The sequence below is a fragment of the Halosimplex halophilum genome (assembly GCF_004698125.1).
GTDB lineage: Archaea > Halobacteriota > Halobacteria > Halobacteriales > Haloarculaceae > Halosimplex > Halosimplex halophilum.
The window spans coordinates 2,205,375-2,250,225 of record NZ_ML214297.1 but is presented as its reverse complement, the minus strand read 5'-3'; the positions used below and the strand labels follow the sequence as shown (position 1 = coordinate 2,250,225).

General features: G+C 71.1%; 35 protein-coding genes, 1 tRNA gene and 1 pseudogene (1 of these 37 running past the window's edge). 23 read left to right on the top strand and 14 right to left on the bottom strand.

Annotated features, from left to right (window positions below; genetic code table 11):
- Positions 1–1,089: pseudogene (locus tag E3328_RS11160) on the bottom strand (hypothetical protein); the annotation flags it as partial.
- A gap of 343 nt (positions 1,090–1,432) precedes the next feature.
- Positions 1,433–1,990, bottom strand: coding sequence for a DUF8102 family protein (locus tag E3328_RS11155; RefSeq protein ID WP_135364630.1), 558 nt, complete (start codon positions 1,988–1,990; stop codon positions 1,433–1,435).
- A gap of 264 nt (positions 1,991–2,254) precedes the next feature.
- Here E3328_RS11155 and E3328_RS11150 point away from each other — a divergent pair, with 264 nt between their 5' ends.
- Positions 2,255–3,070: a beta clamp domain-containing protein gene (locus tag E3328_RS11150; RefSeq protein ID WP_135364629.1), complete on the top strand. Its 816-nt coding sequence runs from the start codon at positions 2,255–2,257 to the stop codon at positions 3,068–3,070.
- Positions 3,071–3,094: 24 nt separating this feature from the next.
- On the opposite strand, the gene cofG is transcribed toward E3328_RS11150, so the two are convergent.
- The 8 genes from cofG to trmY all read right to left on the bottom strand — a co-directional run bounded on the left by cofG (position 3,095) and on the right by trmY (position 9,731).
- Positions 3,095–4,243, bottom strand: a complete 1,149-nt coding sequence (gene cofG, locus E3328_RS11145; RefSeq protein WP_135364628.1) for a 7,8-didemethyl-8-hydroxy-5-deazariboflavin synthase subunit CofG — start codon at positions 4,241–4,243, stop codon at positions 3,095–3,097.
- A 321-nt stretch (positions 4,244–4,564) separates the two neighbouring features.
- The gene (gene cofC / locus E3328_RS11140; RefSeq protein ID WP_135364627.1) at positions 4,565–5,206 is read right to left on the bottom strand and encodes a 2-phospho-L-lactate guanylyltransferase; all 642 of its coding nucleotides are present in this window, start codon (positions 5,204–5,206) and stop codon (positions 4,565–4,567) included.
- On the bottom strand, positions 5,207–5,986 hold the full coding sequence (locus E3328_RS11135; protein WP_246022972.1) for a hypothetical protein: 780 nt from the start codon (positions 5,984–5,986) through the stop codon (positions 5,207–5,209). It abuts the gene before it with no gap.
- Positions 5,955–7,139: a tubulin/FtsZ family protein gene (locus tag E3328_RS11130; protein WP_135364625.1), complete on the bottom strand. Its 1,185-nt coding sequence runs from the start codon at positions 7,137–7,139 to the stop codon at positions 5,955–5,957. Before E3328_RS11130 ends, E3328_RS11135 begins: the two co-directional genes overlap by 32 nt.
- 302 nt (positions 7,140–7,441) lie before the next feature.
- A complete protein-coding gene (locus E3328_RS11125) occupies positions 7,442–8,347 on the bottom strand; it encodes a complex I NDUFA9 subunit family protein (protein ID WP_135364624.1) in 906 nt (301 codons plus the stop codon).
- 135 nt (positions 8,348–8,482) lie between these two features.
- On the bottom strand, positions 8,483–8,788 hold the full coding sequence (locus E3328_RS11120; RefSeq protein WP_135364623.1) for a putative quinol monooxygenase: 306 nt from the start codon (positions 8,786–8,788) through the stop codon (positions 8,483–8,485).
- A 177-nt stretch (positions 8,789–8,965) separates the two neighbouring features.
- Positions 8,966–9,038 (bottom strand) — tRNA-Pro (locus tag E3328_RS11115).
- Positions 9,039–9,134: 96 nt separating this feature from the next.
- Entirely contained in the window at positions 9,135–9,731 is a 597-nt protein-coding gene (gene trmY, locus E3328_RS11110) for a tRNA (pseudouridine(54)-N(1))-methyltransferase TrmY (RefSeq protein WP_135364622.1), read from the bottom strand.
- 119 nt (positions 9,732–9,850) lie between these two features.
- Between trmY and E3328_RS11105 the strand changes: the two genes are divergently transcribed.
- A complete protein-coding gene (locus tag E3328_RS11105; RefSeq protein ID WP_135364621.1) occupies positions 9,851–10,354 on the top strand; it encodes an OB-like fold-containing membrane protein in 504 nt (167 codons plus the stop codon).
- A complete protein-coding gene (locus tag E3328_RS11100) occupies positions 10,347–10,850 on the top strand; it encodes a hypothetical protein (RefSeq protein WP_135364620.1) in 504 nt (167 codons plus the stop codon). Before E3328_RS11105 ends, E3328_RS11100 begins: the two co-directional genes overlap by 8 nt.
- A gap of 43 nt (positions 10,851–10,893) precedes the next feature.
- Here E3328_RS11100 and aglM read toward each other — a convergent pair whose 3' ends face one another.
- Positions 10,894–12,192, bottom strand: coding sequence for a UDP-glucose 6-dehydrogenase AglM (aglM, locus tag E3328_RS11095; protein ID WP_135364619.1), 1,299 nt, complete (start codon positions 12,190–12,192; stop codon positions 10,894–10,896).
- A gap of 939 nt (positions 12,193–13,131) precedes the next feature.
- On the opposite strand from aglM, the gene E3328_RS11090 reads away from it, so the two are divergent.
- The 3 genes from E3328_RS11090 to E3328_RS11080 all read left to right on the top strand — a co-directional run bounded on the left by E3328_RS11090 (position 13,132) and on the right by E3328_RS11080 (position 15,174).
- Positions 13,132–14,208 carry a lysylphosphatidylglycerol synthase domain-containing protein gene (locus E3328_RS11090; RefSeq protein ID WP_167837367.1) on the top strand — a complete coding sequence of 359 codons (1,077 nt, stop codon included), beginning with the start codon at positions 13,132–13,134 and terminating at the stop codon, positions 14,206–14,208.
- 94 nt (positions 14,209–14,302) lie between these two features.
- Positions 14,303–14,593 carry a DUF211 domain-containing protein gene (locus E3328_RS11085; protein WP_135364617.1) on the top strand — a complete coding sequence of 97 codons (291 nt, stop codon included), beginning with the start codon at positions 14,303–14,305 and terminating at the stop codon, positions 14,591–14,593.
- Between the two features lie 2 nt (positions 14,594–14,595).
- Complete coding sequence (locus E3328_RS11080; RefSeq protein WP_135364616.1) at positions 14,596–15,174, top strand: VIT1/CCC1 transporter family protein; 579 nt, start codon at positions 14,596–14,598, stop codon at positions 15,172–15,174.
- Positions 15,175–15,194: 20 nt separating this feature from the next.
- On the opposite strand, the gene E3328_RS11075 is transcribed toward E3328_RS11080, so the two are convergent.
- Together E3328_RS11075 and E3328_RS11070 are read right to left on the bottom strand one after the other, a co-directional pair.
- Positions 15,195–15,656, bottom strand: a complete 462-nt coding sequence (locus E3328_RS11075; RefSeq protein ID WP_135364615.1) for a pyridoxamine 5'-phosphate oxidase family protein — start codon at positions 15,654–15,656, stop codon at positions 15,195–15,197.
- A 104-nt stretch (positions 15,657–15,760) separates the two neighbouring features.
- On the bottom strand, positions 15,761–18,472 hold the full coding sequence (locus E3328_RS11070) for a cation-translocating P-type ATPase (RefSeq protein ID WP_135364614.1): 2,712 nt from the start codon (positions 18,470–18,472) through the stop codon (positions 15,761–15,763).
- A 319-nt stretch (positions 18,473–18,791) separates the two neighbouring features.
- Here E3328_RS11070 and E3328_RS11065 point away from each other — a divergent pair, with 319 nt between their 5' ends.
- From E3328_RS11065 to E3328_RS11030, 9 genes are all read left to right on the top strand, one after another.
- On the top strand, positions 18,792–20,045 hold the full coding sequence (locus E3328_RS11065; protein ID WP_135364613.1) for a hypothetical protein: 1,254 nt from the start codon (positions 18,792–18,794) through the stop codon (positions 20,043–20,045).
- 388 nt (positions 20,046–20,433) lie between these two features.
- A complete protein-coding gene (locus E3328_RS11060) occupies positions 20,434–21,858 on the top strand; it encodes an MFS transporter (protein WP_135364612.1) in 1,425 nt (474 codons plus the stop codon).
- Positions 21,859–21,942: 84 nt separating this feature from the next.
- Positions 21,943–22,584: a DUF7979 domain-containing protein gene (locus tag E3328_RS11055; RefSeq protein WP_135364611.1), complete on the top strand. Its 642-nt coding sequence runs from the start codon at positions 21,943–21,945 to the stop codon at positions 22,582–22,584.
- Positions 22,585–22,671: 87 nt separating this feature from the next.
- Positions 22,672–23,088: a DUF2267 domain-containing protein gene (locus E3328_RS11050; RefSeq protein ID WP_135364610.1), complete on the top strand. Its 417-nt coding sequence runs from the start codon at positions 22,672–22,674 to the stop codon at positions 23,086–23,088.
- Between the two features lie 73 nt (positions 23,089–23,161).
- On the top strand, positions 23,162–23,455 hold the full coding sequence (locus E3328_RS11045; protein WP_135364609.1) for a DUF7562 family protein: 294 nt from the start codon (positions 23,162–23,164) through the stop codon (positions 23,453–23,455).
- Positions 23,456–23,550: 95 nt separating this feature from the next.
- A complete protein-coding gene (locus E3328_RS11040) occupies positions 23,551–24,867 on the top strand; it encodes an RNB domain-containing ribonuclease (protein WP_135364608.1) in 1,317 nt (438 codons plus the stop codon).
- A gap of 129 nt (positions 24,868–24,996) precedes the next feature.
- Positions 24,997–27,042, top strand: a complete 2,046-nt coding sequence (locus E3328_RS11035) for a serine hydrolase domain-containing protein (protein WP_135364607.1) — start codon at positions 24,997–24,999, stop codon at positions 27,040–27,042.
- A 306-nt stretch (positions 27,043–27,348) separates the two neighbouring features.
- Entirely contained in the window at positions 27,349–27,495 is a 147-nt protein-coding gene (locus E3328_RS21990; protein WP_167837366.1) for a DUF8015 family protein, read from the top strand.
- 231 nt (positions 27,496–27,726) lie between these two features.
- The gene (locus tag E3328_RS11030; RefSeq protein ID WP_135364606.1) at positions 27,727–28,713 is read left to right on the top strand and encodes a phytoene/squalene synthase family protein; all 987 of its coding nucleotides are present in this window, start codon (positions 27,727–27,729) and stop codon (positions 28,711–28,713) included.
- Between the two features lie 114 nt (positions 28,714–28,827).
- On the opposite strand, the gene E3328_RS11025 is transcribed toward E3328_RS11030, so the two are convergent.
- Positions 28,828–29,418, bottom strand: coding sequence for a 50S ribosomal protein L15e (locus tag E3328_RS11025; protein ID WP_135364605.1), 591 nt, complete (start codon positions 29,416–29,418; stop codon positions 28,828–28,830).
- A gap of 234 nt (positions 29,419–29,652) precedes the next feature.
- On the opposite strand from E3328_RS11025, the gene E3328_RS11020 reads away from it, so the two are divergent.
- The 8 genes from E3328_RS11020 to E3328_RS10985 form a co-directional block, all read left to right on the top strand.
- On the top strand, positions 29,653–30,723 hold the full coding sequence (locus tag E3328_RS11020; protein ID WP_135364604.1) for a TrmB family transcriptional regulator: 1,071 nt from the start codon (positions 29,653–29,655) through the stop codon (positions 30,721–30,723).
- Between the two features lie 435 nt (positions 30,724–31,158).
- Positions 31,159–33,057: a glycoside hydrolase family 5 protein gene (locus tag E3328_RS11015; RefSeq protein WP_135364603.1), complete on the top strand. Its 1,899-nt coding sequence runs from the start codon at positions 31,159–31,161 to the stop codon at positions 33,055–33,057.
- Between the two features lie 27 nt (positions 33,058–33,084).
- Positions 33,085–35,091: a glycoside hydrolase family 5 protein gene (locus E3328_RS11010; protein ID WP_135364602.1), complete on the top strand. Its 2,007-nt coding sequence runs from the start codon at positions 33,085–33,087 to the stop codon at positions 35,089–35,091.
- A gap of 81 nt (positions 35,092–35,172) precedes the next feature.
- Positions 35,173–35,694: a fibronectin type III domain-containing protein gene (locus E3328_RS11005; protein WP_135364601.1), complete on the top strand. Its 522-nt coding sequence runs from the start codon at positions 35,173–35,175 to the stop codon at positions 35,692–35,694.
- A gap of 36 nt (positions 35,695–35,730) precedes the next feature.
- Positions 35,731–37,170, top strand: coding sequence for a GH12 family glycosyl hydrolase domain-containing protein (locus tag E3328_RS11000; protein WP_135364600.1), 1,440 nt, complete (start codon positions 35,731–35,733; stop codon positions 37,168–37,170).
- Entirely contained in the window at positions 37,167–40,163 is a 2,997-nt protein-coding gene (locus tag E3328_RS10995; protein ID WP_135364599.1) for a fibronectin type III domain-containing protein, read from the top strand. The genes E3328_RS11000 and E3328_RS10995 overlap by 4 nt, the downstream gene beginning before the upstream one ends.
- A gap of 30 nt (positions 40,164–40,193) precedes the next feature.
- On the top strand, positions 40,194–42,437 hold the full coding sequence (locus E3328_RS10990) for an endo-1,4-beta-xylanase (protein WP_135364598.1): 2,244 nt from the start codon (positions 40,194–40,196) through the stop codon (positions 42,435–42,437).
- Between the two features lie 30 nt (positions 42,438–42,467).
- Positions 42,468–44,851, top strand: partial view of an endo-1,4-beta-xylanase gene (locus E3328_RS10985; protein ID WP_135364597.1) — the 5' portion only. The gene runs 316 nt beyond the window's last position; the window shows 2,384 of its 2,700 coding nt (coding positions 1–2,384); it begins with the start codon at positions 42,468–42,470; its stop codon lies off the right edge, out of view.

Below are 44,851 nucleotides of genomic sequence, written 5' to 3'. Positions count from 1 at the left end.
ACCGCCGCTGGCGCCCGCGGTCGCCCCGCCGTCGGCGAGTTCGGCCAGCGACGCCCCGTGGTAGGAGTCGAGGAAGTGCGGCGGCAGCAGCGGGTTGCCCGAGACGACGGCGTTCGTCGCGAGGTAGGGGACGAGCGCGAGGCCGGCCAGCCCGGCGACGACCGCCAGCGTGCGCCGGTCGTTCCTGGGCGCCGTCGGGAGGTCGACGACGGCGAGCGCGGCCAGCAGCGTGATCCCCTCGGGCGCGTGGACCCACGCGAGCAGGCCGCCGCAGGCGAAGGCGCCGCCCCGGAGCGCCGCACTCTCCAGGGGCGTGCGGCCGTCCTCGCGGCTCGCCGCGAACGCGTACACCGCCAGCAGGACGAACATCGCCGAGAGGGTGTGTCGCTTCGGCGTGCTCGCCCAGAAGGCGACGGGCGTCCCCAGCAGGACGGCCGCCCCCGCGAGCGCGCCGACGGTCCGGCCGTGCCGGAGCGCGACCAGCCGGTAGGCGGCGACGACCACCACCGCGCCCGCGAGCATCGTCGCCAGCTGCAAGGCGACCGTCGACGGGTCGACCCGCAGCGGCTTGTAGAACCAGGCGTTGCCGGCCAGCGCGAGCGCGGCCAGTCCCGCACCTGCCCAGACCCCGCGCCGACGCTGGCCGGCGAGGTCGCCGACGAGCGCGGTCGTCGCGGCCACGAGCGCGCTGAACGCGGCGACGACGAGCCAGCGCAGGTCGACCAGCGGGTCGAGCGCCTCGACCGCCCAGTAGACCGGCAGGGCCAGGGCGACCAGACCGTACCCGCGGCCCCACACCCGGCCGTCGCGGTAGTGCATCCCGGGGTAGCTCCGCCCGAGTTCGCCCGGGACGCCCAGCGACAGCCGCCCGTCTGCCAGCCGTTCGAGCGTCCAGGTGTACAGCCCGATGTCGTTGAAGAAGACGCCGACGCGCCAGGTCGACAGGTAGAGCGCGAGCGCCCCGCAGAACAGCGCCAGCCCCGGCCGGCCGCCGAACAGGACCCGCGTCGGCGTCGCCGCGAGGGCGGCGGCTCGCTCGTCGCGGACCGCGGCCGGGAGCCACCCGAACCGCGCCGAGTCGCCGCTCATCGGCGCCGGCTCCCCCTGATCGCTCGGCTTTCATTAGCTGGCCAGTCACTCGGTCCCGTCACGTTGCCACCACGTTCCGCGCTCCCCGAGATAACTATTCGGGGGCGATTATCGCACGCGATAAGGGCCGAGAGCGGCTGGGCGACGACGTTCGATTCTCGCGCGTATCGCCGGCATCGGCGCCACGGGTCCGCGGTTCGACCGCCGGAACGGGGAGGTGCCCGCGGAGGCGACCTCCCTCGCGTTGCTCACGAAGGGCGTCAGAGTCGCTCAGACGGTGTGTCCGCCCACGTTTTCGGCGGCGGGCGGGCAGACCTCGCTCACCCCGCCGCCGGAAAGCCGGTCAGAAACTCGTCATCTTCGCCTGGACCCAGTCGTCGCTCTCGTCGGTCTCCACGTCGGTCGCGTAGCGGTCGAGCAGCCGGTCGAGGCTCACGTCGTCGGTCTCGCGGAGGTAGGCCAGTTCGGAGAGCGTGAGCGAGCCGGTCCGGCGGAGCTTGCGCGTGAGGCGGTCGGGGTCGAGCGGCTCGCGGCGCACCTCGAAGTCGACGCCCGCGGCGACCGACCGGTCGGCCTCGGCGCGGCTGACGCCCTCTTCGAGGAGCGTCCCGAACTCCAGCCCGGCCTCCTCGGCGCCGCGGTAGAGGACGGCGAGCGCGGCGATGAGCGACCGGACCGCCTCCGGGTCGTCGCCGACGTGCTTCCCGAAGACGAGCTCGCGGTCGCGCTCGGCGAGCGCGTCGGCCAGCAGGTCGAAGTCCCGCAGGCCCGCGAGCACCCGCTCGCGGATCCGCGCGCGGGCGTTGCGCTCGCTCTGGTCGCTCCCGAAGGTCGTCTCGCCGCGCAGGTACGCCCGGTCCGCGGGCGAGAGGATCCCCCGCGGTCGCTCGTTCCCCGACATAACTTGTTACGGGTTATATTCTGGTCCTATTTAAGCAATTGTACTCCGTACCGAGTTACGGACCGCTCGACCGACGCAACGCTTAACGGGGTCGTCGGGGAACGGGGAGTCGTACCGAGCGCGAACGCAGTCGCTCGGGCGGTAACGACCGCGCGGCCGGGCTCCCTGGCAGGTGTCGCCGGCCGCGGGAATCGGGGCGAGCGCCCGGTCGTCGGTTCGTCGACGCGCCGGATAACGCTTGCTCCCCAGCCGACGACCACAGACATGACTCCCGAACAGCGACAGGACGACGGTACGGAATCGACAGCGAACCGGCGGACGGACCCGGCCGACCGGACCCTCGACGTGCGGGTCGGGGGGGACCGGCTGGCGACGGCCGTCGACGCCGCGGCGGCGGTCGCCGACGAGTGCCGGGTGCGGTTCGAGGACGGCCTGGCCTTCCGGGCGCGCGACCCGGCGGACGTGGCGATGGCCGAGTTGCGCCTCGACCGCGGGGCGTTCGACGCCTACGAGGCCGACGAGGCGACGTTCGGCGTGGCGCTCGACCGACTCGGCGACGCCGTCTCACTGGCCGACGGCGAGTCGGTCCGGCTGGCGCTCGGCGAGGGCGGCCGCTTCGACGTGAGTGCCGGCGCGGTCGAGTACGCGTTCGCGCCGATCGCGGCCGAGGCGGTCAGGGAGGTCCAGTGGGTCGACGCGGGGCCGACCGCGTCGAGCGCGACGATGGCCGCGGAGGACCTCCGGCGAGCGGTCCGGGCCGCGGACCTGGTGGCCGACCACGCGACGTTTGCGGTCGACCCCGACGAGCGGACGCTGACGGTCGCCGCCAGCGGCGACACCGACGACGTACGGCTCGACTTCGACGACGAGGCTCTCGACGCGCTCGACGCGGGGGCTGTCGAGTCGCTGTACTCGGTCGACTACCTCCGCGATATCGTCGGCGCGATCCCGGACGGCGTGGCGGTGACCGTCGAGTTCGTCGGCGGGGACGAGGGCGGCTGTCCGCTCTCGCTCGAACACCCGTTCGCGGGCGGCGCGGGGACGGGACGGTGGCTGCTGGCGCCGAGGATCCGGCGGTAGAGGCGAGTCGCCGGCGTCGAACGCCTACTCCGCCGTCCCGTCCGACAGCACCGCACGGTAGCGCCGTCCGGCGTCGTCGTCGGCGTCGATGGCGTCGGCGACCCGCGCGGAGACCCAGCGGTCGGCCTCCGCGGGCGGGTCGGCCGGTTCGACCCCCGCCGAGCGGAACCGCGCGGGGAGATACCGCTCGTAGACCGGGAGCCGTTCGGAGAGCGGGACGCCCGCGTAGTCGGCGATGTCCTCCAGTTCGCGCAGTGCGGGCCACTTGTAGTCGGGGTTGACGTGGTCGTCGGTGACCGGGGAGACGCCGCCCAGATCGTCGACGCCGCAGTCGAGCACGTCCCTGACGGGCGCGAGGTTCGGGGGGACCTGCACCGACACCTCCTCGGGCAGTGCCGCGCGGGCCATCGCGACGGTGCGTCGTAGCGTCTCGACGCCCGGCGAGCCGCCCGACCAGCGCTCGTTCTCGCGGACGGGCTGGACGATCACCTCCTGGACGTGGTCGTAGCGGTCGTGGAGTTCACGGATGGCCAGCAGGCTCTCGGCGCGGTCCGCCCAGTCCTCGCCGATACCGACGAGGATGCCCGTCGTGAACGGGACGCCGAGTTCGCCCGCAGTGCGGATGGTGTTGAGTCGCTGGCCGGGGTTCTTCGCGCGCGGGCCGCCGTGGGCCTGCACGTCGGCGGTGGTTTCGAGCATCACGCCCATGCTGGCGTTCACGTCCGCGACGGTGGCCATCTGCTCGCGGGTCTGGTCGCCGGGGTTGGCGTGGGGAAGTAGCCCCTCCTCGATGGCGATCTCGCAGACCTCCCGGAGGTAGGTGTGGATGGAGTCGTGGCCCCACTCGGCGAGCTGGTCGTGGACCGCGGTGTAGCGGTCGTCGGGGTCGTCGCCGAAGGTGAACAGGGCCTCCGTGCAGCCGGCGTCGGCGCCGGTCCGGACGACCTCGCGCACGTCCTCGGGGGACATGAGTTCGGCCTGGCCGGGCGGGTCGTAGTAGGTGCAGTAGGTGCAGGTGTACCGGCAGGCGGTCGTCAGCGGGACGAACACGTTGCGGGCGAAGGTGAGCTCGTCGGCGGCCGTCACGTCCGCTGGCGTGACCGAGAGCAGGCGCTCGACCTCGTCGGGGTCGGGCTCGACGGCCACGTCGTACTCGTCGGCGCCGGGGATCACACTCGCCCGTCCACGTTCGACCGGCAAAGCGTTGACGCTCCCGGAGACGGGGGACGGGCGGCGAGCGGAGCGTAGCCGGGGGGAGAACGGTCGGAGCCAGCGGGGTCGGGTCCGCCGAAGCGAACAATGGACGGCCGGCGGCGGACCCGGGACCGCCGGCCGCGGAACGGCCGACCGCGCCCCGGGTGGGGTGACTGGGAGCGGACCCGGCGACGCGGCCGCGGTGCCGACGCGAGACGCGGCCCGTCCGCACGGGGTCGACCCGTGCGTGTGGACCGTCGGCACACCACGTGAAAACCGTTGTCCGAATTTCGTTCGGGATCAGTCCGAACTCCGTTCGAGGTCCACGCGGCCGTCGGCCGCGACGACCGAAAAGCCCGCCTCGCGCAGCCACGCCGCGGCCGCGCCCTCGCCGTGGAGCAACACCTCGACGAGGTCGGCCGGCTCGTCCACGTCGGTCGCGAGCCGGGCGGAGTCGACCTCTGTGACCGACAGGCCGGCCTCGCCGGCGGTCGTCCGGTGGTCGCGGACGGACACGCCGTGGTAGTCGACGCGAAACGCCGGGTCCCTGGCGACGAGGGCGTTCGTCCCGCCGCCGCGGCCGGGCGCGATCACCACGTCCGCGTCGGGCTCGAACAGCCGTTCGAGCGCCCCGGGGGTGGCGAGCGCCAGGTCGGCCATCACGACCGCGACCGGGTCGTCGTCGTCGGCCGCGGGCAGGCGGTCGTTCACGGCCTCGGTGAGCGGTCGGTCGTCGACGGCGACCGGCGCGTCGGCGTCGACCGGTGCCGTCGAGAGGACGAGCGGGTCGACCGGGACCCGTCGCTCGCGGTCGAGCGTCGAAAGAACGGAAAGCACGTCGTCCAGCATCGTCCGCGCGAACGCGGCCCGCTCGGCCTCGTCTAAGACCGGCGCGAGGCGGGTCTTGGGCCGCTCGGGGGCGAACGGGACGACGACGCGCATCTACTGCAGCTTCGTGGGTTCGTCCTGGTTGGAGCGCCAGTAGTAGACGCCGCCGCCGACGATCCCCAGGACCACCAGCGCACCGACGGCCATCAGGATGGTCTGGTTGCGCTGGGCGGACTGCTCGGCCTGCTCGGCCGCCTCCAGGGCGTCCTCCGCGTTGGACTCGGCGTTCTCGAAGTTGCCGTTCTCGTAGGCGGAGATCGCCTGGTCGAGGTCGTCCTGACCGTCGTCCGCCCCCGAGGCGTTGATCGCCTCGGCGGCCTCGTCGATGGACTCGCGCGCGTCCTTGCTGGCGTTCGTGTAGTGGTGGACGGCGGTGGCGTTCAGGCCGCTCGTCGAGCTCCCCTGGACCGACTCGAAGTCGTAGAGCGTGTAGGTCTCGGCCGGCTCGTAGGTGTAGTTCTCGATGGCGGGCGTGTCGCCGGTGAGCTCGACGACCACCGTGTCACCGTTGTTGCTGGCGTTGAGCGGGTGTTCGAACGACCGGTCGCCGAACGTCTCCTGGCTCACCTGTTCGCCCTGTTGGCGGACCGTCACCGTCCAGCTGACGTTCTCCAGCTCGGTGCTCCCCCGGAGGGTCCACTCGTCGGGCATGTCGACGAACGGGTCCTCGACGGTCACCGTCGTCGTCACCGTCTCGCCGACCTGCGTCTCCTCGGGAACCTCACCGGGCGACACCGAGATAGCCCCGGCTGTCCCGGCCGCCGCGAGCGAGAGGGCGAGCAATGCGACCAGCGCGGCGCTCTTAGAAGAGCGGATCCAACTCATCCTCGTCATCTTCCACCAACTCCTCTAAGTTCTCTTCGCTTTGCTGCCGGATGTCGTCGATGTTGTCCTGGGCCTCGATGGCGACCTGCTGGAGCTCCTTGATCCGCGGGACGTTGTGGACGCCCGACAGCAGGATCGAGGCGGCGACGTTGTTCTCGTTGACGGGGTAGTCGCCGCCGCGGACCTCCATCGACCCGGTCTGCTCCTCGAGCCACTTGCGGCCGCGCTCGATGCCCTTCCGGTTGAGGTGGTCCGGCGGACCGCTCATCACGAGCAGCGCCCGCTCGGCGCCGTCGATCTCGCAGGGCAGGGTCAGCCGCCCCAGCGCCGCCTTCCGCACCAGCGACGTGATCCGGTTCGTGGTGTTGGCCGTGTCCATGCCGCTGTCGTCGAGGCCGTCGTCGTCGCCCTTGAACCGCGAGAGCAGGCCGCCCGAGTCCTGCTCCTCGACGGTCTCGGCGGCGTAGCCCACGGTGGAGACGCCGCCGCCGGAGAGCGTGTTGATGATCTCCGAGGAGTCGACGACGCTCTCGGCGACCTCGTCGCCGGAACCGACCTCGCCGGCCCCGAAGAGGACGCCGAACCGCCGGACGATCTCGTCGTTGATCTGCTCGTAGCCGCCCTCCATGGACTCGCCGGACTTGCGCCAGGCGTCGTTGTCGAACACGAGCAGGTTGTCGACCTCGCGGACGAACGTCTGGAACGAGCGGGCGGCGTTGAGCGTGTAGATGCCCCCCTCGTCGCCGCCGGGCAGCACGCCCAGGCCGTACACCGGCTCGGTGTAGATCCGCTTGAGGTGTTTCGCCAGGACCGGCGAACCGCCCGAGCCGGTCCCGCCACCGAGCCCCGCCACGATCATGAACGCGTCGATCTCGTGGACCGGGATGTTGTCGATGGCTCCCTGGATCTCGTCGATGTCTTCCTCGGCGATCTCCGCGCCGAGCTCGTTGTCGGCCCCGACGCCGTGACCCTTCACGCGCGCCTGACCGATCAGTACTCGATTCTCCTCCGGAATTCGTTCTAGCCCGAGCAGGTCCGCTTTCGCTGTGTTGACCGCGACCGCGGAGCGGACGATACCGCTCCCGGTGGCCTCGTCGTATTCGAGGAACTTGTCAACGATCTTGCCGCCGGCCTGCCCGAAGCCGATCATCGCCAGTTTCATAGCTGCCGTTACCGTTGAGAAATAAACAGTCCCATCGCGAATATAAGCTTTTTGTCCGGGTATCGAACCTGATGCTGTCATAGTAGTAACTCGTTACCGGGGAACCGCACGACCGTGGCCGGGTAGGCCGTTCTTTCTCCGGTGAGAGGGGTGTCGAACGATAGCCAGGTGCAGCCGGCGATTGAAGTGCGAACACACCACGGACGGTCGGCGGGAAAGCGGTCCATACTACGGCGTAGCACGCCGATACCCGACAGTCGAACGGTGCGGCCAGGAGGCAGCGGTCAGCGACGGCCGTGGGGTCAGCCGGCGAGCCCGAGATACGAGCGGAACGTCGTCAGGTCGGCCTCGGAGACGCCGAAGGCGTCCACGTCGTTGCGGTCGGTCGTGTTGTCCAGCCGCAGCGACCGGACCTGGTCCTTGCCCATGGGGAACCCGACGCTCCCCAGTACGGTGAGGCCGACGTTCGCCATCGCCATCGGCAGCGGGACGATGGAGACGGACTTCCCCTCCGAGTCGTAGACGAGTTCGGTCACCTCCCGGAGCGTCAGCACGTCCGGACCGCCGATCTCGTAGGTCTCGCCGACGTGGGCGTCGTCCTCGACGGCGTCGGCCATCATCGGGACGAACTCCCCGACCCAGATCGGCTGGAACCGCGTCTGTTTGCCGCCGCCGGGCAGCGGGTACACCGGCACGCCCGGCGCGAACCACGACTTCAGTTTCTTGGTGAACTCGACGAACTCCCCGCCCTCGCCGAAGATGATAGAGGGTCGGAAGATCACCCACTCGCGGTCGGAGTCGCGGACCAGCTGTTCGGCGCGGCCCTTCGCCCGCAGGTAGTGGGTCGGCCCGTCGGCGTCGGCGCCGAGCGCGCTCTGGTGGACGAACCGCTCGACGCCGTGTTCCGCCGCGGCCCGCAGGCAGTTCTCCGCCCCGCCGCGGTGGACGCGGTCGTGCATCTCGTCGCCCCCGTCGGGCTTGAACAGCGGCGACAGCGCCACGAGGTAGACGACCGCGTCCTGCCCCTCGAAGGCGCCCTCGATGCTGTCGTAGTCGGTCACGTCCCCCGCGTACGTGTTCACGGCTGCCGGCAGCCCCTCGCCGTCGGGGCTCCGCGAGAGGACCGTCACGTCGTGGCCCCGCTCGACCAGTTCCTCGCTGAGGTGCGTCCCGACGAACCCGCTCCCGCCGACGACGAGTACGTTCATGTCAGAACGATTCGGGGCCAGATCCCTAAACGTTCCCGCCCAACTGGTCGTGTACGGCGTCGGGGCGGTCGCCTCAGAGTGCTCCGCCCCGCGACTGCGGCCCCGGCAGTCCGCCGTCCTTGGCGACGCCGCCGCTCAGAGTTCGAGCTCGGTCGCCGACTCGACCTCGAACCGGCGGACCTCGGGCTCGCCGGCCAGGAGATCCGGCAGGCGCTCCTCGAAGGCCCGGAAGTGGTCGGTTTCGGTGTGGGCCTCGAAGGCGGCCGCGTCCTCGTACTGTTCGAAGAAGCGGATCACGTTCTCGTCCTGCAGGTCGACGGTCGCCCGGTAGTCGATCATACCGGGTTCCTCGCTGGACCGCTCGACGAGGTCGTCGGCCAGTTCGAGCGCTTCGTCGCGGTGCTCGGGGTCGATCGGGAACGACGCGTGGAGTACGATCACGGGCACATCCCGAGGCGCCGCCGAAAAATAGACCACGGAACCGGACAGTTTCGGAAGCGGACCGTGACCGCTCTTGCCGCCGACCGTCCACGGTGGGACACCCCGGTCGCCCGTCAGTATTGCAAACAGGTGTACGACCGATATAGCCGCCGCTCGGGGAGTAGTGCGGTGGAAAAGTGGGCCGGCACGAATTTGAATCGTGGTTACGGCCACCCGAAGGCCGAAGGATACCAAGCTACCCCACCGGCCCGTGCTGGTAGCACTTGTACGGAGAGGCCGGCCGTTTTTAACAGTTCCGAAGCGCGCTCACCCCGGGACGGCGGGCCGCCCGGACCGACGAGCGAGGTCAGTACTCGGTGAAGCCGTCGGTGTCGAGGTAGTTGTGGGCGACGGTGATCGCGTGGTCGGCGTGGAGCGGTTCGGGCCCCAGCCGCACCCGGCGGTCGGCGGCGTCGGCCAGCAGGTCGGCTTCCCCGGCCGAGAAATCGCGGTGGTCCGAGAGGACGAACACGGGGTCGCTCGGCGGGTCGGCGGCGACGACGGGGTCGCCGTCCTCGTGGAGCTGGACGACGGTGCCGTCGCGGGCGGCGGCGTCGAGGGTCGGCTCGAACCCGCGGCGGGTGAGCGAGACGCCCGGCGAGGTCTCGACGGGCTGGTGGCCGATGGCCTCCTCGCGCTCTTCCAGTGCACCCCGGACGAGCGCGGCCGTCGAGCGCTCGTCGGGGTTGAGCCGGCGCAACTCCCGGCCGTCGAAGGTGACGGTGAACTCGTCGGCCAGCACGAGGTGGACCCGGACGGCCTCACGGATGTCGTGCGAGAGGAAGAAAGCCGAGGTGACGCAGCGACAGAGCACGTCGAGGCGGCCGGCGCCGCCGGCGATGTCGTCGAGCGAGAAGTCGGGGGTCGTCGGCGCGTCGTGACCGAGGACGACGAACTGGCGCATGAGCGAGGGGAGGCGCGGTCGGGGTATACCTCCGTCGAAGTGCGCCGCGTGTCGACGGGCCACCCGGCGCCGGCGGACGGCGCGAAAACGTTTTCTCGTCGGCCTCGCGACACGGGAGCGTGCATCCGCTGGTCCGGCTCGCCGGCGTGGTCGCGCTCCTCGGCGTCCTCGGGGGACTGTGCGTTCACTACGACGCCGTCGCGCCGAGCCAGAGCCCGTACCCCGAGCCCGAGGAACTCGTCACCGACTACGACGCCCACGTCGGCGAGCGGACGCTGCTGTTCGGGACGGTCCGGCGGGTCGACGCCGGCGCCGACCGGGCGACCGTCCGCGTCGACTCGGCCGCCGGCCGCTTCGAGATGACTGTGACCGGCTTCGCCGAGCGCGTCCGGCCCGGCGGCGTCGTGCAGGTGTACGGCACCCTCCGGGCGGACCGGACAATCGACGCGTCGGCCGTCGCGGTCGTCAACCCGGCGGGCGGCTCGAAGGGCTACAAGTACGCCGTCTCGGCGGTCGGTGCGCTGTTCGCCGTCGCGCTGTTCCTCCGCCGCTGGCGAGTCGACCGGGGGTCGCTGGCGTTCGAGGCGCGAGCGGACGAGCGCGAGGTGAGCCGGGATGGCTGACCTGCTGACCCACGTCCTCGCGGTCTACGTCGTCCTGACCGTCGCGAGCTGGGGAGCCGACCGGATCGCGCCCCGGTGGGTCGCGGTGGGGATGTGCGGCGGCACGATCCCCGACCTCGTGAAGGTCGACCTCCTGCTGGGGTCGGCGACGGTCGAGGCCGCGCTCGGCGTCCCGTTCTCCTGGAGCGCGGTGAGCACGCTGGGCGGCGTGGGGCTGGTGGCGGGCGCCGTCGCGCTGGCGTTCGGACCCCGCCACCGGCGACGGGCGTTCGGATTCCTCGCCGCCGGCGGGTCGCTGTCGCTGGCGGTGGACGGGCTCAGGGTGTTCGCGGACGGCCGCGCGGGCCCGTGGCTCTACCCGGTCACCTGGTGGCGACCGCCGACGCCGAGCCTCTACGTCACCTCGGACCCGCGGGTGCTCGTCGCCGCGGTCGTCGCCGCGGCGCTCGTGTTCGCCGTCGACCGTCAGATCGGGCGCGACGGGGACACAGAGTAGCAACCGCCACCAAAAACGGCGACGCGCCGACGAGCGGAGACGCTCACCAGGTCAGGCCGACGTACTCGATGCCGTCGCGGCGCTCGACGATGTGGCGGCCGTCGAGGACCAGCGGCTCGGCCATCGCGTCGAACTCCGAATCGAGCGCGGCGAACTCGTCCCAGTCGGTGACCGCGACCGCGGCGCGGGCACCGTCCAGCGCCTCGGCCGCGCTGTCGGCGTATGCGACCTCGATCTCGGGGTAGTGCTCGTCGAAGCTCTCGGTCGCCACGGGGTCGTAGGCGACCACCTCCGCACCGCGCTCCTGGAGGCCCTCGATGACCGGGACCGCGCGGGTCTTGCGAACGTCGTCGGTCCCGGGCTTGAACGAGAGGCCGAGGACGGCGACGCGCTCGCCGGCCACGTCCGCCCGCTCGTCCAGCAACGCGAGGAGTCGCTCCGGTTGCAGGTCGTTCACCTCGACCGCGGCCTCGAGGACGGGCGGTTCGTAGCCCGCCTCCCGCGCGGCCGCGATGATCGCGTTCGTGTCCTTCGGGAAACACGAACCGCCCCAGCCGAGCCCGGAGCGCAGGAACTTCCCGCCGATGCGGTCGTCGAGGGCGATCGCGTCGGCGACCTCGTAGGCGTCGACGTCGAACTCCTTGCAGATGTTCCCGATGTCATTAATAAGGGAGACCTTCGACGCCAGAAAACCGTTGTTGGCGTACTTGATCATCTCGGCCTCGCGGATACCGGTCTCGACGACGGCGGCGTCGCTCTCCGCGACCAGCGGCGCGAACACCTCCCCGAGGGTGTCGTAGGCGGCCGGCCGGCGGGCGCCGAAGACGATCTTCTGCGGGTCGAGGAAGTCCTCGACGGCGGTGCCCATCCGGAGGAACTCGGGGTTCATCGCGACGTGGAAGTCCTCGCCGGCGGTCTTCCCCGAGGTCTCCTCGATGGCGGGCGCGATCGTCTCCTCGGTCGAGCCGGGGACGACGGTGCTCTTGACGACGACGAGGTGGTCGCCCTCTTTCTCGGCGAGCGCCTCGCCCAGCGACTGGGCGCCGGCCTCCATGTACGTCAGGTCGATGGCGCCGTCGTCCTCGGAGGGGGTCGGCAGGGCGAGGAAGGTCACGTCGGTCTCGCGGACGGCGTCGTAGTCGGTGGTCGCCCGCAGGGTCTCGCCGGCGTGGTCGGCCACCAGGTCGTCGAGGCCGGGCTCGTGGATCGGCGACTCGCCGCCGTTGATGGCGGCGACGATGTCCCCGTCGATGTCGACGTTCGTCACCTCGTGCCCCAGGTCGGCGAGACAGGCGGCGACCGTCGTCCCGACGTAGCCGCTGCCCACGATGCTGACGTGCATTGACGGATGGGTTGTCCGCCGCCGTCTTCAGGATTCGGATCGACCGAGCGAGGGCCAGCCGTTCGCGTTGCGAGTCGAGTAGTTGTTTCCGGTTGTTCTGGCGTAGATGAAACGGACACGACAGCGACCGCACTCGACTGTGACCGGTGAACGCCCTCGGCGCGCTCGCTCGGAGTTGGATCGACCACAGACGATAGCGAGCGATGAAAGCCCTCGGCGCGCTCGCGGTCGCTGTCGCCGAAAATATTCGATTTTCGGGATCTCGCAGGAGCTCCGCTCCTGCGGACCTCGCGAATCTCCGATTCGCTCAGTGACGAGAGCTCCGCTCTCTCGAACCAAGCGGGATATCCGCGCTCTCCGCACCGCCCGCTCACGGCACAGCCGTTCGCTTCGAGGTGCCACGTGCCTCGCACCGCGCGGATAGGGGTCGCTCAGACGACTAAACTACACGCGAGCGCACCTCGCCCGTTCAGTCCGGCAGGGACCGCGACCGCACAGCACCGTGACCGCACCGCAGGGGACCTCACACCTCCCCAGCCTCTTGCGCTGTCTGCGGGCGACGCTCGGGTCGCCCGCATGGCCCGAGGGACCGCCGGCCCCTCGCTGCTCGCAAGCTGCGCTTCTCATCCCTCGCGCGATGCCGTCGCGCGCATGAACGCGCGCCAACGTCAGAGCAAGCTCCGACGGCCCATCGGAATCGCAAGCGATTCCGAGACGACAGCGCACGCCGACCGCACCGCAGCGGCTCACTGCAACGGCGTCCGTTCGTACGGAACGTCGCCGCTCGCGTCACAGTTATGTCCGTGTGACCCCAAACGCGGGTACGATCTCCACGGGTACGCGGGACGGGCGATTCGACATGTACGGGCACGGAAACGGACGGATCCTGACACGGCAACAAGCGGCCAGTGGCGGGCACGTCTGGCGGCGGGTGATACCGTGAGTTCGGCGACCCACCGGTCCCGGCTCCCCACCGACCGACTCGGGCGCAGAGCGCTCGCGGTGGTCGCGACGCTGGCGGCGGTCGCCGGGGCGGTCGCGCTCGTCGGCCCCGACGCGGTCGGGACGGCGCTGGCCGGTGCGGACGGGCGGACGGTCGCGCTCGTCGCGGCCGTCGCGGTCGCGGTGCTGGTCGCCAGGGGGCTCGCGCTGCGCGTCCTCCTCGGTATCCTCGGCCACGACGCGCCGGTGGGTCGGGTCCTCGGCGCGTACGTCGCGACGACGGTCGTCAGCACGGTCGCCCCGGGCGGCCAGGCCGGCGGCGCGCCGGTCAACGGCCTGCTCGTCGCGCGCACCTCCGACGCCGACTACGAGGACGGCGTCGCCGCGGTCGTCGCCGTCAGCGCGCTCACCAACGCCCTCGTCGGCGCGTTCGGCGTCGTCGGCGTCGGCTACCTGCTGGCGACCGCCGGCGCCGGAAGCAGTGACGTGACCGCACTGGCGGCGGTCGGCGTCGGCTTCGTCGCCCTGGCCGCGGCCGGCGGGGTCGTCCTCTGGCGGGTCCGCGACCGCGCGACCGCCGCCCTCGTCTCGCTGGTCGCGCGACTCGCCGGCGCGCTCCGGGTCGTCCCCCGGGTCTCGCCGCCGGACCGGGCGGCCGTCGCCGACCGGGCGGACCGGTTCCGGGCCGCGCTGGCGCGGCTACGCGGTGGGTCGCCCCGACAGATCGTGACCCTGGTCGGACTGCTGGCCGTCGCCCACGCGCTGACCGTGGTCGCGCTGTGGCTCTCGTTCCGCGCGGTCGGGGAGTCGGTCTCGGTCGGCGTCCTGCTGGCCGTGATCCCCGCCGCCGTCGCGGCGGCGGTCGTCCCGGCCCCGGGCGGCAGCGGCGTCGACGCCGCGCTGGTCGGCCTGCTCGCCGCGGGCACGAGCGCCGTCGCGCCGGTGGCCGGCGCGGCCGTCCTCGTCTACCGCGTCGCCACGTCCGGTCCCGCGCTCGTCGCTGGCGGCGCTGTCGTCGCCGCGATGGCGTCGCTCGGGTGGTTCCGTGAGCGCGATCCCGGGGCCGGCGACTGATGCCGGCACGTCGACGCGTCGCGGCGCCGGCGGCGACGGTCCGAGGGGTCCCGGGCGACTCGCCTTTTTGTACGTCGCGGTCCGACGGCACACCATGGCACCCGTTCGCCGGCTCGTCGTGGACGTGTTGAAACCGCACGACCCGCCGCTGCTCGCGTTCACCCAGCGCCTGAGCGAACTCGACTCCGTCGAGGGCGCGAGCACGTCGCTGGTCGAACTCGACCAGGAGGTCCAGAACGTCAAGGTCACGCTGGAGGGCGAAGACCTCGACTACGACGCCGTCGAGGCCGCCGTCGAGGAGTTGAGCGGGACGGTCCACTCCGTCGACGAGGTGGCCTGCGGCGACTACGTCGTCGAGGACCGCCCCACGCCACAGGACGGCTGACCGTGTCCGCGCTCGACCGCGCCCGCCGCCTGCTGGGCAAGGAGGACGTGCTCTCGATCGCCCGCCGCTACTTCGTCTCGAACGGCTTCGACGGGACGCTCACGGCCATCGGCGTCGTCGTCGGGGCCGTCCTCTCGGGCGTGCCCGACGGCGCGACGGTCATCAAGATCGGCGCCGGCGCGGCCGTCGGCCTGGGCACCTCGGCGGTCTGGAGCGTCTGGGAGATCGAGCGCGCCGAGACGCGCGCGGCGGTCCGCCGCGTCGAACGGGCGATGCTCACCGACCTCGACGACACGCGCATCGAGCACGAACAGAGCGGCGCCCGCGTCGTCCACGCCGTCGCCAGCGGCCTCGGCCCGCTCATCGGCATCCTGATCACTCTCCTCCCCTTCGCCTTCGAGGGGACCGCCTTCTCGATGGTCGAGGCGGCGCTCGTCTCCGTCGCGCTCGGCGTCGGCGTCCTCGGCGCGTTCGGCGCCTACATGGGGTCGATCTCCGGCCAGCGCTGGTACGTCGCCGCCGCCCGGATGGGACTGGCGGGGCTGGTCGTCGCCGTCATCAACGTCTTCCTGCCGGGGTAGCGACCGGACGGGGAGTTCCCTCAATCGTTGACGAGCGACTCCCGCCGGCCGGTGAACTCGTCGGGGTCGAGCCGGAAGAAGTCGAACGACACCATCCGCAGCGGCTCCTCGAACACGTCGACCAGCGGGATGTCGATCCGCTCCATCTCGGCGAGCGTCTCCGTTTCGATCCCCGCCTCCTCGGTGTCGTGCAACCGGCCGCGCGCGACGACACTGCGCCATCGCCCGTCGTCGTCCCCGTCCTCGTCGCCGTACGCGACGAACGTCACCGGCCTGCCGGCCAGCTCCCCCGGATCGTCGTCGTGGCCGACGGAGATCCGGAAGTAGAACACCCGGTCCTCGGCGTCGTAGCCGTACGACACCGGGACGGCGTCCGGCGGCTCGTCGCCGACCGTCGACAGCGAGAGGACTCCCGTTCCCCCGCTCCCCAGGAATCGGTCGACCTCCTCCGCCCCCATCTCGATCTCCTCGGCGTCGGTCATACGTTCCGGTACGCGCGTCACGCTGATAAGCCCGCGGCCGACGCCGTCGATCCGGCGGGGATCGGTGATCCCGCCCGTTCGATCCCCGTCCCGGTCACGCGCGGTCAGTCACCCGTTTCCGTGTGTGGATCCGCTCCCGCAGCCGCGCCCGTGTCGCGCAGGCGGCGGACGCCCGCGGCCACGAGCAGGTACGCGGGGACGGTGACGGCGAAGACACCGGCGACGATCCCCCAGTCCCCGACGCCGAGCGCGACCGTGTCGAAGTACCGGCGTAGCGGGGTGTACAGCACGGCCAGCTGCAGGGCCAGCGAGCCCGCGACCGCCGCGAACAGCCAGCGGTTCGACAGCGTCGGCGTCTCGCGCAGCCACCGGATGACGAACAGCTTCCCGAACTCCAGGACGACGAACGCCGTGAAGACCATCGTCCGCACGTAGGCGTCGACCTCGCTTGCGCCGTCGAGCAGGACGGCGAGCAGGCCCAGCATGACGGCGGTCGTCACCACCCCCGTACCGCCGATGACGCCGAGCATGGGCCGGTCGACGATGCCCTGTTCGGGATCCCGCGGCGGCCGCTCCATCACGTCGCCGCTCTCGGGGTCGGCGCCCAGCGCCAGCGCCGGCAGCCCGTCGGTCAGCAGGTTGATCCACAGCAGTTGGACGGCTGGGAGGACGAGATACCCCCACAGCGAGGCGAGGAAGACGATGGCGACCTCCGCGACGTTGGCGCTGAGCAGGTAGGCGACGAACTTCCAGACGTTGTCGAAGATGGCGCGGCCGCGCTCGACCGCCCGGGCGATGGTCGCGTAGTTGTCGTCGAGCAACACCACGTCGCTGGCCTGCTTGGCCACGTCCGTGCCGCGGACGCCCATCGCGACGCCCACGTCGGCGTTTTTCAGCGCCGGCGCGTCGTTGACGCCGTCGCCGGTCATCGCCACCGTCCGACCGTTCGCCTGGAGCGCGCGCAACACCCGGACCTTGTGCCCGGGCGAGGCCCGGGCGAACACGTCCACCTCGCCGACGCGCTCGCGGAGTTCGTCGTCGCTCAGCGCCTCGATCTCCCGGCCCTCGACCACGTCGCCGCCCAGTCCGAGTTCCGCGCCGACGGCCGCGGCCGTCCGGACGTTGTCGCCGGTGATCATCTTCACGTCGATGCCCGCCCGGCGCGTCCGCGCGATGGCGTCGGCCACCTCCGCGCGCGGCGGGTCGATCATCCCGACGAGCCCGACGAACACCAGGTCCGTCAGGTCGTCGGCGCCGTCGAGTTCCCCCTCGCCGTCCGCGTCGAAGCCGCGCCCGTCCTCGGTGTAGGCGACCGCGAGTACCCGCAGCGCGTCGTCGGCGAACTCGCGGGTCCGCTCGCGGATCCGCTCGGCGCCCGCCTCGTCCAGCTCGACCGACCCGTCGTCGGTCAGGGCGCGCGAGCACTTCTCGACGACGACCTCCGGCGCGCCCTTGACGTAGGCGCGGTCGCCGTGAACCGTCCCCATCCACTTGCGCTCCGAGGAGAAGGGGATCTCGTCGGTCCGCGGACTCCGCTCGCGCAGCGCGGCCACGTCGAACCCTCGATCCTCGGCGGCCGCGACGAGCGCCCGCTCGGTCGGGTCGCCCGCCTCGGCCGTCGCGTCGTTGCACAGCGCCCCCGCCCGCAGCAGCAGGTCGACGCGGTCGGCCTCGGTCGTGGACGCGCCCGCCGCGGAGTCGATCCCCGCGGCCGCGCCGCCGTTCGAGGCGGCCGCCCCGCCCGCCGCGTCGTCGATCACGTCGTCGAAGTTGACGACGCCGTCGGCGACCCACAGCCGGCTGACGGCCATCCGCCCCTCTGTGAGCGTGCCGGTCTTGTCGGTACAGACCACGTCGACGGCGCCGAGCGCCTCGACGGCGGGCAGCCGCCGCACGAGGGCGTTCTCGTCGGCCATCCGGCGGACGCCCAGCGCGAGCGTCAGCGTCACGACCGCTGGCAGCCCCTCGGGGACGGCCGCGACGGCCAGCGACACCGCGGTCAGCGCGGTCTGCAGCGGTTCGACTCCGCGGAACCACAGCAGCGGGACGACCAGCGCGGCCAGCGCGACGACGCCGAGCCCGAGCGTCCGCCCGAGGTCGTCCAGCTCGGCCTGCAGCGGCGTCTCCGTCTCCTCCGTGTCGGCGAGCTGGCGCGCGATGCCCCCGACCTCCGTGTCCTCGCCGGTCGCGGTCACGACGAAGGCGGCCTTCCCCCTCGTGACCGCCGTGCTCTTGTACACCATCGACGACCGTTCCGCGAGCGGCGCGTCCGGTTCGACCGGCTCGACGGACTTCGAGACCGGGAGGCTCTCGCCGGTCAGCGCCGCCTCGTCGACCTCCAGCCCCGTCGTCTCGACGAGCCGACCGTCCGCCGGTACCACGTCGCCGTCCGACAGTTCGACCACGTCGCCGGGAACCAGTTCGGTCGCCGCTACCTCCGCCGTCCCGCCGTCGCGGCGGACGACGGCGGTGGGCGCCGTCAACTCGCGGAGCGATTCGAGACTCCGCTCGGCGCGGTAGTCCTGCGCGAACCCGAAGACGCCGTTGGCGACGACGATCACGGTGATGAGCACGGCGTCGACGGCGTGGCCGGCCCACACCGAGAGGGCGGCCGCGGCGAGCAGCACCCAGATGAGCCAGCTGTCGAACTGCGCGAGGAAGATGTCGACCGGCGACCGGCCCCTGGCGCGGGCGATCTCGTTCGGCCCGTGCTCTGCGCGGCGCTCGACGGCCTCGGCCGACGACAGCCCCGACTCCTCGACCCCGGCCTCGGCGAGCACCTCGTCGACCGGCCGGCTGTGTGGGGTATCTGTCACCGGATCGGAATTCGCCCGCTGGCCCCATCGGTGTTTGGTAGGCTGGCGCCGGTCGCGCGACCCACAGGTTCCCGAAATCGCACAGATATAGCCCGAACCGCCCGTAATTCTGTGTTCCGCCTCGTCGACCACTCGACGCGCACTTCCGGATTAAATATAGCGATATGTGGTTCATACAGCGCTCCGGGGATAGTGCGGATCCCCGCCTGGATCGGCGCGCGACACGCGAACGGCGACGATATCCGGGGTACCAGACGTGACCGCGGCGACTGGCGATGCGACACCACCCTTTTTGTGCGAGCTCGCCAGTCGGGGTACCATGGCGACGGCGGCCGACGACCTGACGGAACCGCGCGTGCTCGCCCGGGCCAAGCGGCGGCTGTTCCCGGAGGACGGCGCGCAGGCGTACGCCGTGGTCGACACCCAGTTCGCGCAGGAGCGGTGGGTCGACCGGACGACCGTCGACGAGGCGATCCGCGAGGCGCTGGCGCCGTTCAACCACGTCCGCGTCGGCTCCGGCTACCCCGACCTCGTCGGCGTCCGTCCGCTCGACGACGAGTTGCTCGCGGTCGACCGGCTGGGCGGCGAGCCGCCGCTGATCGCCGTCGAGGCGAAGGGCTACGCCGGCGGCGGCGTCGACACCGAACGGGGAATCGTCCAGGCCCGCGACCGCCTCGGGGAGGCCAACGTCGCCTTCCTCGCGGCGCCGGCCGCGGCGATCACCCAGACCGACCGCTCGCTGGCGCGGGAGTGCAACGTCGGCGTCCTCGCGGTCGGGACCGACGGCGACGTTCGGGCGGTCGAACGCCCCCGTGTCGTCGGCAACCGCACCGCCGACGCGGCGACGAGCATTCGGTTCCAGGCCAGCGCCCAGGGCGTCGCCGGCAAGAGCTTCGGGCTCAACCACCCGAAGAACTACCTCGCCTACCCGCTCGCCGTGGCCCACGACCGCGACACCGAGACCGTCCTCGCCGAGCGCGTCGTCGGCGCGACCGACGCCGCCCGAGCGGGTGCGGAGTTTCTCAACCTCGTCGCCGTCGAGCCCGACCGGACGACGCTGACGGCGCTGGGCAAGGAGGTCGTCCGCTTCGCGCTCGACGAGGCGGGGAGCGTCGACGCCGCGCTCGACGCCTTCGAGGACTGGAAACGCTCCCGAAAGCGCTTCTGCGAGGTCGCGCCGAGGTGGGGCCAGCTCGCCCGCCGCGTCGTCTACGCCTACCCCGCGACCGAGCTGCTCGTCACCGAACTCCAGTCGCTGCACGACGACGGCGAGCGTCGCCCCACGCTCCGCGAGTTCGTCGAGTACCTGCACGGGCTGCACCCGACGTTCACGGTCGAGCTGTTCCTCCGCGGCGACGAGGGGGTGCGCGGCCGCGCGCTGACCGACGACGGCGACCTCCGAATCGAGGCGCTGGCCGACGGCGACGCCTACCACTCGCCGACCGTCTTCCAGCTGAAGGCGATGCTGTACCACGCCGGGATCGTCACCGAGCGCGGCAGCGAACCCCACCGGCTCGACCCCCGCGAGGACCGCTGGGCGCTCCGCCACGACGTGGGCCCGGTCCGCGGGTGAGCGGACGGTGACACCGCTTCTCCGGGCGTCGCGCACGGGCCTGCGACGGCGTCCCACGGCACCGTCAGTTCTATGTGCTCCCTCGCGCACGACCCGGACGAGGCGCTCAATGACTCGCCGGATCGTCGGTCGTCCGGTGTTCGACCCGCGCTCGCCGCCCGCGGCGCGAGCGGCCCGATAGCTGCAGCACTCGGGTTCGCTTCGCTCCGTAACCGCACTCGCTCGGTCGAACACGCACGCACATGCCGACATCCGCCGGGTCCCCCGTCCGGGACTCTCACGACGAATCGCACCGACGCCAGCCGCATCGCTCGCGGTCGCCGGGACCGCTCGAACTATCGAACTGCCCGCTCAGGTCGCCGGACCTGTCCGTCGGAGGTGGTCGTCGATGACCGCCGCGACCGAGACGGCCGACGGGACGGACGCCGGGGCTGACGGGACGGACGCCAGGGCTGACGGGACGGATGCCGGGACTGACGAGACGGACGCCGGGACCGGCGCCGCGGGACCCACCGCCGAGCGGCCGCTGTGGCGCAACCGCGACTTCCGTCGCTTCTTCGCGGGGCAGTTCGTCACCAACGCCGGCGACAGCCTCTACACGGTCGCGGTCCTCTGGCTCGTCTTCGAACTCAGCGGCTCGACGGTCCTCACGGGGGTCGCAAACGCCGTCCTGTTGCTCCCGTGGCTCCTGCAGATCCTCGCCGGCCCGGTCGTCGACCGCCTTCCCCTTCGACCGGTCCTCGTCGGGTCGCAACTGCTGCAGGGCGTGGTCGTCCTTGCCCTGCCGCTCGCGGCGGCGACCGGGAACCTGAGCGTCGGTGTCATCTTCGCGGTCGTCCCCGTCCTGACGCTGGCGACGCTGCTGATGGCGCCGATGCAGGCGACGGTCGTCCCGCGGATCGTCCCCGACGAGCAGCTGTCGCAGGCGAACTCCGCGCTCGCCACCGTCACGCTCGGGCTGGACATGATCTTCGACGCGCTCGGCGGCGCCTTCATCGCCGTCTTCGGCGCGACGGCGCTGTTCCTGTTCGACGCGGGGACGTTCGCGCTCGCCGCGCTCCTGTTCGCCGGGGTCGCGGTGTCGCGAGCCGACGACGGGGAGCCTGCCGACGAATCCGACGTGAGCGAGGAGTCCGACACGAACGACGAGTCGATACTCGGTTCGTACGTCGCGGACCTGCGCGACGGGATCGACGTGCTGCGCGGCACCGTCTTCGTCGAGCTGGTGTTGACGACCGCGGTGGCGAACCTCGCGACGGGGGTGACGCTCGCGGTCCTGCCGGCCTACGGCGACGCGCTCGGCGGCCCCGCGGTCTACGGGGCGCTGCTCGGGGCGCTCGGCGTCGGTCGGCTGGTCGGCTCGCTGCTGGCGCCGTACCTCGAAGGGGTGGCCTACGGCCGGCTGTTGCTCGTCGGCAACGCCGCCGGCGCCGCATGCTGGCTCGGCGCGGTGGTCGCGCCGTCGCCGGCGCTCACCGTCGCTCTGTTCGGGCTCGCGTGGATCCCCGCGGGCGCCAGCGGCGTGCTCACGGCGACGCTGAACCAGACCGTCTTCCCGCCGGACCTGCTCGGGCGGGTCTCCACGATCAAGGGCACGGCCTCCGGCGCGACGCTGCCGCTCGGATCGCTGGCCGGCGGGCTCGTCGCCGAACTGCTGGGGACAGCGACCACGGTCGGGCTGGCGGCCTTCGGCTTCGGGTTCACGGCGCTGTATCTCGCCGTCCGCCCGCGACTCCGGCGGCTCCCGCCGGTCGCCGACGCCGACCCCGAAGCCTTCGGCGTGAGGATCGAGTCGGAACGCGACGGGGAGTAGCGTCCACTACCTGCGGCCGTACCCGCTCTCCCTCGTCGTGACGGACAAAGCACTTACTTCGGCCGCCGCCACCCCAAGACGAGTATGCGCCCCGTCCACGCGCTCGCCCTCTGTACCGTCGTCGCACTCGCCGGCTGCGGGGCAGGTGGGTCGGCCACCGAGGCCACCACTGGAACGCCATCCCCGGGGCCCACGACCGCCCCGGCGGCCGGCCCGACCGCGGGGGCGACGGCGACGGCGACGCCGACCCCGGTCGACCTCCCGGATGGCCTCGACCGCGACGAGGTGACCCTGGCGTCGTCGCTGGCGCCCGGCGACCGGGAGACGTTCGAGGCCGCACGCGGGGCCGACGAGTGGGTCGAGCTGGAGTCCGAGGGAGCCGTCGAGACGTTCGGCGACCTCGGGTACGTGTACGCGGACGGCCGGCTCTGGGCGGTCCGGTACGTGTACGGGACGCCCGCGTACCTGGTCGACACAGCGAACGTGTCGGACGACGAGCGCGTCGTCGCCTACGGGGACCTCTCGACCGAACAACGCCGACTGTTCGACCGGGTCCGCACCGGTTCGGGGTGTTGCCCGGGACCGGACCAGGAGGGCGTCGAGTTGCCCGACACCGTCCGGTACGACAACGAGACGTACCTCGTGGAGTCGGGCACGCGGAGCTTCGCTCACGGCGCCATCGACGTCGACCCCTACGAGCCCCGGCCGACGGTCACCGAGGAGTGAGCCGACCCCGCCGCCTCGCGGGCGCGACCGGGACCCGTCACTTGCCGGTCCGTCGCTTTTGGGCCTGCTCCGTGTAGCTCGAACGCGATGAACTTCGATGAGTTCACCGGAGCGGTCCAGCACCGCCTCGAACTGCCCGGGACGGGGGAAGCCGTCCGCGCGACCCGCGCGACGCTGACGACGCTCGGCGAGCGGATCCAGGCGGGCGAGGCCACGGACCTCGCGGGCCCGCTCCCGATGGAGGTCGACTTCTACCTGACGGGCGCGGTCGCCGAGCACGGCCAGCACTTCGACTGGGACGACTTTCTCGACCGCGTCGCCGAGCGGGAGGGGCAGACGGCGCCGGACGACCGCGCCGACGTGGCCCACCACGCCCGGACGGTCGTGGCCGTCGTCGCCGAGGCGGTCCCCGAGGGACAGCTCGACCAGCTCCGCGACCAGCTGCCCGCCGACGAGGGGTGGGCGGACCTGTTCGAACTGGTCGACGGCGCGGCGGCCGAGTGAGCGGTCACCCGACTTAACGCGGCCTCAGTGATCACCGCCAAGTGCTAAGTGGGCGTCGCTCCAAGCGCGATCCATGTGGCGCTCCGGCCAACGGGGTCGCAACGAGGTGACCTGTATCGCCTGCGGTGACTCGGTCGCCCGGTCGTCGGCCCGGGAGTACGACAAGTTCGGCGACCGCTGGGACCGGGAGGGCAAGGAGTTCGAGTACCTCTGCAAGCCCTGCGACCGCGAGCGGTGTCACCAGCCCCGCGGGAACCTCGAAGCCTTCCTCGAAGACGTGGAGACGGCCGCCGACGACCGCGACCGCGAGACGTTCCTCGCGACCTACCTCGAACTCGCCGAGCGCGGCGACTCCGTCGAGGAGTAGCCGGCCGTGTTTCGGCCGACTCGGGCCGCTAGCTCCGCCGTCCGCTGCGGGGCCACCACAGAAAGCCTATCTGTACCCTGGTCATAGCCCGCTACATGACTACCGAGGACGCCCAGGCCCAGGCCGGCACGGTCGAGGGCCAGGGCCCCGTCGAGATCGACGAGGAGATGGCCCGCCACCTGGCGAACAAGCGCGAGGAGCTGTTCGAGAAGTTCGAGATCCGCGACGAGTTCCCGCCCGAGGTGATCGAGGAGGCCGAGGCCCGCACGGAGGGCGTTCAAGAAGAGATCGCCGACGAGATCGACGAGCGCCGGGACCTGCGCGACATGACGACCTGGACGACCGACCCCATCGACGCCCAGGACTTCGACGACGCCATCTCCGTCGAGAAACGGGACGACGAGTACGTCCTCTGGGTCCACATCGCCGACGTGACCCACTACGTGAACCCGGACACCGCGATGTGGGAGGAGGCCGTCGAGCGGGGCAACACCGTCTACCTGCCCGACTACACCATCCACATGCTCCCGCCGATCCTCGCCGAGACGGTCTGTTCGCTGGTCCCCAACGAGGACCGCCTGGCCCACACCGTCGAGATGCACCTCGACCCGGAGACGCTCTCCTACGAGGAGATCGACATCTACAAATCCGTCATCGAGTCCGACGCCCGCCTGACCTACTCCGAGGCCGAGGAGATCCTCGACGATCCCGACAGCGCTGACGACATGCTAGAGGACACCGACGTGGACCTCGCGGAGAAGACCGAACTCGTCTGGGAGCTGGCCGACCGGATGCACGAGCAGCGCAAGGAGGACGGCTCGCTCGTCCTGAACCCGGCCCGCGACCGCGCCCACACCATCATCGAGGAGTGCATGCTCAAGGCCAACAAGGCCGTCACGCACGAGCTCATGTGGGACCGCGGCGTCGAGGCGATGTACCGCGTCCACCCCCAGCCCTCCCCCGAGGAGTGGGACGAGGCGCTGCAGGAGATCCAGGACCTCGACGGCGTCTCGATCCCCGGGAGCGCCTGGGACGACCCCCGGAAGGCCGTCAACGCGACGCTGGAGGAGGCCCCGGGTCGACAGCTCTCGAAGATCCAGCGGGCGGTGATGTTCGTCATGCCCCGCGCGAAGTACATGAGCGACCCGTTCGGCGGCCACCACGCGCTGAACTTCGAGATCTACGGCCACTTCACCTCGCCCATCCGCCGGCTCTCCGACCTCATCAACCACTGGATCGTCCACACCAACGACGTGCCCGAGGACCTCCAGGCGCTGTGCAAGCACGCCTCCGACCAGCAGAAAGACGCCGAGCAGTGCGAACGCGAGTACAAGCAGTTCCTCGAGGAGGTCGGCCTCGACCCCAGCGCCGTCAACAACCGCGGGGTCGAGGTCGTCGACGACGGGGAGTAGCACCGGGCGAGCGCCGGTATCGGCGGTCGGCTCGGGCCGTCCGGCACCCCCGCCCCGGACCTCTCGGATCGCGGATAGAAATTTCCTGCGCCAAACCTATTTCCCCCGACCGACGGAACCGTCGTCGCGATGACGGAGTCGCCCACCCGCCGGGGGTTCCTCGCCGGGGCCGCGGCCGCCGCGGCGGGGTCTGCGGCGGTCGCGTCCGCAGAGGGTTCCCCGCACGATACCGACACGGCCGACCCCCTCCCGCCCGACACCGATCCGCCCGGAACTGACCGCCGGTCCGCCCTGCAGGACGCCGGCGGGGACACCGACGTCGAATCGCTGGTCGACGACCTCGTCGAGTCGAGCCTGGAGGGGCGGACGGCCACGGGCGCGACCGTCGCCGTCGTCGCCGACGGAGAGGTGGCGCTCGCGAAGGGCTACGGCGTCGCCGACCGGGGCGAGGAACGGCCAGTCGACGCGACCACCCCGTTCCGCGTCGGCTCGGTCTCGAAACCCGTCGTCGCGACGGCGCTGATGGCCCGGGTCCAGCAGGGGGAGATCGACCCCGAGGCGCCGGTCTCGGAGTACCTCGACGCGAGTCTCGACGACGCGGTCGGCTCGGCCACGCTCGCGGACCTCGTCACCCACCGCGCGGGCTACGAGATGTCCAACGAGGGGCTGTGGATCACCGACGCCGACGACCTGCGGCCGCTCCCGGCGGCGCTCCGGAGGTGGCGCCACGCGCGAGTCCGGCCACCCGGCGAGGCGCCGGCCTACTCGAACTACGGGTACGCCGTCGCCGGGGGCGTCCTCGGGGCCGTCGCGGACGCGCCGTTCCACGAGGCCGTCGCTGCGGACCTGCTCGACCCCGCGGGGATGGAGTCGAGTAGCTTCCGCCAGCCGCTACCCGAGTCGCTGGCCGACGCTCACGCGACGGGGTACGGGCCCGGCGCCGCCTACGCCGGCGGGGAGTTCCCGTACCTCGGCCTCCCCCCGGCGGGCGCGCTGTCGACGACCGCCGACGACATGGCGCGGTTCATGCAGCTGCACCTGAACGGGGGCGTCGTCGACGGCGAGCAGGTGCTCGCGCCCGAGACCGTCGCGGCCTGCCAGCGCCAGTGGGCGACCGCCCACGAGCGGCTCCCGGGGATGGCCTTCGGGTTCGTCGAGAGCGACTACGGCGACGTGCGGACGCTCCGACACAGCGGCGGGACGCCGACGTTCTACAGCGACCTCCTGCTGGTCCCCGAGCGCGGCCTCGGGCTGTTCGTCGCGTACAACGGCGCCGACGGCGGCGCGGCCGCGGGAGAGGTGCTGGAGGGGTTCCGATCGGAGCTGCTGCCCGACCCGGAGTCCGACTCGGACCCCGGCACCGGCTCGGACTCGGGTGAGGGCGGGACGCTCTCGCCCGACGGCCGGCCGGCGCGGGCCGACGACCTCGGCGGCACCTACCGGTCGCTGCGGCGGTCGTGGACCTGGCACGACCGGGTCACGACGACGCTCCAGGCCGGCACCGTCGAGGTGAGCGTCGCCGACGACGGGACGCTGGTCACGACCGGCGGGAGCACGACCAACCGGTGGGTGGAGATCGAACCCCTCGTCTTCGAACGGGTCGACGGGCGCGAACGGCTGGCGTTCGACACCGGCCGCGGCGACGACATCGAGTACCTCCACCGCGGCGCGAACCCGACGACTGCGTACGGTCGCGTGGACGGGGTCGACCGGCTCTCCCTGCACGCCGCCCTGACCGTCCTGTCGCTGGTCGGCCTGCTCTCGGCGGTGTTCGGGTGGCCGGCGGGGACCGTCGTCGGGTGGTACCGCTCCGGGGACGACGCCGACGTGGCCGCCGACCCGCGACGGTGGCCCGACCGACCGGCGACGCTCGCGCGTGCGGTGGCCGTCGGGGCCGCCGTCGCGATACTCGCCTTCCTGGTGGCGGCGCTCGTCCACCTCGCCGCCGCGCCGTACGCCGTCCTGTCCGCGCCCCCGCTGACGTTCGCGGCCCTGTTCGCCCTGCCACTACTGGGACTGGTCGGGGCGCTGGCGACGGTCGCGTTCGCCGTCCGCTCGTGGTCCGGCGGCTACTGGGGCCGGCTCGGCCGGGTCCACTACGCGCTGGTCGCCGCGTCGCTGGCGGTCACCTGCTGGCTGCTGTGGTACTGGAACCTGCTGGTCCCGCCGCTGTGACGGCGCCCCGGCTCGAAGGCCCGAATTCTCAGATCTCCTGAAAACTTCTCAGCGACGCGTACCGGATAGCAACGGCCGTCTCCGGGCTGCCGATAGCTACGGAAATAATACGAGAATATTTCGCGGCGGTTCGGAGACTGTTCGGCGTGTGTTCGGAGACATGATCTGGCATAACAGTTTAGTGGGATCCGTACGTACGTGTAACTGAGAGGTGACGAACCGATGGCCACCAGCGACAGGACTCGACGCACAGGGGAGCACCGCACAGCAGGCCGCCGGCTCTCCCGGTACGACCTCCTGCTACTGGTGATACCCGCGGCGTTCCTGCTGGCGCTCGTGGGGTCGACCGTGTCGTCGCTGCCCCCGCGGGTGTTCGTGGCGGGGGCGTCCGTGGTCGGCGCGCTCGCCGTCGCGGACGGGCTGTTCGTCAACCCGCCGGAGGGCGGCCGCTGACCGGCGCGGGCGACCCGCGGGCGCGGTTCTCGACCGGCCGCCCCGTGGCCGTCGCCGCCGGGCCGGCCACCGGCGGTTCGCCGGACGTGAAGTCGACCCCCAACCAGTTTGGGTGGTCGCTTATTTAATCTCTCTCGAACATATAGGTACGAACGGTCGGCCGGCGGTGTGGCCCCAGGCGGTCCCCGCGGCTCGGCGGGCGCTCCACGACCGGCGACCACCCACCAAACAATGCCAGCGAGCGACCAAGTCGACACGAGCAAGGGGATCCACAGGCGGACGGGGCGGACGTTCTACGTCGCCACGAAGCTCCTGCCCGAGCGGGTGCGGGAGGCGACGTACGTCCTCTACGCCTTCTTCCGGATCGCCGACGAGGTAGTGGACCGGACGGACGACCCCGACCCCGAGACCCAGCGCCGCCGGCTCGAAGCCATGCGGGCGGCCGCGCTCGGCGACCTCGACCCCGAGGACGGGGCCGCCCTGACCGACGACGAGCGGGCGGTCCTCGACGCGTTCCGGTCGCTCGCCGACCGCAAGGGGATCGACGACCGGGAGGTCGAGGTGTTCGTCGACGCGATGGTCCAGGACATCGAGACGGCCCGGTACCCGGCCTTCGAGGACCTGGGGGCGTACATGCGCGGCTCGTCGGTCGCCGTCGCCAACATGATGATGGACGCCATGGAGGTCTCGGCCGAGGACCGCGAGCAGGCCCGGCCCCACGCCGAGGCGCTGGCCGAGGCGTTCCAGCTGACGAACTTCCTGCGGGACGTGCGCGAGGACATCCGCGACTACGGCCGGGTGTACGTGCCCCAGGAGACGCTGGAGCGGTTCGGCGTCGAGGAGGCCGACCTGGCCGAGGCGAACGTCACCGACGGGTTCGTCGCGGCGATGCGCCACGAGCTCCAGCGGACCGAGCGGCTGTACCGCGAGGGGGTCGCCGGGATCCGGCTGCTCCCGGAGGACTGCCAGTTCGGCGTCCTGCTCGCGGCGGTGTTCTACGCGGAACACCACCGGCTGATCCGGAACCGCGACTACGACGTGCTCACCGAGACGCCGGAACTCGGCCGGCTGCGCCGGGGCTACCTGCTCGTCCGGACGTGGGTCCACTGGCGGCGCCACCGCGACCCCGAGGCGACCTTCTACGCCGTCAGCGCCGTCTCGCCCGGCGGCGAGGGCGACGGCGTCGAGACCGACGGCGTCACGGGCCACGTCGCGTAGGGTCTCCCGTCGCTCGCTGTCCTCGTCTTCCGCTCTCGGCGTCCCGTACTCCCGTCCCCGAAGCAACCGCTGTCCGGTCGGAGACGCGAAAAACCGTCGCTGCGGTCGCCGGGGTTACCGGCCGCGGTTCTCGTTGCTGGAGAGGCTCGGCCGCGTGCGCTCGGTGCCCTTGCCGCGGTTGTTCAGCCCGCGGTTGCGGCGGCCGGCGCTGGTCAGCCCGCGCAGCGCGCGGTCGGTGTGCTGGTCCTCGCAGATCCACGAGAGGTCGTCGTCGTTCTCGATCGCGGGGTGTTCGGGGTCGACGAGGATCACCTCGAACCACTTCTGGCTGCCGTCCTGCCCGACGGGGTAGGAGTTGAGCACGCGGAGGTTCGGGTAGACGCGGGTGGTGCGCTCCTCGGCGACGCGCTGGAGGTTCTTGCGGCGGGTGATCCGCGTGACGCCCTGGCGCTTCGACCGTCGGCCGGCCGTGAAGCGCTGCTTGCGGGCGCCGCCCTTGCGGATCGACGCGCGGACGACCACGACGCCCTGCTTGGCCTTGTAGCCGAGCGAGCGCGCGCGGTCGAGGCGGGTGGGGCGCTCGATGCGTTCGAGCGCGCCCTCCTCGCGCCACTCCTGCTTTCGCTGCCACTGCAACTCCGCCAGCTTGCCGTCGTCCGGGTCCTTCCAGGCGTCCCGGATGTAGGTGTAGAAGCTCTTTGCCATGGGTGTTCACCGCCGGGCGTTGCGTGGTTCAACCGCCGTCGCCGGCGATCACATCCCGACCTGCACAGGCAGGCGCCCGCTGGTGCCCGACCGCCCAGCGAGTTACCCGCCAGTTTCCCGCTCGCGCCCTTAAGGGATCCGAACTCGCCGCGGTGGGGCCCGCTCGGCTGTCACTGAGCCGACTAGTGTCATGCGAATATTATTGTACTGGTGTATTATATCCGGTTAAACACGATGGAACGGGACGAGATCCTGGGGGGACTGGAGGACGCGGGGCTGACCTCCTACCAGGCCGACGCGTACCTGACGCTGCTGGACATGGGTGTGTCGCCGGCCGTGGACGTGGCGCGGAACTGCTCGGTCCCGGTGCCGCGCATCTACGACGTGCTGACGGAGCTGGAGCAGATGGGGTACGTGGAGACGCTCGACCGGGAGACGCTGCACGCTCGCGCGCGCGAGCCGGCCGAGTTCGTCCGGGACCTCCACGACAAGAGCGACCGGCTCTCGGCGGTCGCCGAGGAGATCGAGGACCGCTGGGAGGCGTCGCCGCTGGGCGACAACAAGATGAACGTGACCAAGCGGGTCGACACGGTCGTCGACCACGCCGAGGGGCTGATCCGCGAGGCCGACTCGACGGTCGACCTGGCGGTGACCGACGAGCAGCTGGTCGCCTACGAGAGCGCCCTGACCGAGGCCTTCGAGGCGGACGTGGTGGTGCGCGCGTCGGTCGCGCCGTCGGGGGAGGTGGGGATCGCGGACCACCCGGTCAGCGACGTGGTGTCGGAGATCCGCGAGCGCCCCCTCCCCGGCCCCTTCTGCGCGCTCGTCGACCGGACGGAGGCGTGTCTCGCGCCGACGACGCGGATGCCCGACCCGTACGGCGTCGTCATCAACGACGACATCATCCCCTTCATCCTCCGGTGGTACTTCCAGACCTGCCTGTGGGCGAACTGGGAGACGGTCTCGCGGTCCCGCGAGGGGCCGCCGGTGTACGTCTGCCTGGAGGAGTTCATCCGGGACGTCCACCCGCTGTGGTGGGACGACGCTATCGTCTCGGTGACCGTCAGCGGCCGCGACCCCGACTCCGGCCGCGACCGCGAGGTCTCGGGCGTCCTCACCGACATCCGGTACTCCGCGACCTCCGCGCGGACCGGACAACGCCCCACGCTGACCGACCTCTCCGGGCGGGCCACGGTCGTCCTCTGGACCCCGGACGGCCGGTGTACCGTCGGCGGCTGGGGCGCGCTCGACGAAGACCTGGAGGTCAAACGCGTCACCGTCGACGGGATCGAGTGGCTCGCCTGACCGACCGCCGCCGGGCTCGCCCGCCCACCGCGTGACTCACCCGCCCGACCGTCGCGGGGTCCCCTTTCCTGAACCCGGTCGCCGACGGGAATAGTGTCAACCCGTAATATAGTGGTCGGGTGTAAAATATTTGTATTAACTGCTGTATAAACGATAGCCGAGTGGAAAGAACGTCCGGCACTCCCGGGTTTCGACGCCGAACTCTCCGCCGACCGATCTAATCATTCTCGTTACTTATCAACATATATACTATGACCTACCACAAAATTTTCATAGTGGATCGAAACTCCCTAATTGCCGTATTTTGGTGTTTCGAGGCCTGAAAACTGTTATTCACAAACCAAGTAATTCATTATATCTCGGGCTAGAAAAACGTTTTATACCGGTCGTTCGATGTACGGTTCACACACCACTCGGTGTGTATCGGAGGTCGAGATGACAAACGAACAGCAACCTCCTGACGGGGGACGAGAGGCATCGCATTCCAACGGATCGAGCGCGGACGAGGGGGGACCGTCCCGCCGCACGTTCCTGAAGGGGACCGCTGCGGCCGGTGCGGTCGCGCTCGGCGTCGGCGCGGGCGCCGTCGGGTCGGCGTCGGCCGGGATCCCGACGCCCCGGCTGCACCGCGACGGCAACCTGATCAAAGACCCCGACGGCAACGTCGTGACGCTGCGGGGGGTCAACATCGCCGACCCCAAGCGGATCAACGTCACCTCGCAGGCCCGCGGGAAGGACGCCGTCCAGGTGATCGACACCCTCACCGACGCGAGCAACGGCTGGTACCCGCGGATGATCCGCGTCCCGGTCCAGCCGGTCGACATCGGCGAGTACGAGCCCGGGTCGGGCCCGCCGGTCCCGGCGTTCGACGAGAGCCAGCTTGAGAGCTACCTGACGAACCACCTCGACGAGGTCGTCCAGCGCTGCGCCGAGCGGGGCGTCTACTGCATCATCGACTACCACCGCCACCGCGACGTGCAGTGGGCGGAGGGCCAGGACGGCCCCGTCAACACCGAACTCCAGGACGAGGTCGACATGTTCTGGGACACGGTCGCGCCGCGGTACGCCGAGGACAGCCACGTCCTCTACGAGGTGTACAACGAGCCGACCGAGCCCGGGATGTGGGAGGACCCGACGGACACCCAGTGGGTCGCCGACATCTGGCAGCTCTGGCTGGAGATGGCCCAGCCGTGGGTCGACACGATCCGCAGCCACGCGGACAACCTCATCCTGATGGGGTCGCCCTCCTGGAGCCAGAGCCCGGAGGGCGCCCTCGTCGAGGAGTTCGACGGCGAGGACATCGCCTACACCTTCCACATCTACCCGGGACACAACTCCAGCAGGCAGCAGAACTGGGAGGACGCCTCGATCAACGGCGAGGGCGTCGAGGGCGTCTACGAACAGGCGCCGCTGTTCGTCACCGAGTTCGGCTGGGAGGAGAACGCCGGCCAGTACATCGGGGGGACCGACGAGTTCGGCGACGCCTTCCACGACTTCCTGGAGAAGAGCCCCGCCATCCACTGGACGGCGTGGTGCGCGGACCCCGTCTGGCGCCCGGTCATGTTCAGTCGGCCGTTCGCCGACAACGCCAACGACTCCGTCGGCGACCCGTACAACGGCACGGTCCCGGAGGCCTGCTCGGACCTGCCCTGCGAGTGGACGCTGACCACCGGCAGCGGCGGCATGGGCGACGACATCAAGAGCTGGCTCGAACAGTACCGCAACGACGGCATCCCCGGCGAGGGGACGGTGCAGCCGCCGACGGACGAGCCCACCGACGAACCGAACACGCCGACCGACGAACCGGAGACGCCGACCGACGAACCCGACACTCCCACGGACGAACCGGAGACGCCGACGGACGAGCCCAACACGCCGACGGACACGCCGGCGGCCGACGCGCTGGTGGTCAACGACTACGACGGGGACCCGGCGTGGTCGTCCCACCGGAACGACCTCGGGCAGTGGTGCGGGGCCGGGTCCTTCGAGAACGGCTCCGGCGAGGTCGAGGACGGCACGCTCGTTCTGGAGTACGACAACGGCGGCTGGTTCCAGGAGCAGATCAACCAGTCCGTCGAGGGCTACTCGACGCTGGTCTTCGAGGTCAGCGGCGCCGACGGGGGCGAGGAGTCCGAGATCCTCTTCGACATGGGCGGCGTCCGCACCGTGCTCGGTAACGTCACCGACGACTCGGTCGGCACGAGTACGGGGGAAGTCCGCGTCGACCTGGAGTCGGCGGGCGTCGACCGCTCGTCGTCCAGCCTCTCGGTGCGGCTGAACTTCTGGCAGGGGGGAGCCAGCACGCTCGAACTCTCCGAGATCCGACTCGAATAGCCCGACAGACGAACCCACACCCTACCAATGAGCGACAACGGCACACACGACGGCGCACAGGCATCGAACGACGACGTATCGACCTCCGACTCGGCGGGACGGTTCTCGCGGCGGAGCGTCCTGAAGGCGACGGGGGCGGCCGCGGTCACCGCCGGCTTCGCCGACGCCCTGATGGGCTCGGTCGCGGCGGTCGGGATCGACACGCCGCAGCTGCACCGCGACGGCAACAAGCTCAAAGACCCCAGCGGCAACGAGGTCATCCTCCGCGGGGTCAACATCGCCGACCCGGCGCGGCTGGCCCGCAGCTGGCGCGGCAAGGACACCATGGGGGTGTTCGAGAAGGCGACCAGCACCGACGACGCCGACGAGGGCGGCTGGTACAGCCGGATCATCCGGATCCCGACCCAGCCCCAGGACATCTCCAGCGCCGCGAACGACCTCCAGATGGTCCACGACGACGACTGGGGGCCGCTGCTGCCCGGCCAGATCGACGAGAGCGACATGGAGACGTACTTCTCGACGTACGTCGACCCGCTGGTCGACGCCGCCGAGGAGCAGGGGCTGTACGTGATGATCGACTACCACCGCCACTTCCCGATCTTCCACCAGCCCCAGAACGAGGCGGACATCGGCGAGTACCAGTGCGGGGCGGAGACGTTCCCGAACGACCTGGGATTCTGCGGCGAGCGGGGCGTCCTCTGGCACTCCGAGGACCAGGCTTCCGAGCTCGACGGCTACACCGAGGAGTACGCCGCCGAGCTCGACGAGGAGCTGCACATGTTCTGGAACTTCGTCGCGCCCCGCTACAGCGACCGCTCGCACGTCATCTACGACGTGTACAACGAGCCGACCGGCCCCTACGCCGGCGACTGGGGGGCGCCCGACCGGGTGCCCCACGCCGGCGAGGACGCCGGCCAGGATACCGACGTGATGGCCGACGTGTCCAAGCAGTACTGGGACATGTGGGTCGAGCGGGCCCAGCCGTGGATCGACACGGTCCGCGAGCACGCCGACAACCTCCTGACCATCGGGTCGCCCCGGTGGAGCCAGTACACCTACTGGGCGCCGCAAAACGAGTTCCAGGGCGAGGACATCTGCTACACGGGGCACGTCTACACCCACGACAGCCTCCGGCCGCTGTCGGACTACTACGGGACGCCCGCCGAGGAGGTCCCGGTCTTCTTCAGCGAGTTCGGCTGGGCCGAGGGCGGCGGCAAGGACAACTTCAGCTTCCTCGAGGGCACGGCCGACGAGTACGCCGACGAGTTCGAGACGTTCATCGACGAGTACCCGGTCCACCCGATCTGCTGGAACTTCGACCACACCTGGGAGCCCGCCTTCTTCCAGCACGACTCCAGCCAGGACGGCACCTGGGAGATCTGGGACTACCAGGCCCGCCCCGGCCAGTGGTGGCAGGACTACCTCGAACAGCACCGCAACGACGACCTCCCGAACCCCGACGAGGAGGACACCGCGACGACCACGACCACCACCACGACCCAGCCCAGCACGCCGACGCCGACGGACAGCCCGACGCCGACCGACGAGCCGAACACCCCGACGGACACCCCGACGCCGACGGACGCCCCCGAGACGCCCAGCGAGGGGCTGGTCGTCGACAACTACGACGGGGACCCGGGCTGGTCGAGCCACCGGAACGACCTGGGCGAGTGGTGCGGGGCCGGGTCCTTCGAGAACGGCTCCGGCGAGGAGTCCGGCGGCGAGCTCACCCTGGAGTACGACAACGGCGGCTGGTTCCAGGAGCAGATCAACCGCGACGTCTCGGACTACTCGACGCTCGTGTTCACCGTCCGCGGCGCGGACGGGGGCGAGGAGTCCGAGATCCTCTTCGACATGGGCGGCGTCCGCACCATGCTCGCCGACGTGACCGACGACTCGGTCGGCACGAGCACGGGGGAAGTCCGCGTCGACCTGGAGTCGGCGGGCGTCGACCGCTCGTCGCCCTCGGTGCGGCTGAACTTCTGGCAGGGCGGCAGTAGCACGCTCGCGATCAGCGGCATCCACCTGGAGTAACCCGCCGACGGCGGTCGTCGGCGGCCGGGTCGGTCCGGACGCCGGGGGGCGACCGCCGGGCGCCCGACACGCGGTCCAGCCATGACACGGAACGAGCACGCCGACGGGGACGAGGGGGGTCCGCGCGACCGCGGTACCGGGGGTACTGCGCCGGTCGCGCGGGCCGCGCCCACCGGGCTGTCCGTCGACGGGACCACCGCCGTCACGGCCGCGCTCTCGTGGTCGTCGACGGCGCCGGCCCGGACCGACCACTACAACGTCTACGTCGACGGGACCAAGCGGGCCGAGGCCGGCCGCGAGCGGACGCGCGTCGCGCTCGCCAACCTCGCGCCCGCGACGACCCACCGGGTCGGCGTCACGGCCGTCGATGGCGCGGGCATCGAGTCCCGCCCCGCGACCGCGCGGCTGACGACCGACCCGCTCGACCCCGCGGCCGACGAGGCCGACGGCGCACCGGTGACGCGCCGCCCGGACTCGCGCTCGCCGCGGTCGGGCGCTCCCGGCGGGAGGACCGACCAGGTCGACCGCGCCGACGGAACGGCTCGCCGGGCCGACGGACCGGCCGACCGGACCGAGAGGTCGGCCGACGGGGAGTACAGCTGACGGAGACAGCACGGCACGCACGGCACACACGGACACATGACACGAGACGACCACACGACCGAATCGAGCGACGACAGCGCGGCGGACGCCGCCGACACGACCAGACGGAGCGTCCTCAAGGCCGGGGCCGCGCTCGGCGCCGGCGGCCTCGCCGTCGGCCTGGGCGAGCGGGCCGCGGCGGCGAGAGTCGAGGAGGTCTGCGACTCCGACTACGGCACCATCGAGGTGGCCGACGGCTTCTCGCTGGTGGACAACCAGTGGGGCAACTCGGCGGCCGACCAGTGTATCTGGCTCAACGAGGACGGCAGCTACGGCTACGACTTCGACGCCTCGGACACCGGCGGGGGGATCAACTACCCGCAGGTGCTCGTCGGCACCAAGCCGTGGGGCTCGGACACCGGCGTCGCCGAGTTCCCGGTGCGACGGCGGGACGTCGACGAACTCGTCATCGACGTCGAGGCCGACTACAGCCAGTCCGGCGGCGAGTGGGACTGGGCCGAGGAGTGGTGGCTGATGGAGCAGCCGGTCAGCGAGCAGACCGAGACCCACCAGTACGAGATCATGCTGCTGCTGGACTGGAACGACCAGCACGACCACGGCGCCGTCGAGGCCGAGGCCGTCTGGACCGACCGGTACGGCAACACGGTCGACCACTGGACGACCTACAACTCCGGCGGCACCAGCGCCGACTTCTACATCTTCCGCATCCAGGGCGGCCACGACGGCGGGAAGGTCGACCTGAAGCCGATCGTCGACTACATGACCGACGAACACGGCGTCAGCGAGGACCTCTGGCTCTCCGGGATCGAACTCGGCAACGAGTACTGGGCGGGCTGTGTCGGCCAGACCACCTACGAACGGTTCGACGTGACCGTCAACGGGACGACCTACGCCAGCGGCTCCGGCGAGTCCGCGGACAACGGCGGCGGCTCGCCGACCCCGACGCCGACGGACACGCCCACGGACACACCGACCGACACGCCCACGGACGAACCCGACACGCCGACCGACACCCCGGCGGACGACCCCGGGGACGGCTCGGGGGACGCCCTCGTCGTCAACGACTACGACGGCGACCCGGCGTGGTCGAGCAACCAGAACGACCTCGGCGAGTGGTGCGGGGCGGGGTCGTTCGAGAACGGCTCCGGCGAGGTCGAGGACGGTGCCCTCGTCCTGGAGTACGACAACGGCGGCTGGTTCCAGGAGCAGATCAACCGCGACGTGAGCGACTACGACGACCTGGTCCTGGAAGTCAGCGGCGCCGACGGGGACGAGGCGTCGGAAGTGCTGTTCGACATGGGCGGGGTCCGCACCATGCTCGCCGACGTGACCGACGACGCCGTCGGCACGACGACGGGGGAGGTCCGCGTCGACATGGCGGCGGCGGGAGTCGACCGCTCGTCGCCGTCGCTGCGACTCAACTTCTGGCAGGGCGGCAGTAGCCGGCTGCGGGTCGAGGAGGTGCGTCTGGAGTGACGGGGGAGTCGCCGAGCGACGGTCCCGCCGGTGGCGGCGAGGACCGCCGCGACGACTCCGCCAGTGTCGGCGACCACCGCCGCGACGGCGCGGCGACGGCGACGCGGCGGACGGCGCTGAAGGCCATCGGCGCGGCGGCGGCCGGCGGAACGGTGCTGTCCGGGCGCGCGAGCGCGGGCGTGCCGACGCCGCGGCTGCACACCGACGGCAAGTGGATCCGCGACCCCGAGGGCAACGAGGTGCAGCTGCGCGGGATCGCCACGGCCGACCCGGCGTTCTACCGGCGGTACCACCCCAAGTCCTTCGAGGAGGTGCTCCGGCGGGCGACGGACACCGCCGACGGGTGGCACCCCAACGTCGTCCGGCTGCCGTTCACCCAGGACAACGTCGACCACTTCGGGGTCGACACCCTGATCGACGAGTTCATCCGGCCCTCGGTGGAGATCCTGGCCTCCCGGGACGTGTACGCGCTGGTGGACTTCCACCTCATCCGGCCGTACACCCAGGCGGCGACCGAGACGTACAACGAGGAGAACGACGACACGCTCGACCCCATCGACGACGTGATGACGAACTTCTGGAGCGCGGTCGCCCCGGAGTTCGCCGACGACGAACACGTCATCTACGAGCTGTTCAACGAGCCGACCCAGCCGACGATGTACGGCGACGACGCCGGGGCGTGGCAGACCTGGCGCGACGCCGCCCAGCCGTGGGTCGACCTCGTGCGCGACCACGCGCCGGAGACGCCCATCGTCATCGGCTCGCCGCGGTGGACTTCGGTGACCCACATGGCGCCGGAGTACCCCTTCGAGGGCGACAACCTGGTCTACGCGGCCCACATCTACCCCGACAACGGCGCTCCCTCGGAGTTCGACCAGTACTACGGCGAACCCGCCAACGACGTGCCGGTCGTCGTGACGGAGTTCGGCTGGGACCCCGACGGCGGGAGCGTCGACCAGGGGACCACCTCGGGCTGGGGCGAGCCGTTCCGCCAGTGGGCGGAGGGCTACGCCAACATGGGCTGGATCTCCTGGTGTTTCGACGACTCGTGGGCGCCCACGTTCTTCGAGTCGCCCGGCGACGGGGCGGCCGAGTCCTGGACGCTCAAGGACGGCGACGAGCAGATGGGAGGGTACATCAAGAGCTGGCTGTCGGAGACGAAGGGCGACAGCGTCCCGGCCAGCACCGTCGACGACGCGACGGCGCCGCCGGCGCCCGCGAACCTCGCGGTCTCGAACGCCACGGAGATCGGCTTCGACCTCTCGTGGGACGCGGTCACCGACGAGGGCGAGGCCGGCCTCTCCCACTACACGGTCTCGGTCGACGGGTCCGAGACGACCGAGACGCTCCCCGGCACCACCTCGGCGACGGTGTCCGGGCTGGAGCCGGCGACGACCTACGAGGCGGCCGTCACCGCCGAGGACGACGCCGGCAACGAGTCCGACCCGGCGACGGTCGTCGCCGAGACGATCGCGCGCGACGCTCAGCAGTCGCCGTACAACGGCCCCCACACCGTCCCGGGGCGCGTCCAGGCCGAGGACTTCGACGAGGGCGGCCAGGGGGTCAGCTACTACGACACCACGCCCGCGAACAAGGGCGGCGCCGACTACCGCGACACCGCCGTCGACATCGGCACGTCGGCGAACACCGGCTACAACGTCGGCTACATCGCGACCGGCGAGTGGCTGGAGTACACCGTCCAGGTCGAGTCGGCGGGGACCCGCACCACGCGTGTCAACGTCGCGGCCGGCAGCGGCGGGGGCGGGGCGCTGCGGGTCTCCGTCGACGGCGAGACGCTGGCGACCCAGGACGTGTGGCAGACCGGCGGCTGGTCGAACTGGCAGACGATCCGCGTCGGCGACCTCGACCTCCCGGAGGGCGAGCACGTCGTCCGGGTCACCGCCGAGTCGGGCGCCTGGAACTTCGACTGGATCGAGTTCGGCGAGTCCGAGGGGAGCGGCGACACGACCGCGCCGCCCGCCCCGACGGACCTCTCGGTGACCGACACGACCGACTCCTCGATCTCCGTCGACTGGGGCGCCGTCGAAGACTCCGGCGGGAGCGGGCTCGACCACTACGCCGTCTCCGTCGACGGCAGCGAGGTCCGGACCGTCCCCGCGGGGACCACCTCCGCGACGGTCGACGGGCTGTCGGCGGAGACGAGCTACACGGTCGCGGTCACGGCGGTCGACGGCGCCGGCAACGAGTCGGCGGCGGCGAGCGTGTCCGCGACGACCGCGCCCGGGGGTGACACGACCGCGCCGCCGGCGCCGGCCGACCTCTCGGTGACCGGGACGACGGACTCGTCGGTCTCCGTCTCCTGGGACGCGGTTACCGACGACGGCAGCGGCGTCGACCACTACGTCGTCACCGTCGACGGCAGCGAGGACCAGACGGTTCCGGCGGGCTCCACGTCGGCAACCGTCGACGGGCTGTCGGCCGACACCCCCTACGAGGTCGGGGTGGTCGCGGTCGACGCCGCGGGCAACGAGTCCGCTGCGGCGACGGTCACGGCCACGACCGACGCGAGCGACGACGGGGGCGACGAACCCGCCGACGCGCTGGTGGTCAACGACTACGACGGGGACCCGGCGTGGTCGTCCCACCGGAACGACCTCGGGCAGTGGTGCGGCGCCGGGTCCTTCGAGAACGGCTCCGGCGAGGTCGAGGACGGCGCGCTGGTCCTGGAGTACGACAACGGCGGCTGGTTCCAGGAGCAGATCAACCGCGACGTGAGCGACTACTCGACGCTGGTGTTCGAGGTCAGCGGCGCCGACGGGGGCGAGGAGTCCGAGATCCTCTTCGACATGGGCGGGGTGCGGACCGTGCTCGCCGACGTGACCGACGACTCGGTCGGCACGAGCACGGGCGCGGTGCGCGTCGACCTGGCGTCGGCCGGCGTCGACCGCACGTCGTCGTCGCTGTCGCTGCGCCTGAACTTCTGGCAGGGCGGTGCCAGCACGCTCGCGATCGAGGAGATACGGCTCGAATAGACGCGCGAGAGAACCATCTGACACGCACTCATGACAGACGACGATACGCGGAGAGCGGAACCGAGACCGGCCGACAGCGGCGACTCCGAGGCCCTCGACGAGGAGGCCGCCGAGGCGCTGGCGTCGATGGACCGGCGGGGCTACCTGAAGGCGTCGCTGGCCGCGGCGGCTGCGGCCGGCCTCGGCGGCGCTGGCGCGGGGACGGCGGCCGCGGAGACGGCCGACACGTCGAAGACGGTCGACGAGCGCATCCGGGAACACCGGACAGGCGACCTCGAAGTGGTCGTCGAGAACCCCGACGGTTCGACGGTCTCGGGGGCGGAGGTCTCGGTCTCCCAGCGGGAACACCAGTTCCGCTTCGGCACCGCAGTCAACGCCGACAGGCTGATCAACGGCTCCAGCGAGGGGGACAACTACCGCGAGTACGTCCCCGAGCTGTTCAACACGGCGGTCCTCGGCAACCACCACAAGTGGCGGTTCTGGGAGAACAACCGCCAGACCGCCGACGAGGCGACCGACTGGCTGCTCGACCGGGGCCTGGACATGCGCGGGCACGTCTGCCTGTGGGGCCGCGAGGACGTCGGCGCCATCCCCTCGGACATCCAGACCGCGATCGAGGAGCGCGACGCCGAGACGATCCGCGAGCGGTCGATGGCCCACATCGAGGAGATCATCACCCACTACGGTGACGACCTGACCGAGTGGGAGGTCGTCAACGAGGCGATGCACGTCTACCAGCTCCAGCTGGGGGTCTACGGCGACCGGATCGACACCGAGGAGCCGTGGTCCGGCGAGGTCGTTCCCTGGAGTTCCCAGCTGCTGGCCGACTGGTACGACAAGGCCGCGTCGGTGATCGACGAGAACGACCTCGACGTCGGCATCGCGGTCAACGACTTCAACCAGTTCCCCTACGCCTACACGGACAACCGCTACGAGTCCGAAATCGACCACATCAACGCCAGCGGGGCGCAGCTGGACACCGTCGGGCTGCAGGCCCACGTCGCCGCCCGGCAGGGCGAGTTCAACACGAACAGCGACCCCGACGGCCGTATCGACGCCGACCGGGTGGTCGCCGAGATCAACAAGTGGGCTGACCACGGCGCGCGCGTGAAGATCACGGAGTTCGACACGTACAACGGCGACGACTGGGAGGACGACGAGGAACGCGCCGACGTGACCGAGAACTATCTGCGCGGTGCGTTCTCCCACCCCGGCGTCGACGCCTTCGTCATGTGGGGCTTCTGGGACGGCGACCACTGGAAGGACGAGGCGCCGCTGTTCTACGACGACTGGTCGCGGAAACCCGCCTACGACGTGTGGACCGGCCTCGTCTACGACGAGTGGTGGACCGACGACAGCGGGACGACCGACGGCTCGGGCGCCTACGCGACGACGGCGTTCCTCGGCGAGCACGAGGTCACGGTCAGCACCGACAGCGGCGAGACGACCGAACCCGTCTCGCTGTCCGAGGCTTCGGGGACGACTACCGTCACCGTCACCGTCGAGGGCGGCGGCGACACGGGAGACACCCAGCCGCCGTCGGTACCGGAGGACCTCTCGGTGTCGGCGACGACCGACTCGACGGTGACGGTCACCTGGGAGGGCGTCTCCGACAACGGCTCTTCGGGGCTGGACGGGTACGTCGTCTACGTCGACGGGAGCGAGGACCAGACCGTGGGTGCGGGCATGACGACGGCGACCGTCGAGGGACTGTCGGCCGACACGGCCTACGAGATCGGTGTCGCGGCGGTCGACGGGGCGGGCAACGAGTCCGACGCCGCGACCGTCACGGCCGCGACCGACGCGAGTGACGACGGCGGGAGCGACGAGCCGGCCGACGCGCTGGTCGTCGACAACTACGACGGGGACCCGGGCTGGTCGAGCCACCGCAACGACCTGGGCGAGTGGTGCGGCGCCGGGTCCTTCGAGAACGGCTCCGGCGAGGTCGAGGACGGTGCGCTCGTTCTGGAGTACGACAACGGCGGCTGGTTCCAGGAGCAGATCAATCGGTCGATCGAGGCGTACTCGACGCTGGTGTTCGAGGTCGGCGGCGCGGACGGCGGCGAGGAGTCGGAAATCCTCTTCGACATGGGCGGGGTGCGGACCATGCTCTCGAACGTCACCGACGACGCCATCGGCACGAGCACGGGGGAAGTCCGCGTCGACCTGGCGTCGGCGGGGATCGACCGCTCTGTGGGGGATCTCTCGGTGCGGCTCAACTTCTGGCAGGGCGGTAGCAGCACGCTGCGGATCGCGGAGATCCGGCTCGAATAGCGCGCGAACCACACAGGCACACACGGAACTATGACGAACGACGACACATCCGACCGAGCACAGACGGACGGGACAGACGTACCGACGGCCGACGGATCGGCCGACAAAACCGACATCGAAGCGGCCGATGCGGACGGGATCGAGGCCGAGCGGTGCGACGCGGGCGGCCCCGAGGTCGCAGACGTGGACGACCCGGAGGTCGTAGACGAGGAGGCCGCCGAGGCGCTGGCGTCGATGGACCGGCGGGACTACCTGAAGGCGTCGCTGGCGGCCGCCGCGATGGCCGGCCTCGGTAGCGCCGGGACGGGGACGGCGGCCGCGGAGACGGCCGACACGTCGAAGACGGTCGACGAGCGCATCCGGGAACACCGGACAGGCGACCTCGAAGTGGTCGTCGAGAACCCCGACGGTTCGACGGTCTCGGGGGCGGAGGTCTCGGTCTCCCAGCGGGAACACCAGTTCGGCTTCGGGACGGCCGTCAACGCCAACACGCTGATCAACAGCTCCAGCGAGGGGGACAACTACCGGACGTACATCCCGGAGCTGTTCAACAAGGCGGTGATGGAGAACCGCCACAAGTGGGACTTCTTCGAGAACGAGCAGGCGCTGGCCGACGAGGCGACCCAGTGGGTCCTGGACCAGGGGCTGGACATGCGCGGGCACGTCTGCCTGTGGGGTCGCGAGGACGTCGGCGCCATCCCCTCGGACATCCAGACCGCGATCGACAACAACGACGCCGAGACGATCCGCGAGCGGTCGATGGCCCACATCGAGGAGATCATCACCCACTACGGCGACGACCTGACCGAGTGGGAGGTCGTCAACGAGGCGATGCACGTCTACCAGATGCAGATCGGCGTCTACGGCGACCAGATCGACACCGAGGAGCCCTGGACCGGCGAGGTCGTCCCCTGGAGTTCCCAGCTGCTGGCCGACTGGTACGACAAGGCCGAATCGGTCATCAGCGAGAACGGCTACGACCTGGGGATCGCCGTCAACGACTTCAACCAGTTCCCCTACGCCTACACCGACAACCGGTATCAGAACGAGATCCAGCACATCAACTCCAACGCCGTTCAGGTCGACACCGTCGGGCTACAGGCTCACGTCGCCGCCCGACAGGGGGAGTTCAACAGCAACGACGACCCGGACGGCCGGATCAGCGCCGCCCAGGTCGCCGAGGAGATGAACAAGTGGGCCGACCTGGGCGGCCGACTGAAGATCACGGAGTTCGACACGTACAACGGCGACGACTGGGAGGACGACGAGGAGCGCGCGCAGATGCTGGAGAACTACCTGCGGGGCGCCTTCTCCCACCCCGGCTGCGACGACTTCATCATGTGGGGCTTCTGGGACGGCCGCCACTGGGAGAACGAGGCGCCGCTGTTCTACGACGACTGGTCGCAGAAACCCGCCTACGACGTGTGGACTGGCCTCGTCTACGACGAGTGGTGGACCGACGACAGCGGGACGACCGACGGCTCGGGCGCCTACGCGACGACCGCCTTCCTCGGCGAGCACGAGGTCACGGTCAGCACCGACAGCGGCGAGACCACGGAGACGGTCTCCGTGTCGGACGCGTCGGGCACGACGACCGTGACGGTCACCGTCGAGGGCGACGGAGAGGGGAGCGACGACACCCAGCCGCCGTCGGTACCGGAGGACCTCTCGGTGTCGGCGACGACCGACTCGACGGTGACGGTCACCTGGGAGGGCGTCTCCGACAACGGCTCCGCCGGTCTCTCGGAGTACGTCGTCTACGTCGACGGCAGCGAGGACCAGACCGTGGGTGCGGGCATGACGACGGCGACCGTCGAGGGGCTGTCGGCCGAGACGAGCTACACGGTCGGCGTCTCGGCGGTTGACGCCGCCGGCAACGAGTCCGACGCCGCGACCGTCACGGCGACGACCGACGCCGCCGGCGACGGCGAGGACGGGACCGACGAGCCGGCCGGCGACGCGCTGGTCGTCCACGAGTTCGACGGCGGCAATTACCCCGGGTCGAACGACCTGGGCAACTGGGCCGACGGCGGTAGCTTCGCCAACGGCGGCGGCAGCGGCGACGTGTCGGACGGCGCGCTCCGGCTGGAGTACGACAACGCCGGCTGGATGGGGTCGAACGTCACGCGGTCGGTCGCCGACCGGCCGACGCTGCGCCTCCGCGTCCGCGGCGACGCGGGCGGCGAGGAGGACGACTTCACCGTCCAGGTCGGCGGCGCGAGCGACGTGCTCGGCAACCTCACGGACGACGCGATCGGGACGGAGTGGTCGACGGTGTCGGTCGACCTCGCGGCGGCCGGTGCCGACCTCGACGACCCCCAGTCCGTCCGGCTGAACTTCTGGCAGGGCGAGTCGGGGGCGGTCGAGATCGACCGCATCGCCTTCGGCGGCTCCGGCGGGGGCGGCGACGGGTC

Excerpts from the sequence above, each read along its gene's own strand:
- E3328_RS11075 (WP_135364615.1), bottom strand. The coding sequence starts at position 15,656 with ATGACCGACGCCGAGGAGATCGAGATGGGGGCGGAGGAGGTCGACCGA.
- aglM (WP_135364619.1), bottom strand. The coding sequence starts at position 12,192 with ATGCACGTCAGCATCGTGGGCAGCGGCTACGTCGGGACGACGGTCGCC.
- E3328_RS11150 (WP_135364629.1), top strand. The coding sequence starts at position 2,255 with ATGACTCCCGAACAGCGACAGGACGACGGTACGGAATCGACAGCGAAC.
- E3328_RS11050 (WP_135364610.1), top strand. The coding sequence starts at position 22,672 with ATGAACTTCGATGAGTTCACCGGAGCGGTCCAGCACCGCCTCGAACTG.
- E3328_RS11125 (WP_135364624.1), bottom strand. The coding sequence starts at position 8,347 with ATGAACGTACTCGTCGTCGGCGGGAGCGGGTTCGTCGGGACGCACCTC.
- E3328_RS11020 (WP_135364604.1), top strand. The coding sequence starts at position 29,653 with ATGGAACGGGACGAGATCCTGGGGGGACTGGAGGACGCGGGGCTGACC.
- E3328_RS11045 (WP_135364609.1), top strand. The coding sequence starts at position 23,162 with ATGTGGCGCTCCGGCCAACGGGGTCGCAACGAGGTGACCTGTATCGCC.
- E3328_RS11025 (WP_135364605.1), bottom strand. The coding sequence starts at position 29,418 with ATGGCAAAGAGCTTCTACACCTACATCCGGGACGCCTGGAAGGACCCG.
- E3328_RS11005 (WP_135364601.1), top strand. The coding sequence starts at position 35,173 with ATGACACGGAACGAGCACGCCGACGGGGACGAGGGGGGTCCGCGCGAC.
- E3328_RS11010 (WP_135364602.1), top strand. The coding sequence starts at position 33,085 with ATGAGCGACAACGGCACACACGACGGCGCACAGGCATCGAACGACGAC.
- E3328_RS11135 (WP_246022972.1), bottom strand. The coding sequence starts at position 5,986 with ATGACGAGGATGAGTTGGATCCGCTCTTCTAAGAGCGCCGCGCTGGTC.
- E3328_RS11035 (WP_135364607.1), top strand. The coding sequence starts at position 24,997 with ATGACGGAGTCGCCCACCCGCCGGGGGTTCCTCGCCGGGGCCGCGGCC.
- cofC (WP_135364627.1), bottom strand. The coding sequence starts at position 5,206 with ATGCGCGTCGTCGTCCCGTTCGCCCCCGAGCGGCCCAAGACCCGCCTC.
- E3328_RS11100 (WP_135364620.1), top strand. The coding sequence starts at position 10,347 with ATGGCTGACCTGCTGACCCACGTCCTCGCGGTCTACGTCGTCCTGACC.
- E3328_RS11015 (WP_135364603.1), top strand. The coding sequence starts at position 31,159 with ATGACAAACGAACAGCAACCTCCTGACGGGGGACGAGAGGCATCGCAT.
- E3328_RS11040 (WP_135364608.1), top strand. The coding sequence starts at position 23,551 with ATGACTACCGAGGACGCCCAGGCCCAGGCCGGCACGGTCGAGGGCCAG.
- E3328_RS11085 (WP_135364617.1), top strand. The coding sequence starts at position 14,303 with ATGGCACCCGTTCGCCGGCTCGTCGTGGACGTGTTGAAACCGCACGAC.
- trmY (WP_135364622.1), bottom strand. The coding sequence starts at position 9,731 with ATGCGCCAGTTCGTCGTCCTCGGTCACGACGCGCCGACGACCCCCGAC.
- E3328_RS11155 (WP_135364630.1), bottom strand. The coding sequence starts at position 1,990 with ATGTCGGGGAACGAGCGACCGCGGGGGATCCTCTCGCCCGCGGACCGG.
- E3328_RS11130 (WP_135364625.1), bottom strand. The coding sequence starts at position 7,139 with ATGAAACTGGCGATGATCGGCTTCGGGCAGGCCGGCGGCAAGATCGTT.
- E3328_RS10990 (WP_135364598.1), top strand. The coding sequence starts at position 40,194 with ATGACAGACGACGATACGCGGAGAGCGGAACCGAGACCGGCCGACAGC.
- E3328_RS11000 (WP_135364600.1), top strand. The coding sequence starts at position 35,731 with ATGACACGAGACGACCACACGACCGAATCGAGCGACGACAGCGCGGCG.
- E3328_RS11060 (WP_135364612.1), top strand. The coding sequence starts at position 20,434 with ATGACCGCCGCGACCGAGACGGCCGACGGGACGGACGCCGGGGCTGAC.
- E3328_RS11030 (WP_135364606.1), top strand. The coding sequence starts at position 27,727 with ATGCCAGCGAGCGACCAAGTCGACACGAGCAAGGGGATCCACAGGCGG.
- E3328_RS11065 (WP_135364613.1), top strand. The coding sequence starts at position 18,792 with ATGGCGACGGCGGCCGACGACCTGACGGAACCGCGCGTGCTCGCCCGG.
- E3328_RS11055 (WP_135364611.1), top strand. The coding sequence starts at position 21,943 with ATGCGCCCCGTCCACGCGCTCGCCCTCTGTACCGTCGTCGCACTCGCC.